Here is a 53,951-nt window from a genome sequence, read left to right as displayed (position 1 = left end):
GACTGGATCGCTGCCGAGGGGCTGCGCCTGCGGCCCGACTTCTGGGCCGAACGCGGCGGCATGGACGGCTTTTTCATCGCTTGCCTGCGGCCCGGCGCGCGAGACGGGTGACATGCGTCCGCGCCCGGCCCTAGCATGGCGGCGCGTGGTAGGGGGGAGAGGCCGGTGGCGGTCATGCAGCGGCGATGGGGGATCGAGCGGCTACGCTGGCGCGCGGACATGCGCGCGCCCGTGCCCGCGGCCCTGGCCTACCCGGCGGTGCCCGAGGCTTCGGCGATCCCGCGCGCGGCCGCGATCTTCTGGCCGGGCGGCATCTCAGGGCCGGGCAGCAGGTCGAGGGCCGGGGCCGCACGATCTGGTCGCTCGGGCCCGAGGCCGATCCTGAAACCGCCACGCAGCACCGCTTTGGTTGGCTCGACGACCTCGCGGCGCTGGGCGGGGCCGCGTCGCGCGACCTCGCCTGGGTCTGGCTCATGGACTGGATCGGGCGTTACGGCGACGGGCGCGGGCCGGGCTGGTCGCCGGAGGCCGTTGCGGAACGGTTGACGCGCTGGCTCTCCAACAGCGCGTGGGTGTGCCAGAGCCCGTCGCCGCAGGCCGACGAGGCGGCGTTCCTGCGCAGCCTGTCGATGCAATCGCGCTGGCTGGCGCGACATTGGCACAGGGCGGGGGACGAGGCGGGGCGCATCGCGGCGCTCGCGGCGCTGTTGCAGGTCGAGACGGCGCTCTTCGGGGCGCCGCGTCATGCGGCGCGCCGGGCGGCGGCATTGGGGCAGGCGGCGGCCTCGGCCATCGGACCCGGCGGTGACGTCGCCTCGCGCGATCCCGAGGCGCTGCTCGAGCTGTTCTGCGCACTTGCCGCCGCCGCCGTGATTCTCGGGCAGGCCACCGCCCCCGCCCAACGCGACGCGATGGCGCGCGCGGCCCGGACCTTGCGGGCGCTGCGCCATGCCGATGGCGGGCTGGCGCGGTTTCACGGCGGCGGGCGAGGGACCGAAGGGCGGCTGGAGCGGGCGCTCGCTGAGGCGGGCGGGGCGGCGGGCCCATCGCCCTTCGATCTGCGCATGGGGTTCGCGCGGCTCGCCAGCGCGCGCACCACCGTTCTGCTCGACGCGGCACCGCCGCCGCGCGGCCCGGATGCGGCGCGCGCCCATGCCTCGACCCTCGCCTTCGAGATGACCTGCGGTCGCCGTCCACTCATCGTCAGCTGCGGCTCGGGCACGCATCACGGCCCCGACTGGCGCCGCGCCGGCCGCGCCACGCTGTCGCATTCGACGCTCTGCCTCGACGGGCATTCTTCGGCCCGGCTCGGCAGGGGGGCGGGCGGGAGCGAACCGCTGGTCGACGGGCCGCGCGAGGTGCTGGCGCATCGGGCTGATTCCGACGGGTTGCAGCGGATCGAGGCCAGCCATGACGCATGGCGCGCGGCTTTCGGCCTGACGCACGACCGCAGGCTGGGCCTCGACCGGGGCGGCCTGACGCTGGTGGGTGAGGATCTGTTGACCACGCTCGGTCCCGCCGATGAACGCGCCTTCGATGCGGCCAGCCATGCCGGACGCGATCCGGGGGTCGCCTTCACCATCCGGTTTCACCTGCATCCCGATGTGGAGCCAGCCCTCGACACGCAGGGTGCGGTGGCGCTCTTGCGGCTGCGCTCGGGCGAGGTCTGGCGGCTGGCGCATGACGGCGGCGCGCGGCTGTCGCTGGCGCCCTCGGTCTATCTCGAAAAGAGCCGTCCCCGGCCGGTGCCGACGCAACAGGTGGTTTTATCCGGCCGCGCGATGGCCTATGCGACCCTCGTCCGCTGGTCGCTCGTGAGATCGGGCGACGCGGCGCTGGCCCCGCGCGACCTGTGGCGCGGAGAAGGCGATCCGGCGTGAGGCCGGCGGACCAGGATCAGGAAGGACGACCCATGACCTCGCTTGCCCCGCTGCGCCGCGCGCTGCTCTCCGTTTCCGACAAGTCCGGCCTCGTGGACCTCGCCCGCGCGCTCGACGCCCGCGGCGTGGAACTGCTTTCCACCGGCGGCTCTGCCAAGGCGCTGCGCGACGCGGGCCTGCCGGTGCGCGACGTGGCCGAGGTCACCGGCTTTCCCGAGATGATGGACGGCCGCGTCAAGACGCTGCACCCGCGCGTGCATGGCGGCCTGCTCGCGGTGCGCTCGGATGAGGCGCATGTCGCGGCGATGGACGAGCACGGCATCCCGGCGATCGACCTGCTGGTGGTCAACCTCTACCCGTTCGAGGAGACCGTGGCGAAGGGCGGCGATTACGACAGCTGCATCGAGAACATCGACATCGGCGGCCCGGCGATGATCCGCGCCGCCGCCAAGAACCACGCCGATGTCTGCGTGGTCACCGATGTCGAGGATTACGAGGCACTGCTGTCGGAGTTGGAAAGCAACGACGGCCAGACCGATCTGGCCTTCCGCAAGCGGCTCGCCCAGACGGCCTATGCCCGCACCGCCGCCTATGATGCGGCCGTCTCGACCTGGATGGCCTCGGCCATCGGCGAGACGACGCCGCGCCGCCGCGCCTTTGCGGGCACCCTCGTCCAGACCCTGCGCTATGGCGAGAACCCGCACCAGCAGGCCGCCTTCTATACCGACGGCTCGATGCGCCCCGGCGTCGCCACCGCGCGGCAGATCCAGGGCAAGGAGCTGAGCTACAACAATATCAACGATACCGACGCGGCCTATGAGCTGGTGGCCGAGTTCGGCGGCGATGCGCCCGCCTGCGCCATCATCAAACACGCCAACCCCTGCGGCGTCGCGACCGGCGGCTCGCTCAAGGAGGCCTATGCGCGGGCCTTCGATTGCGACCGCACCTCGGCCTTCGGCGGCATCGTGGCGCTGAACCGCCCCCTCGACGGCGCGACCGCGACCGAGATCGCCAAGATCTTCACCGAGGTCGTGATCGCGCCGGGCGCCGATGACGACGCCCGCGCCATCTTTGCCGCCAAAAAGAACCTGCGGCTTCTGGTGACCGAGGCGCTGCCCGATCCGCGCAGCCCGCGCCTCACCTACCGGCAGGTTGCGGGCGGCTTGTTGGTGCAGGACCATGATTCGGGTTTCAAGGGCCGTGACGACCTCCGGGTCGTGACCGAGCGCGCGCCTTCGACGCAGGAGGTCGAGGACCTGATGTTCGCCTGGACCGTGGCGCGTCACGTGAAGTCGAACGCCATCGTCTATGCAAAGGACGGCCAGACCGTGGGCGTCGGCGCGGGCCAGATGAGCCGCCTTGATTCGGCACTGATCGCCGCCGCGAAAGCGGGCCGCATGGGCGAGGCACTGGGGCTGTCGGAAAATCCGGCCAAGGGATCCGTCGTTGCCTCGGACGCCTTCTTCCCCTTCGCCGACGGGCTGATGGAGGCGGCGGGCGCGGGCGTCACGGCGGTGATCCAGCCCGGTGGCTCGATGCGCGACGACGAGGTGATCGCGGCTGCCAACGAGGCGGGTCTGGCAATGGTGCTGACCGGCATGCGTCACTTCCGGCATTGAGGGGCGCGCGGTGCGACTGACCCTCTGGACCGGCTTTTGGGTGTTTCTCGCCGATCAGGCGACGAAATATCTCGTGGTGCACGCGCTCGGGCTGATGGAGCGGCTCCAGATCACGGTGATCCCCGGCATCCTCGACTTCCGCATGGCGTGGAACCGGGGCGTCAACTTCGGGCTCTTTGCGAACTTCGACATGCGCTGGGTGCTGGTGGCGCTGGCGCTCGCCATCTCGGCGGCGGTGCTTGTGTGGATCGCCCGTGACGGCGGCAGGCGCATGGCGCGGATCTCGGCGGGTTTTCTGGTGGGCGGCGCTCTGGGCAACGTGATCGACCGGGTGCTCTATGGCGCCGTGGCGGATTTTCTCAACGTCAGCTGTTGCGGGATCGAGAACCCTTATGCCTTCAACATCGCCGACATCGCGATCTTTCTGGGGGCGGTGGGGCTGGTGCTGTTCGGCGGCGACAAGCCGCAGCCAGACGGGCGTCCCGGCCCGGGCGGGCCGGGACCCCGTCGCAAGCGTGGCGCAAAGAGCCCGTGACCCGGCGCATGAGCTGCGATAGTCAGGGTCTCGGACGAGACGGACGGGGACGACACATGCGACTGGCACTGGCCGCGGGGCTGACCGCGCTGATACTCGCGGGCTGCGGCCGTGGCGATGGCCCGGCGGGCCCCGATCCCGCCCTCGTGGTGCCCCAGCAGCCGCTTGATATCCCCGCGCGGCTCGATCTGCCGCAACCTACGCCGGGGGCGGCGAACCGCGCCGATCCCGACCCGGCCGAGGTGGCCCTGCGCCGCCGCTCGGCCGGAACGGCGCTGCAACCGCCCTTCTGATCGCTCGCGGCGGCTCACGAAGCCGTGGCGGCGCTTGCGGCGGCGGCGCGGCACCGTAGGTTGGGTGCAGCGAAGGAGGCACTTCATGCTGCGCAAACTGGCCCAGGCCGCCCCCGTCATCCTTGCCCTGCCGGTGTTCACCCTGCCGGTGCTGGCCCCGCTCGCATCCGCGCAGGAGGCCGCAGCGGTGGTCGTTCCGGGCGATGCGGTGACGACCTATACCCTCGACAACGGTCTCGAGATGGTGGTGATCGAGGATCACCGCGCCCCGGTGGTGACTCAGATGCTGTGGTACCGTGTCGGGTCCGCCGATGAACCGGAGGGCGCCTCAGGTGTCGCGCATTTCCTCGAACACCTGCTGTTCAAGGCGACCGACGATCTCGAAGCGGGCGAATTCTCGGCCACGGTCGCGGCAAATGGCGGCTCGGACAACGCCTTCACCTCGACCGACTACACCGCCTATTTCCAGCGCGTCGCCGCCGACCGCCTGCCGCTCATGATGGGGATGGAAGCCGAGCGGATGAACGACCTCGCGCTTACCGACGAGGACATCGAGACCGAGCGGCAAGTGATCGTCGAGGAGCGCAACCAGCGCACCGAGAGCAATCCCGGCGCCCTTGCGCGCGAGCAGATGGTCGCGGCGCAATACATCAACCACCCTTACGGGCGCCCGGTGATCGGCTGGATGCATGAGATCGAAGGGCTGGGCCGCGACGACGTGCGCGATTTCTACGAGACCTACTATTCGCCCAACAACGCGATCCTCGTGGTCGCGGGCGACGTGATCCCCGATGAGGTTCTGGCATTGGCCGAGGAGCATTACGGCCCGATCCCGGCCGAACCCGACCTGCCCGGACGGGTCCGCCCGCAAGAGCCGCCGCAGCGCGCGGCGCGGCAACTCGTCTATGCCGACGAACGGGTGTCGCAGCCCTATGTCACCCGCAGTTATCTCGCGCCCGAACGCGATTCGGACGATCAGGAGACGGCGGCGGCGCTGACCTATCTCGCCGAGATCCTCGGTGGCTCGTCCTTTACCTCTGTGTTGGGCGAGGAACTGGTGTTCGAACGCGAGATCGCGCTACATGCCGGCGCGGGCTATCACGGCATGTCGCTCGACGACGCGACCTTCTCGCTGTCGGTGGTGCCCCGCCCCGGCGTATCGCTCGACGAGGCCGAGGCGGCGCTCGACGAGGTAGTGACGGGCTTTCTCGACACCGGCCCGACGCCTGAGCAGATGGTGCGCATCCGCACCCAGCTCCGCGCCTCCGAAATCTATGCCCGCGATTCGGTCGAAGGGCTGGCGCGGCGCTACGGTGCGGCGCTGAGCCAGGGGTTGACGGTGGAGGATGTGGGCGATTGGCCCGAGATCCTGCAATCCGTTACCGCCGAGGCGGTGCTCGACGCCGCCCGCGCCGTGTTCGACCCCGACCAGAGCGTGACGCTGCACGTCGTGTCCAGCCGCGAGGAGGAGCCCAAATGATCCGCATCCTGACACTGGCCCTCGCCTTCGGTGCCGGTCTCGCCGGTCTGGCCCATGCCGAGATCGAGATCGAGGAGGTGACTTCGCCGGGCGGCATCGACGCCTGGCTGGTCGAGGACCACACCATCCCCTTCACGGCGCTCGAGCTGCGCTTCGAAGGGGGCACCGGGCTCGACGATTCCGACCGGCTTGGCGCGGTGAACCTGATGACCGGTCTTCTCGAAGAAGGAGCGGCCGAGATGGACGCCCGCGCCTTCCAGGCCGCACGCGAAGATCTCGCGGCGAGCTTTTCCTTCAATGTCGGCACCGACACGCTCTCGGTCTCGGCGCGGATGCTGACCGAGAACCGCGACGCGGCGGTGGATCTTCTGCGCGCCGCGTTGGTCGAGCCGCGCTTTGACCCGGTGGCGATCGAACGGGTGCGCGGACAGGTGCAGTCGATCCTCGCGCAGGACGCGCAGGACCCGCGCCGCCTCGCCAGTCGTGCCTTCTACGAGGCTGCCTTCGGCGATCATCCCTATGGCCGCCCCGACAACGGCACACCCGAAAGCGTGGCGGCCCTGACCCGGGACGATCTCCTCGCGGCGCACAAGGCGGCGCTGACGCGCGACCGCGTGCATGTGGGTGCGGTGGGCGACATCACGCCCGAGGAGCTGGGCGCGCTCGTCGACGAGCTGCTGGGCGAGCTGCCCGAAAGCGGCCCCGAGCTTCCGGGCCATGTCGAGTTTGGCCTGTCGGGCGGCATCGAGGTGATCGATTATCCGACGCCGCAATCCACCGCGCTGTTCGGCCAGCCCGGTCTCGAACGCGACGATCCGGACTTCTTCACGGCCTATGTGCTCAACCACATCCTCGGCGGTGGCGGCTTCGAGAGCCGGTTGATGACCGAGGTGCGCGAGAAGCGCGGTCTCACCTATGGCGTCAGCACCGATCTGGTGCCGCTGGAGAACACCGAATTCTGGATCGGCTCATTGGCCTCGGCCAATGACCGCATGGCGCAGGCGATCGAGGTGATCCGCGACCAATGGGCGCGCATCGCCTCGCAAGGCGTGACGCAGCAGGAGCTGGACGCCGCCAAGACCTACCTGACCGGGGAATATCCGCTGCGCTTCGACGGCAACGGGCCGATCGCCGACATCCTCGTTGGAATGCAGGTGACCGGCCTGCCCAAGAGCTACGTCACCGAACGCAACGCCTTCATCGAGGCGGTGACGCTCGACGAGGTGAACCGCGTTGCCGCCGAGCTGGTGGACCCCGGCGCCCTGCATTTCGTGGTGGTGGGCCGGCCTGAGGGATTGGAGACCGAGGCGGGCCCCGAGATCACCCTGCCGGAGGTGGTCCTGCCCGCCCGGTGAGGCCTCGCGCCGCCTTCGCAGGACATGCTAGTCTCTCATCCATGACGCTGCACAGCCCTGCCGAACCGGCCCCGCGCCCCGTGATCCGCCAACTCGACGAAGCGGCGATCAACCGCATCGCCGCAGGCGAGGTGGTCGAACGCCCCGCCTCGGCGGTCAAGGAACTGGTGGAGAACGCGCTCGATGCAGGCGCGCGGCGGATCGAGGTGACCATCGCGGCGGGGGGCAAGAACCTGATTCGCGTGCGCGACGATGGCTGTGGCATGACGGCAGACGAATTGCCGCTGGCTCTGGCGCGTCATGCTACCTCCAAGATCGACGGCTCGGACCTGCTGGAGATCCACAGCTTCGGCTTTCGCGGCGAGGCGTTGGCCTCGCTTGGCGCGGTGGGGCGACTGACGCTCACCTCGCGGGTGGCGGGGCAGGAGGCGGCGACGATCTCGGTCACCGGCGGCCGTCTCGGGCCGGTCGCGCCCGCGGCCCTCGATCGCGGCACGGTGGTCGAACTGCGCGACCTGTTCCACGCGACGCCCGCCCGGCTCAAGTTCATGCGCACCGACCGCGCCGAGGCGCAGGCGCTGGCCGAGGCGCTGCGTCGTCTCGCCATGGCCGAGCCGCATGTCGCCTTCAGCCTGCGCGACATCACCGACGGGCGCGAGCGCGAGATCTTTCGCGTCGATGCCGAGACGGGCGATCCGGTCACCGCGCTGGGCAATCGTCTCGCCGCCATTCTGGGCCGCGAGTTCCACGACAACGCGCTCCCCGTCGACGGCAGCCGCGAGGGGCTGCACCTTACCGGTTTCGCCGCGCTGCCGACCTATTCGCGCGGCGCGGGCGTGAGCCAGCATGTCTTCGTCAATGGCCGCCCCGTCACCGACCGCCAGCTCACCGGGGCGCTGCGCGCGGCCTACATGGATGTCCTGTCGCGCGACCGCTTTCCGGCCGCGGCGCTTTTCGTGGAATGCGCGCCGCAGCTTGTCGATGTGAACGTGCATCCCGCGAAATCCGAAGTGCGGTTCCGCGACCCGCAAGCGGTGCGCGGGCTGATCGTCTCGACCCTGCGCGCGGCGCTGTCGGGGGCAGGGCACCGCGCCTCGACGACCGTGGCCACCGAAACGCTGTCGATGATGCGTCCCGGCCCGGCGGCGCGGACGGGGGATGCGGGTGGGCTCATCGACGAGGAGGATCATCCCGCGCGCGGCGTAGCCACGGCCTCAAGCATCCACGCCTGGCAGATGGAGCGCCCCTCGCCACGCGCCATGAGCGTGGCGCGGGCCGCGCAGGCGCCGGGTCTTGCCGAATCGAGCTTCGGCTTCGAAAGCGCACATGGTCTGCCCGGCCCCGTGCCCGATGATCTGCGCTCTGCGCGGCTGTCGGGAACGGACATGCCCTCGGCCCGTGTCGAAAAGGACACGTTCCCGGCGGGGGCCGAAGCGCTCCCCCTCGGGGCCGCGCGGGCGCAGCTTCACGGCAACTGGATCGTTGCGCAGACCGAGACCGGCATGGTGCTGGTGGACCAGCACGCCGCGCATGAACGGCTGGTCTATGAGCGGCTCAAGCGGCAGATGGCGGACAGCGGCGTCGCGGCGCAGGCGCTTCTTGTGCCGGAGATCGTCGATCTCGGTCCGGGGGCGGAGCGGCTGCTGGAGGTGGCCGAGGACCTGTCGCGCCTCGGCCTGAGCCTTGAATCCTTTGGTCCCGGCACGGTGGCGGTGCGCGAAACCCCCGCCATCCTCGGGCGGATCGACGCGGCCGCCCTGCTGCGCGACATTCTCGACGAGCTGGAGGATCTCGACGCCACCACGGCGCTGCCCGTGCGGCTCGACGCGATCCTGAGCCGGGTCGCCTGCCACGGTTCGATCCGCTCGGGTCGGCAGATGCGGGCCGAGGAGATGAACGCCCTGCTGCGCGAGATGGAAGCCACACCCGGCTCCGGTCAATGCAATCATGGGCGGCCCACCTATGTCGAATTGCGACTTGCGGATATAGAGAAGCTGTTCGGGCGGCGCTGATGCCGCTTGCAACGATGCGTCTCACGGCTATTTGATCGGTGACGTGCGGGTACGAGGAGTGGCGTGATGCGATACGGATTTAAGGGCGCTGCGTTGGCGGCGCTGTTTCTGGCGGGCTGCGGTCAGGTGGAGCCGCTTGTGATGCCCTTGCTCGAATCGGCGGAGTTGCCGCCGGTCAGGCCGCCGGTGGCGCATGTCCGGATGATGCCCGAGCCCGAGCCCTTCGCGCCGGAATATGCCGAACGCCCGTTCGAGAAGGGGCCGATGTCGGTGATCGCCCCCACCGGGGACGGTCGCATGGCGACATGGCGGCTGATCCCCTGTCAGGAAGGCCGCGCGATCTGCGTCGATGGTCATGCCGGACAGCTCTCCGTGGCGGGCGACACCTATGTGGTGAGCGGCGTGCATGGGCGGAGCTTTCATCTCGAGACCGGCGGCGGCGGCTTCGTGACCCGCAGCGGCGGCGGCAAGTTCGCCGATGTGCAGGCGCCGCTGGCGTGGGAGCATTTCCCCGAGATCGACCTCGCCGTGCCCGCCCGGACGGCGGTGGCGGTGTCGGTGCCAAGTCGCGCGCCCGTCATGAAGTGACGCTTCGAGGGGTTTCGCCCCGGCGTCGCCACGGCTATGGAGAGGGCCGACGAAGCCCGAAGTGGCCGGAACGGTCGGTGGCGCGGGGGTCGACCCATTTAGGGGACCCGAGCACCACGTCGTCCTCGCACCGCCGCATGACGCGGCGGGCGCCGGCCATTGCCAGATCGAGAGGTCCGCGATGCGCCACATCCTCCTGCCGACGATCCCGCTCATCATACCGGGGATGGCCGCGGCCCATCCCGGCCACATGGCCGACCTTGCCGGTCACGACCATTGGGTCGCCGGCGCGGCGATCGGCCTGGCCATCGCGCTCGGGCTGTGGGGCGCGCTGAAGGGCGGGGGCAAGGAAGAAGAGGCCGAGACCTCCGACGATCAGGGCGACGAGGCCCGCGCGTGAGCGCGTCCAAGACCGGCGTGATGATCTGCGGCCACGGCTCGCGCAGCCAGTCGGCAGTGGACGAGTTCGCGGTGCTGGCCGAGAAGCTGCCCGCTTTGCTGCCGCCAGACTGGCCGGTGGAATACGGCTATCTCGAATTCGCCAATCCGGTGATCCGCGACGGGCTCGACCGGCTGCGCGAGCAGGGTTGCACCCGCATCCTCGCTGTGCCCGGCATGCTCTTTGCCGCGATGCACGCCAAGAACGACATCCCGACCGTGCTCAACACCTATGCCGCCAAGCACGACATCGAGATCATCTATGGCCGCGAGTTGGGGGTCGATCCGCGCATGGTCGCGGCCGCCGCCGATCGCATCCAAAGCGCGCTCGACGCCAACCCCTCGGACGTGCCGATGCACGAAACCTGCCTCGTGGTGATCGGGCGCGGGGCGAGCGATCCCGACGCCAACGGCAACGTGTCTAAGATCGCGCGTCTCCTGTGGGAGGGGATGGGCTTCGGCTGGTGCGAGACCGGCTATTCCGGCGTCACCTTCCCGCTGGTCGAGCCCTGTCTCCAACACGTGGCGCGGCTGGGCTACCGCCGCGTCGTGGTGTTCCCGTATTTCCTGTTCTCGGGCATCCTGATCGACCGCATCTATGGCTTCACCGATCAGGTGGCCGAGGCGCACCCCGAGCTTGAGATCGTCAAGGCGCCTTATCTCGGCGACCACCCGGAGGTGATGAACACCTTTGCCGAGCGCGTGACCGAACTCGTGGGCGAGGCGGTCCCGCCCACCTGCGGCATGTGCAAGTACCGCACGCAGGTGCTGGGCTTCGAAGCCGAGGTCGGCGCGGTGCAGGAAAGTCATCATCACCATGTCGAGGGGCAGGGCGCGAACGCGCCCGGTGCCAACGTGTCCGATTGCGCGCTCTGCGACGATTTCTGCACCGGCATGTGCCGGCTCGACGCTGCGGACCGTCACGCCCATGCCCATGAGCATGACCTGCCACACGACCACGGGCATGATCACGCCCATGACCATCACCACCATGGCCATGCTCACCACCATGATCACGCCCATGACCACCAGCACGCGGTCTACCCGCAGGCCGACCACCCGCTCGGGCCGCTGAGCGTGTTGAAGTCGCGCAAGTGAGCGTCTTCACTCGTCAAATACTCAAATCCCCCGGCCGGTGCCGCTCGGGACGGAGGTCGTGATGCGTCCCTACGAGACCGATCCCGCCAGGATCTATGCCCAGAGCTTTGCCACGGTGCGCGCCGAGGCCCGGCTCGACCGCTTTCCCGAGGATCTGCGCCCGATGGTGATCCGACTGATCCACGCCTGCGGCATGGTCGAGATCGCGGATCGGCTGGCGTTCTCCGCAGGCGCGATGGCGACGGGGCGCGCGGCGTTGGCCGCGGGCGCGCCGGTGCTGTGCGATTGCGAAATGGTGGCGGCGGGGATCATCCGGCGACACCTGCCCGACACTGAGGTGCTGGTGACGTTGAACGACGCGGCGGTGCCGGAGATGGCGCACGATCTGGGCACGACCCGTTCGGCAGCGGCCGTCGATCTGTGGCGCGAGAAGATCAAGGGCGCGGTGGTCGCGGTGGGCAACGCGCCGACGGCGCTGTTCCATCTTCTGGAGCGGCTCGACGCGGGCTGGCCCAAGCCGGCGCTGATCCTCGGCTTCCCGGTGGGTTTCGTGGGCGCGGCGGAATCCAAGGCCGAACTGGCGGGCGATCCGCGCGGCTGCGATTTCGTGGCGCTCCGGGGCCGCAAGGGCGGCTCGGCCATGGCCTCGGCGGCGGTGAACGCGCTGGCCAACGGGATTTCGGAGGAAAAGGCATGAACGCTGTCGCAGCACCGGAGCCGTGGCTGCATGTCGTGGGTATCGGCGAGGACGGCATGGATGGGCTCCTGCCCGCGACCCGCGCCGTGGTCGAGGCCGCCGAGATCATCGTCGGCGGCGATCGGCACCATGAGCTTGCGGGCGCGGTGGGGGCGGAGCGGGTCGCCTGGCCCAGCCCGTTCGACGCGCTGATCGACCGGCTTCGCTCCTTCAAGGGCCGACGCGTCGTGGTGTTGGCCACGGGCGATCCGCTGTGGTTTTCTGTCGGCGCGCGGATCGGCCGCGCGATCCCCGCCGCCGAGATCGTCTATCATCCGCAGCTTTCGGCGTTCCAGCTTGCCTCTGCCCGGATGGGTTGGAGCCTTGCGGATGTCGAGACGCTGACCGTGCATGGCCGCCCGGTGGAGCAGATGATCGCCTTCATCCAGCCGCAGGCGCGGCTCTTGATCCTGACCACCGGCCCGGACACGCCCGGCCAGATCGCGCGGTTCCTGACCGAGCGTGGCTTTGGCCGCAGCCTGATGACGGTGCTGGCCAACATGGGCGGCGAGGCCGAGGCGCGCTTTGATGGAACCGCCGAGAGTTGGGACCACGAGGTGCCCGCCTTCAACACATTGGCCGTGGATTGCATCGCCGCCCCCGACGCGGCGATGATCCCGCGCGTGCCGGGGCTCGACGACGCACTCTTCGTCTCGGACGGCACGATGACCAAGCGCGAGCTGCGCGCGGCGACGCTGGCTAAGCTGATGCCAATGCGCGGCGCGCTGCTATGGGACATCGGCGCGGGGTCTGGCTCGGTCGCGATCGAATGGATGCGCGCGGCGCGATATGCCAACGCCATCGGCATCGAGCCGCGCGCCGACCGCCGGGCCATGGCGGCAGCCAACGCGCTGGCGCTCGGCACGCCGCGGCTGCGGCTGGTCGAGGGGGAGGCACCGGCCGCGCTTGACGGTCTGCCCGCGCCCGATGCGATCTTCATCGGCGGCGGGCTGTCGGCGGAGGTTTTCGCCGCCGCGTGGTCGGCGCTGCGCCCGCTCGGGCGGCTGGTGGCCAATGCCGTGACGCTGGAGAGCGAGGCGGCGCTGATCGCGCTGCATGCCGCACATGGCGGCGATCTGGTGCGGATCTCGGTCGCGCGCGCGGCACCTGTTGGTCGTCTGACGGGATGGAAGCCGGCGATGCCGGTGACCCAGTGGAGCCTGATCAAGCGATGAGCGGCACGCTTTACGGCGTGGGCCTCGGCCCCGGCGCGCCCGACCTGATCACCCTGCGCGCCGCGCGGTTGATCGAGGCCGCGCGCGTCGTCGCCTATCCGACGTTGGCGGGCGGCGCGAGCTTTGCCCGCTCGATCGCCGCCGAGCTGATCGCGTCGGATGCGCGCGAAATCGCCATGGATGTGCCGATGACGGTGGAGCGCGGCCCGGCGCAGGCGGCCTATGACGCAGGCGCCGCGCGGATCGCCGAAGCCTTGGATTCGGGCGAGGACGTGGTCTGCCTGTGCGAGGGCGACCCGTTCTTCTACGGCTCCTTCATGTATCTTTTCGCCCGCCTTGCGGATTGTCACCGGGTGGAGGTCGTACCGGGCGTCACCTCGCTCACCGCCGCCGCCGCGAGCGCCCGCCGCCCCCTGGCCGCGCGCAACGAAAGGCTGACCGTGCTGCCGGGGCCGCTGCCCGAAGCCGAGCTGCGCACCCGGATCGAGGGCGCGGAAAGCGTCGCGATCATGAAGCTCGGGCGGCATTTTCCGAAAGTGCGTGCCGTGATCGACGATCTCGGCCTTACCGACCGCGCCGTCTACGTCGAGCGCGCCACGCTGGAGGCGGAGGTGGTCCGCCCGCTGGTCGAAGCGCCCGACACCGCCCCCTATTTCTCGATGATCATTCTCACGAAGGGAGCCGATCCTTGGCTGTGACCCCCGTTGTCCTCGCGCTGTCGCGCTCCGGCGAAACCGTGGCCCGGAGGGTGGCCGACGCCCTTGATGCGCCGCTGCATGGCCGCGAGGGTCGGGTGGAGCGGGCCGACGCCTTCTTCGCCGATGCGCTGGAGCACGCACGCGATCTCTTCGCGGCGGGAACGCCCGTCATCGGCGTCTGCGCGAGCGGCATCCTGATCCGTGCGGTCGCGCCGCAACTTTCGGACAAGCGCGCCGAGCCGCCGGTGATCTCGGTCTCCGATGACGGACGTGTCGTGGTCCCGCTTCTGGGCGGGCATCGCGGCGCCAACCGGCTGGCGAAACACATCGCCGAGGCGCTGGAAGGAACGGCCGCCGTCACCACCGCGGGAGATGTCTCGCTCGGCGTGGCGCTGGACGAGCCACCGTTGGGCTACCGGCTGGTCAATTCCGGCGATGCCAAGGGCGCGATGGCGGCGCTGCTTTCGGGCGGTGGCGCGACCGTCACCGGCGATGCGCCGTGGCTGGCTGGCCTGCCACGGGGCGATGCGCTGAGGATCACCGTCTCTGAGGCGCCGCAGCAGGGGCTCGGCCCCGATCATCTTCACTTCGCACCGCAGCGCGCCGTGCTGGGGCTGGGCTGCGCCCGCGACTGCCCGCCCGAGGAGTTGGCCGCGTTGGTGCGCGAGACGCTGGCCGAGGCCGGGATCGCGCCAGAGGCCGTGCAGGCCATGGCCTCGATCGACCTCAAGGCCGACGAGCCCGCGATCCTGAATGTTTCACGTGTAATCGGCGCGCCGCTGCGCCTTTTCACCGCCACCGAGCTGGAGGCCGAGGCGCCGCGCCTCGCCACGCCCTCCGACGTTGTCTTTGCCGAGGTCGGATGCCACGGCGTCTCCGAGGGCGCGGCACTCGCGCAAGCCGGGCCCGACGCGACCCTCGTCGTCCCCAAGCGCAAGAGCGCCAACGCCACCTGCGCGCTGGCCATCGCGCCTGCGCCGATCACCGAATTGCGCGGTCGCCGCCGGGGCCGCCTCTCGGTCGTGGGCATCGGGCCGGGGCAGTCGGGCTGGCGCACCCCCGAAGCCTCGCGTTTGATCGCGCAAGCCGAGGAACTGGTCGGTTACGGGCTCTATATCGACCTCTTGGGTCCGCTTGCCGCCGAAAAGCCGCGCGCCGACTTCCCATTGGGTGGCGAGGAGGATCGCTGCCGCTACGCGCTGGAGCGCGCCGCCGAAGGGCGCGACGTGGCGCTGATCTGTTCGGGCGATGCGGGCATCTATGCCATGGGCGCACTGGTCTTCGAATTGCTGGGCCGCGATGCGGACAAGGGCGGTGTTTCGGATGCCGCGCGCCGCATCGAGGTCACCTGCACGCCCGGCGTCTCGGCGCTGCAGGCCGCCGCCTCGCGCGCCGGCGCGCCGCTCGGCCATGATTTCTGCGCCATTTCGCTGTCGGATCTGCTCACCCCGCGTGAGGACATCGTGAAGCGGCTCCACGCCGCAGCCCAAGGCGATTTCGTCATCGCTTTCTACAATCCGGTCTCCAAGCGCCGCCGCACCTTGCTGGCCGAGGCGCGCGAGATCCTGCTCGGGCATCGGCCGGCGGATACGCCGGTGCTTCTGGCTTCGTCTCTCGGGCGCCCCGAGGAAGAGATCCGCTATCGCCGCCTCGACGAGTTGCAGGTCGACGAGGTGGACATGCTGACCGTGGTGCTGGTCGGCTCCTCGCAATCGAAGCTGGTGCAGCTGGGGGAAGGGCCGCGCATGGTGACGCCGCGCGGCTATGCCAAGAAGATCGATGCGCGCTGATCGGGTCGGCGGGAGACTCGACGCCGGTCAAAATAAGTATTTGAAGTTTAGAGATGCAAGGAGCGCGCCATGACCGTCTATTTCATCGGGGCCGGGCCGGGCGATCCGGAGCTTTTGACCCTCAAGGCCGCGCGCCTCATCGCAACCTGCCCGGTTTGCCTCTATGCGGGCTCGCTGGTGCCCGAGGAGGTGGTGGCCGGCGCGCCCGTGGGCGCGCGCGTTCTCGACACCGCGCCGATGACGCTCGACGAGACGCATGCCGAGATCGCCGCCGCTAACGCGCGCGGCGAGGACGTGGCGCGGGTGCATTCGGGCGACCCCTCGCTCTATGGCGCCATCGCCGAACAGATCCGCAGGCTCAAGGCCGATGGCATCCCTTACCGGATCATCCCCGGCGTGCCCGCCTACACCGCCGCCGCTGCCGCGCTGGGACAGGAATTGACGATCCCCGAACTGGCGCAGTCCATCGTGCTCACCCGCATGTCGATGAAGTCGACCGCCATGCCGGCGGGTGAAACGCTCGAGAATTTCGCCGCCACCGGCACGACGCTGGCCATCCATCTCGGCATCCGCGCCCTGCGCGACATCGAGCGGCGGCTGACACCCTTCTACGGGGCCGATTGTCCGGTCGCAGTGGTCTACCGGGCCAGTTGGCCCGACCAGCAGGTGATCCGCGGCACGCTTTCGGACATCCATGCGCAGGTGCGCGCGGCCAAGTTGACCCGGACCGCGCTGATCCTCGTGGGCCCGGCGCTCGGCGCCGATCAGGGATTTCCCGACAGCGCCCTCTACGACCCGGCGCAACCGCATGTGCTGCGCCCCAAGGTCCGCGCCTGAAAAGGACTTTTTCGGGAACGTCGCTTGAATTTCACATTCTTCTGCGCAGGATGGAAGCAGGGGGATGCGATATGACCGATTACCTGAGCAAGGATCTCGAGGACGCCATTGAGGCCGCGCGCCGCGCCGCGCAGCGCCGTTCGGCACGGCTCTGCGTGCATGACGCAGAGACCGTGCACCCGGTGCTGCGCATGTGGGAGACGGGCTTCGCCCTCGCCGCCAAGGACGCGCCGATCCTGCACGGCTTCGTCGATCTCTACGACGGTCCGCGTCACCTCTATCAATGCCTCGTCATGACCTCCCGGGTGGAGGAGGGCGAACGGGTCTACGAGTTCAAGCGCCACAGCCGCGTCGCCGACACCGCTCCCGTCGATTTCGAGCGGGGCGAGGCCGAGCCGGCGCTCAGACTGCCCCGGCTCTGAGGGTCTACTGCAGGTCCGAAAAGGCCGATTGTAGCCGCGCGACCGCCTCGGCCACCCGGGCGCGCGGCGTCGCGATGTTGAAACGCTGGTAGCTTTCGCCGCCGCGCCCGAAGCTGGTGCCGTGGTTCACCGCGATCTTCGCGTCGCCCTCGATCCGGCGCAGCACCTCCTCGCGGGTCATGCCGGTGTCCGAGAAATCCACCCATTCGAGATAGGTGGATTCGAGCGGCATGGGCCTGACCCCGGGGATCTGCGCCACACCCTCCTCGAACAGGCGCCGGTTGCCGTCGAGATAGCCGCGCAGCGCCTCCAGCCATTCGACCCCCTCTGGCGACATCGCCGCCGTCGCCATGGCAAGACCGAAGGAGTTGGGCGACAGGCCCAGCGCCGCCATCCGCGAGGCGAACCGCGCCTTGAGCTTCGGCTCGGACACGATGACATTGCCGATATGTGCGCCAGCGATGTTGAAGGTCTTGGTCGTCGCGGTCAGCATCACCAGACGGTCGGCCACGCCCTCGATCCGGGGCATTGCCCTGTGCATGACGCCCGGCATCGTCAGGTCGCAGTGAATCTCGTCCGACACCAGCACCAGATCGTGCCGCCGCGCGAAGGCGGCCCAGCCCTCCAGCTCGGCCCGGCCCCAGACCCGGCCGCCGGGGTTCTGCGGCGAGCACAGGATCATCATCCGCTCGCGCCCGGTCATCATCGCGTCCCAGGCGTCGAAATCCGGCACGTAGCGGCCGTGATCCAGCGCCAGGGGGCATTCGACCACCTCGCGCCCCGCGGCGCGGATCACCCGCGCGAAGGCGTGGTAGACCGGGGTGAACAGCACCACGCCCTCGCCGGGATCGGTATAGGCGTCGACGCACAGGCCAGTGGCGTTGACGAGACCATGGGTGGTGAAGATGTCGCTCGCATCGGGCCGCCAGCCATGGCGGCGGTCCATCCACCAGCCGATCGCCTCGCGCTGCACCGCATCCGAGGCCGCGTAGCCGTAGATGCCATGCGCGGCCATCTCCTCGACCGCGCGCTGCACGCAAAGGGGCGGGCGGAAATCCATGTCCGCCACCCACATGGCGATCCCCTCATCAGGGCTGACGCCATAGACCGGCTCCATCTGGTCCCATTTGGAACAGTTGGTACCGCGCCGGTCGATGATCTCGTCGAAGTCGGGGGCGGCGGGGCGCTCATGGCTCATGGCGGTCTCCTGTTGGTCGCGCGGAGGCTGCACAAGCCGAGCCGGGCGCGCAAGGGCCCGCGTGTTGCCATGCGCGCCGCTTGGCCCTAGATCGGCGCCATGACATTGCGCCCCATCCTCATTCACCCCGACCCGCGTCTCAAGACCGTGGCCGACCCGGTGCCCGCCATCACCGACGAGATCCGCCGTCTCGCCGACGACATGCTCGAGACCATGTATGACGCGCCGGGCATCGGCCTCGCCGCGCCGCAGATCGGCCAGATGAACCGGCTGCTCGTCATGGATGCCGCCAAGGAGGGCGAGGAGACCGCCCGGCCGATGGTGCTGGTGAACCCCGCCGTCACATGGTCCTCCGAGGCCCGTTCGGTCTATGAGGAGGGCTGCCTCTCGATCCCCGAGCAGTTCGCCGAGGTCGAGCGCCCGGCCGAGGTCGAGGTGCAATGGCTCGGTCTCGACGGCAAGACCCACACCGAACGGTTCGACGGGCTCTGGGCCACCTGTGTGCAGCACGAGATCGACCACCTCGATGGCAGGCTCTTCATCGACTACCTCAAGCCGATGAAGCGGCAGATGATCACCCGCAAGATGGTCAAGCTCAAGCGCGAGCGGGCGCGCGGCTGATGGCTGTGCTCGACATCATCCGGCATCCCGCGCCGGTGCTGCGCGCGACCTGCGCTCCCGTCTCTTGTTCGATGCGACGCTGTCGCAGCTCGCCGCCGACATGATCGAGACGATGTATGACGCGCCGGGCCGCGGCCTCGCGGCGCCGCAGGTCGGGCTGCCGATGCGGATCTTCGTCACCGACGTGGAGTGGCGCGACGGCAACCCCGCACCCAAGGTCTTCGTGAACCCCGAGATCGTGGAGGCCTCCGAAGAGACGGTGTTGCGCGAGGAGGGCTGCCTGTCGATTCCCGACACGCCCTGCCGGGTCCGCCGCCCCGCGCGCATCGTGCTGCGCTGGCAGGACCTGACCGGCCTCGGCCACGAGGCCGCGTTCGAGGGCATCGAGGCCACTTGCATCCAGCACGAGCTCGATCACCTGAACGGCATCCTGTGCATCGACCGCCTTGAGGAGGACACCCCCGAATGAGCCGCCCCTTCCTGCGCTGGCCGCACCCCACGCTGCGCCGTCCCGCCGCACCGGTCGAGGCGATCACCGACGAGATCCGCGCCATCTGGGACGAGATGATCGAGGCCATGGACGCGATGCCCGGCGTCGGCCTCGCCGCGCCACAGATCGGCGTGTCGCTGCGCCTCGCCGTGGTCGATGCCTCCGACGGGCGCGGGCAGGCGGTGCGGATGGCCAACCCCGAAGTGCTCTATGCCAGCGTGCAACTGCGCGAGCACGAGGAAGCCTCGCCCAACCTGCCGGGCGTCTCTGCCGTTATCGAACGCCCGCGTGCCATCACGGCGCGGTTCCTGAACGTGGCAGGCGAGATCGAGGAGCGCGACTTCGTCGGGCTTTGGGCGACCTCGCTGCAGCACCAGATCGACCACCTCGACGGGCAGATGTATTTCGACCGGCTGAGCCGGCTCAAGCGCGACCGGCTGGTCGCCAAGGCGAGGAAGCTCTCCTGATGCGTATTGTCTTCATGGGCACTCCGGAGTTTTCGGTACATGCGCTCGACGCGCTTATGCGCGCCGAGCACGAAATCCTCGGCGTCTATACCCAGCCACCGCGCCCGGCGGGGCGGGGCAAGAAGCCCCGGCCATCGGCTGTGCAGGCCCGCGCCGAGGCGCTGGGCCTCGAGGTCCGGCACCCGGTGTCGCTCAGGAACGCGGAGGCGCAGGCCGAATTCGCAGCGCTGAACGCCGATATTGCCGTGGTCGTGGCCTACGGTCTGATTCTGCCGCAGCCAGTGCTGAACGCGCCTGCGCGGGGCTGCCTCAACATCCACGCCTCGCTGCTGCCGCGCTGGCGCGGCGCCGCGCCGATACAGCGCGCGATCATGGAGGGCGACAACGAGACCGGCGTCTGCATCATGCGGATGGAAGCGGGGCTCGACACCGGACCGGTGCTCCTGCGCGAGGCGACGCCGATCGGGGCGACCGACACCACTTCGGATCTGCATGACCGGCTGGCCCGGATCGGTGGCGCGCTGGTGGTGAAGGCGCTGCGCGAGATCGACACGCTGCGCCCCGATCCGCAGCCCGAGGCCGGCGTCACTTATGCAGCCAAGATCGACAAGGCCGAGGCTAGGGTCGACTGGACCCGCACCGCCGCCCATGTCGCGCGGCAGATCAACGGCCTGTCGCCATTTCCGGGCGCGTGGTGCATGGCGGGCGAGGAGCGTCTGAAGATCCTGCGCGCGGTGTCCGGACCCGGTGAGGGCGCGCCGGGCGAGGCGATCGGGCCTGCCACCATCGCCTGCGGCGACGGCGCGGTGGAGCTTCTGGAGATCCAGCGCGAGGGCAAGAAGCCGATGCAGGCCGAGGCGGCGCTGCGCGGGCTGAGCCTGCCAGAGGCGCTCGGCTGACCGACAAGTCGTCCGGGCCTCAAGAGATGGATTCGGGTATTCGGTGACCGGAGTGGCCTAGCGCACGATCAACCGTGCGCCCGGCACGATATGCCGCGCCAGCCAGAGCAGGTCGGGGCGGGCAAAGGCCACGCAGCCCTCGGTCGGAAAGCCCGCGCGGCGGCGCTGATGCAAAAAGATCGCCGAGCCGCGCCTGGCCATGCCCTCTTCGTTCCAGTCGGTCAGCAGCACGATGTCGTAGAGTGGATCGGCGCGGCGCAGCACCTCGTGGCTGGCGGAGTAAGGGGCGCGGACCGGGCTGTTATAGCCCGGGTCGCCGCTGGCGTCCGACCACAAATCGCCGGGCCGGATCGGTTGCGCCCAAGGGCGCGGCGCGGGCAAGCGGTCGGGCCGGTAGAGCATGCCGGTGATCCGGTGTTCGCCCACCGGCGTCGCGCCGTCGCCCTCGCGCTTGTCCGCGCGAAGGCCGCCCTTGCCGATCGAACAGGGAAGATACCGGCCCAGCACCCGCAGGCCGCGGCGGGTCAGGACGAGATCGGCGGGAGAATGGATCACAGAAGATGCCCCGACTTGGCCGCCTTGGTGGCGAGGTAATGGTGGTTGTGCAGGCCGCGACCGACCTTGAGCGGCACCCGCTCCTCGACCGCGATCCCGGCCTCGCTCATCCGCGCGACCTTGTTGGGGTTGTTGGTGAGCAGGCGGATGCGTGAAAAGCCCAGCCGCTTGAGGATCTCGGCGCCGATGCGGAAATCGCGCTCGTCATCCTCGAAGCCGAGCCGGTGGTTCGCCTCGACCGTGTCGAATCCCTGGTCCTGCAAGCTGTAGGCGCGCATCTTATTGGCCAGCCCGATGCCGCGACCCTCTTGGTTGAGGTAAAGGAGAACGCCTTCGCCGGCCTCTCCCATCTGGTCGAGCGCGGCATGCAACTGCGGGCCGCAGTCGCATTTGAGCGAGCCCAGCACGTCGCCGGTGAAGCAGGCCGAATGCAGCCGCACCAAGGGTGCCGTGTCGCGAAGGGGTTTGCCGATCTCGACCGCGTAATGCTCCTCGCCGCCATCACCGGGGCGGAACACGTGCAGCCGGCCTTTTTCGGCCGCTTCCATCGGCAGCCGCGCGGCGGCGACGGGGGCATAGGCGGGGGTGATCGCGGGCGGCAGCGGCAGATCGAGGCGCGTCAGCTCGTTATCGGCGGCGAAACCGGCAGCGTCCTCGATGGGGAGAACGAGCGCCGCGGGCAGCAGGCGGGCCGCCTTGACCAGCGCGATCGCGGCGCGGTGCGTCTCGGCCCCGCCGTCGCGCAGCGTCCTGAGCGGGCCCTTCATCGGCGTATTGAGATCACCCGCCGGGTCCGCCACGGCCCGCACCCACGCGCAATCCGCCCCCTCGGGCAGCGCCACCCGCGCGATATCGCCGTCATAGGCCCGCGCGCGCAGCGTCGCCGCCCGCCGCCCCGTGATCGCGAGCACCGGCACACCGCCCATGCGGCGCAGCTCGGCCAGCCGCTCGGGGCGCGCCGTCTCAGCCGCGAGCACTAGCGCCCCCGATGTCCCGCCCAGCACCACCGGCACACCAAGCCGCAGATCGGCCAGCGCACGGGCGCGACGCTCGACGGGATCGGGACGAAAGGGCATCGGCACATCCTTGCGGCAGGCCGGAGCACCCCGGCGCGGGAGGCGAATGTAACATTTCCGGGGGCGGCGACAACTCGACGTGAGGGATGGTCACGAAACTTGAGGCACACGAGACCGTTACACATGTGTAGAGCCGGCAGGTCATGGAGGCGTCGAAATGGCACAAGTGAAGAAGATCCTTTTGGTGGATGACGAGGACGACCTGCGCGAAGCGTTGAGCGAACAGCTCGTCATGACCGAGGATTTCGATGTCTTCGAGGCCGGCAACGGGCACGAAGCGATGGCTCAGGCCAAGGCCGGGCTGTTCGATCTGGTGATCCTCGATGTCGGCCTGCCCGACACCGATGGCCGCGAATTGTGCAGGGTCATGCGCAAGCAGGGCGTGAAATGCCCGATCATCATGCTCACCGGCCATGACAGCGACAGCGACACCATCCTTGGCCTCGATGCGGGCGCCAACGATTACATCACCAAGCCGTTCAAGTTCCCGGTCCTGCTCGCGCGCATCCGCGCCCAGCTGCGCACGCATGAACAATCCGAGGACGCGGTGTTTCAGCTCGGACCCTACAGCTTCCGGCCCGCCCAGAAACTTCTGGTGGCCGAGGATGATCGCAAGATCCGCCTGACCGAGAAGGAAACGAACATCCTGAAATACCTCTACCGCGCCTCCGAGGGCGTGGTGGCGCGCGATGTCCTCCTGCACGAGGTCTGGGGCTACAACGCCGGTGTCACGACCCACACGCTGGAAACCCATATCTACCGGCTGCGCCAGAAGATCGAACCCGATCCCTCGAACGCGCGGCTTCTGGTGACCGAGTCCGGGGGATATCGGCTCGTTGCCTGAAAACGTCGGAACCGGGACGGCGTTTCGACGTTTCCTTGCCGAAGCCCGGTGGCTGGGTCATGCCACACTCTGACTGTTGGACCTTGCCGGGCCTCGTGCCCGGCTTTTCTTTGCCAATTTTCCTGTCTCCGGCTCTCTTTCGGCGGCACCCGTCGGTCGCACCTGCGTGAGCGGCCTCAAACGCCTCTGGGGTTGAAGGCCGCGCAGGCGTAGGCTGAACTCATCAGTAAAGGAGTTCCCGATGCCAGCGTTCCGCTCTCTCGCCCTCGCCGCCATGCTGCTCCCGCTTCTGGGGACCGCGACCCTGGCCGAGACCGAGACCCTGCGCGTGCGTAACCGCTCGGGCGTCGATCTCGTGCGCATGTTCGCCTCTCCCGTGACGGATGAATACTGGCGCGACGATCTCTTGGGCGAATACGTAGTGCCGTCGGGGCGCAACGCCGATGTCACCATCCGCAACGTGACGGAATGCCTTTACGACCTGTTGATGCTGTTCTCCGACGGTGCGGTGGTGCCGGATCGGGTCGATGTCTGCGCCTCCGAGAGCTATACGGTCGAGCCCTGACGCGTTCGGGTGGCGTTCGCAAACGCGAGGCGCTAGGCAGGCCCGGCCCGACAGCCGGAGACCGCGCATGCCCTTTACGCTCTGCACATGGAACATCAACTCGGTCCGCCTGCGCGAGACGCTTGTGAGCCGCCTTTTGCAGGAGGAGGGGCCCGACGTGCTGTGCTTGCAGGAATGCAAGAGCCCGGTCGAGAAGATCCCGCTCGAGGCGTTCAGGGCGCTTGGCTATGATCACATGATCGCGCGCGGGCAGAAGGGCTACAACGGCGTCGCCATCCTGTCGCGCCTGCCGATTGAGGAGGTCTGCGCGCATGACCATGCGAACCTCGGCCATGCCCGTCACATCGCCGGGCGGCTGGAGAACGGGGTGACGATCCACAATTTCTATGTTCCGGCGGGCGGCGACGAGCCGGACCGCGAGAAGAACGAGAAGTTCGGTCAGAAGCTCGACTACCTCACCCATATGCGCGACGACTTTCACGCCAACCGGCCCGAGCGGGCGATCCTCGTGGGCGATCTCAACATCGCCCCGCGCGAGGACGATGTCTGGAGCCACAAGCAGCTCGTCAAGGTGGTCAGCCACACGCCCGTGGAGGTCGAGCATCTCGTGCAGGTGCAAGACAGCGGTGACTGGGTCGACGTGACCCGGCAGGACATCCCCGAGGGGCCGCTCTATTCGTGGTGGTCGTACCGGGCCAAGGACTGGGAGGCGGCCGATCGCGGCCGCAGGCTCGACCATGTCTGGGCGACCTCCGACATTGCCACTGCGGCGCATGGCAGCCGGGTCCTCAAAGCGGCCCGCGGCTGGGAGAAACCTTCGGACCACGCCCCGGTCTTCGCCAGCTTCGATCTCTAGGGCTTGGCGCGCCCGCGCGGTGCGCACATATACTCACCTCGGAACACCGCCCGCACAGGGCCGCACATCACAGCAGGAGCTCCACATGCTCGGTCTCAACGACAGCGCCCCCGCCGCCCCCAAGGACGATCTGATCCGCGAGGGCTCCGACGCCAGCTTCATGCAGGACGTGGTCGAAACCTCCAAGACCGTCCCGGTGATCGTCGATTTCTGGGCACCGTGGTGCGGGCCGTGCAAAACGCTGGGCCCGGCGCTCGAGGCGGCGGTCAACAAGGCCGGCGGCAAGGTGAAGATGGTCAAAATCGATGTCGATCGGAACCAGGCCTATGCGGGCCAGCTTCAGGTGCAGTCGATTCCCACCGTCTATGCCTTCTGGCAGGGCCAGCCGGTCGACGGCTTTCAGGGCGCGTTGCCCGGCTCGGAGATCGAGGCCTTCGTGAACAAGCTCGTCGCGCTGGGTGGCGGCGAGGAGGATGGCGGTCTGGCCGAGGCCATCGAGGCGGCCGAGGCGATGCTCGGTGAGGGCGATGCCGTGGGCGCGGCCGAGGTGTTCGGCGCGATCCTGCAGGAGGACGACAAGTCCGCGGGCGCCTATGCGGGCCTCGTGCGCGCGCATCTGGCGCTCGACCAGATCGATCAGGCCGAGGCGATCCTCAATGGCGCGCCCGCCGAGATCGCCCGCGCGCCCGAGCTCGATGCCGCGCATGCGCAGATCGCGCTTGCCCGTCAGGCCAGCAACGCGGGGCCGGTGGCCGAGTTGCACGCCCGGGTCGAGGCCGATCCCGCGGATCTGCAGGCGCGCTACGATCTCGCCACCGCGCTGCATGCCAAGGGCGAGACCGCCGAGGCGGTGGAGCAGCTCCTCGAGATTTTCCGTCGCGACCGCGAGTGGAACGACGGCGCTGCCAAGACCCAGCTCTTCACCATTTTCGAAGCTCTGCCCGCCAAGGACCCGATCGCGCTCGCCGGACGGCGCAAGCTGTCGTCGATGATATTTGCCTGAGCGGTGCGGCAGGCTAGGTCGCCTTGCATGATGACAGGCGTCGATCTCCCCGACACGATCCCGGTCTTTCCGCTTCCGGGCGCGCTGCTGTTGCCGCGCGCGCGGCTGCCCCTGCATATCTTCGAGCCGCGCTACCTCGCGATGATCGAGGACGTGATGAAGACGCCTGAGCGGCTGATGGGCATGATCCAGCCTTATGAATCGGCGTCGGGCAAAACGCGGCTGCACGACATCGGCTGCGCGGGCAGGCTCACTGCCTTTTCCGAGACCGAGGACGGGCGTTACATGATCACGCTCTCGGGCATCTCTCGCTTTCGGGTGCGGCGCGAGGTCGAGGGCTTCACGCCTTACCGGCGTTGCGACGTGAGCTGGAGCGGCTTCGAGCGCGACCGGGGTGCCGTCGAGACCGATCCGGGGATGCGGCGTGATGACTTCCTGAAGCTGTTGGGCCGGTTCTTCGAGGAGCGCGGGCTGTCGACCGATTGGGAGAGCCTCGACGAAGCCGAGGACGAGTTGTTGATCAACTCGCTCTCGATGCTCTGCCCCTTCGATTGCGAGGAGCGGCAGGCGCTGCTCGAATCGCCGACGCTGGTCGAACGCCGCGAGACGCTGGTGACGCTGATCGAGTTCGCCCTGCATGGCGGCTCGGGAGAGGAGACGATGCAATGACCGATGATCCGAACCTGCCGGGCGACCTGCCGCCGCCGCCGGTGCCGCCCGTGGACCCGATTCCCGATCCCGGCCCGGACCCGCGCGCCGGGCGGGCCGCTTTCGATCGCCGCATGCTCGAAGCCCTCGTCTGCCCGCAGACCCAAGGCCCGCTGACCTACGACGCCGAGCGTCAGGAACTGGTCAGCCGTGCGGCCAATCTCGCCTATCCGATCAGGGGCGGGATTCCGGTGATGCTCGCCGACGAGGCGCGCGCGCTGGAGTAAGCGCGCAGTCGCGAGCGACGGTCAAGGCCGGGGTCAGCGCATCAGCTCCGGCAGATCCCCGGTCAGCCCGGCCGCCTCGCGGATCATCGCGCGCCGCAGCGGCGCGATCGCGTTGATCGCGCCCATCCCGGCGTCGCGGGCCAGCCGCAGCAGCGGGTTGTCGTTGGAAAACAGCCGCGTCGTGAGGTCGGTGGTCGCCGCTAGTGTCGCCGTGTCGAAGCGCCGCCAGCGCGCATAGCGCTCAAGCACCTGTAGGCTGCCCGTATCCTCGCCCCGCTGCCGCGCCTCGCGCAGCACCTGCGCCAAGGCCGCCACGTCGCGCAGGCCGGCATTGAGCCCCTGACCCGCGACCGGGTGCAGCCCATGCGCCGCGTCGCCCACCAGCGCCACACGCGGAATCGCGAGGCGTTCGGCAAGGCTCAGCCCCAGCGGAAACAGCCCACGCGTGCCGATGAGGCCGATCTCGCCCAGAAAACCACCGAAAGCCGGGCGCAGCGCCGCGAGGAACCCCGCATCGTCCAGCGAGGCGATCCGTTCGGCGCGCGGCGACGTCTCGCTCCAGACCAGGGAACTGCGGTTGCCCGTGAGCGGCAGGATCGCCAGCGGGCCGCCGGGCATGAAGAACTGGTGCGCGATGCCGCCATGCGGCAATTCGTGCTCCACCGCGCAGGTGATCGCGCTTTGCCCGTATTCCCAGCCGTGGCGATGGATGACCGCGCGCGCCGCCGTGCCGCTTGCGCGACCGTCGCACCCCACCAGAAGCGCCGCGCCAAGGACCGCACCCGAGCCGAGCGTCACCGAGATGCCGCCTGGCGTCACCTCCTGGGCCGTCACCGTGTCGGGCGCGCGCCGCGTCACGCCGGGGGCTGCCTCCAGCGCCGCGCCGAGGACGGCGCGCAGATGCCGGTCCTCGACCATGTGGCCCATCGGGCCGTCCTCGATCTCGGCCGAATCGAAATGCAGCCACCACGGCGCCGGGCCGTCGCCTGCGCGCCCGTCAGTGACCTTGATTTCGGTCATCGGCTGCGCCTCGGCGGCGAGCGGCGCCCAGAGGCCGAGCCGTGCCAGCATCCGCCGCGATCCGGCGGCGATGGCATAAGCCCGCCCGTCGAACTCGCCCGCCTTTCTCAGGGGTGCGGCCGCATCCACGAGAGTCACGGAAAAGCCCGCCCGGGCCAGTGCGAGCGCCAGAACCGGGCCATTGAGCCCGCCGCCCGCGATGAGGATGTCGCTGTCATGGGTCATAGCGCTGACTATGGGGCGGGAGCGGGGTTTGTCCATGCGGCGCGGCATCCTCGGGCGGGGGAGGGGCCGGGATGACGGTCGGATCTCTTGGCCCGAAAGACACATGAGGGGCGGGGAGGGGGCGAATGCTGGACATCATGCTGCCCGCGCGGGTAGTTTCGTGGCAAGAGGGGCACTGGCATGACCCCCGTTCATGAGGCAGCGATGGATTTCCCCGATCGGTTCTCGGACCTACCGGACTATGCGTTTCCGCGCCTGCGGAGCCTGCTTGATTCGCACAAGCCGGGCGGCGCGCCCCTCGCCATGACCATCGGCGAGCCGCAGCACCCCTATCCCGACTGGGTCGGCCCCACGATCGCCAATGCCGCGGCGGGGTTCGGCAAGTATCCCGTGAACGAAGGCTCGGAGATGCTTCTGGGCGCGATCTCGGGCTGGATCTCGCGGCGCTACGGCATCGCGGTGGCGCCCGACCGGCTGCTGGCGCTCAACGGAACGCGCGAGGGGCTCTACAACGCCGCGATGGCGCTGTGTCCCGAGGCCAAGGCCGGGCAGCGTCCCTTGGTGCTGATGCCCAACCCGTTCTACCAGGTTTATGCCGTGGCCGCGCTGTCGGTGGGGGCGGAGCCGCGCTACCTGCCCGCGACCGCCGACACGGGGTTCCTCCCCGATCTCGACGCGATTTCGCCCGAGACGCTGAACCGTGCGGCGATCTTCTACCTCTGTTCGCCGTCCAATCCGCAGGGCGCCGTGGCCTCCGAGAGCTATCTCAAGCGTCTCTTGGACCTCGCCGAGCGGCATGATTTCCGCGTCTTCGCCGACGAATGCTATTCCGAGATCTGGCGCGACACGCCGCCGCCGGGGGCCTTGGCCGTGGCCGAGGCCATGCGGTCCGACCCTGAGCGGCTGGTGGTGTTCAACTCGCTGTCCAAGCGTTCGAACCTGCCGGGCCTGCGCGCGGGATTCGCCGCCGCGGCCCCGAATCAATTCGCCGGATGCGCCAGCTTCGCAACTATGCCGGCGCGCCGCTGCCGCTGCCGCTTCAGGCGGTGGCCGCCAAGGCGTGGTCGGACGAGGCGCACGTGGTCGAGAATCGCGCGCTCTATGCCGCGAAATACGACATCGCGGACCGGGTCTTGGGATCGGTGCCCGGCTATGCCGCGCCGAAGCCGGGTTCTTCCTGTGGCTTCCGGTCGAGGATGGCGAGGTCGCGGCTCTGAGGCTGTGGCGCGAGACGGGGGTGCGGGTGCTGCCCGGCGCCTATCTCGGGCGCGACGTGAACGGAGAAAATCCCGGCAAGGGATATGTCAGGGTCGCCATGGTGGCCCCGGCGGATGAGATGCAGCGCGGGTTGGAGACACTCCGCGCCTGCCTCTACGACTGAGGAGAGGACGAGCGACATGGCGTATCAGACGAGGGGGCGCGAACCCCTGCTCGACAGCAACACCCAGGCGGCGCTGGAAAAGCGCGGCAAGGAGCTGCTCGGACTCGCGCTGATCGCCGTGGGTCTGATCATCGCGATGATGATCGGCTCCTACAGCCCGGATGATCCCAACTGGATGCTGGCTTCCGACGCGCCGGTCCAGAACTGGCTCGGGCGTTTCGGCGCCTCCTTGGCGCAGCCGATCGTGATGATCGTCGGGCGCGGGGCGTGGATGCTGCCCCTGGTGTTCCTCGTCTGGGGCACGCGCCTGGCGCTGCACCGGGGCGAGGAGCGGGCGATGTCGCGGCTGACCTTCGCGCCGATCGTCGTAGCGCTGGCCTCGGTCTTCGCCGCGACGCTGACGCCGCCCGATGGCTGGAGTCACAGCTTCGGCCTCGGTGGCCTGTTCGGCGACACGGTGCTGGGGCTGCTGCTCACCATCCTGCCCTTCGGCGCGGGGTTCGGGGTGAACCTTCTGGCGCTACTTCTCGGGGCGGGCACGCTTGCCGCAGGGGCCTTCGTCACCGGCTTTACCCGCGAGGAGACGCAAGGCTTGTGGCGGCTGCTGCTGCTGGGGCTGGTGCTGGCCTATGCGCTGGGCCTGCGGTTGATGGGGCGCGGCGCCACGGTGTCGATGCGCGCCGCCGAGGTGCTGCGCGGCCGCATCGGCGACGAGATCGAGGCCCGGCGCGAGCAGATGCGCCGCGACGCGGCCGTCGCCGCCGAAGAAGAGGCCGCCGCCCGCGCCGTGCCGGAGCCGAGCCAGACGCAACGCGTCTCGGCGGTGGTGCGCGCGCATGCCGCCAAGCGCATGGCCACCACGAGCGTCGAGCCGGCCCCCATGCCCGCCGCCGGGGCCGACGAGGCCGATGGCTGGGACGAGGACGCGTTGATCGAGACGCCATCCGCGCCGCGCATGCCACCCGCGATCAGCCGCGTGATGCCGCGCGTACAACCTGCGGTGTCCTCGCGCGCGCCGGTGCCGCCCGCACCGCCGATGGAGGACTGGGACGCGCAGGACATGCAGGACGAGGTGGCCTTCGAGGCAAAGGCTGCGCCCGCGCGTCGTCTGCCGCCCGCGCCGCCGGGCACGCTCGCCGCGCCGCCGCGCCTGCCGCGCAGCGAGGAGCCCTCGGGCGGGCTGCTGTCGCGCATGCCGCAGCTGCTGCGTCGGAGCGAGCCGCGCGAGATGCCCGCCGTCGAGCCGGTCGAACCGCCGCTGACGACCGCGCCACGTGCGGGCGATGACGACCGCATCCGCTCACGCATTTCCGACGCGATCCGCGCGCGCACCGGCCAGACCAGCATGCCGCCGTTCCAGAACGGTCGAATCGAACCGGCGCTGACGCGGGGTCGCGGGCCGCAGCCCCTCGTGATCACCAAAAGCCCGCGCGCTGCCGCGAGCGCGGCGGCGGGGGCGGGTCTCGCCGCGGTGGCCCATGCGATCGGCGCGCCCGCGCGTGCCGCGCAGGCCGCGTCCGCCGCACCCCGCGTGGAGCCGCCGCTGGCGCGCCGCGCGATGGAGCCGGACATGTTCGGCGTCGCACCCGAGCCCGAGGTCGAGCTGTTCGAGGCCGAGGATCACGAGATGCCGCCCGCCGAGGCCATCGTGGAATGGGAGCCGGAGATCGCCGAAGCGGACACGAGCGCCGACCATTGGCCCGAGGCCGACGACAGCGTCGAAGAGGTCACCGTCGATCCCGAGCCAATGCCGGTATCTGCCCCGGTCCCGCGGCGCGCCGTAGAGGCTCCGCTGGCGGCGCGACGCGACCCCGTGGCCCCCGCCGCGACCTCCGGCCTTTCCGCGCACAGGGCTACCCCGGCAGCGCCGCCGCCGCCGCGCGCCCGATGGGTCCGGCCGCCGAGATCGCCCGCGCCGCGCCGCAGCCCGCCCCCGTTTCGCCGCCGAGCCAGCCCAGCGTGCCGCAGGTGGCCTATCCCGATTACGAATACCCGCCGCTGGACCTGTTGATGGACCCCTCGGCCATCGAGCGGCATCACCTGCCGGACGCGCAGCTCGAAGAGAACGCGCGCATGCTCGAAAGCGTGCTCGATGATTACGGCGTCAAGGGCGAGATCGTCTCGGTCCGCCCCGGCCCGGTGGTCACCATGTACGAGCTCGAGCCCGCGCCGGGCCTCAAGGCCTCCCGCGTCATCGGTCTTGCCGACGACATCGCGCGGTCGATGTCGGCGCTCTCGGCCCGGGTCTCGACCGTGCCGGGCCGCTCGGTGATCGGGATCGAACTGCCCAATGCCAAGCGGGAGATGGTGGCGCTGCGCGAGATTCTGACGGCGCGCGACTATGGCGACAACCAGATGAAGCTGCCGCTGGCGCTGGGCAAGGATATCGGCGGTGAGCCGGTGATCGCCAACCTCGCCAAGATGCCGCACCTCCTGATCGCGGGCACCACCGGTTCGGGCAAGTCTGTGGCGATCAACACGATGATCCTGTCGCTCCTCTACAAGCTTTCGCCCGAGGAATGCCGCCTCATCATGATCGACCCCAAGATGCTGGAACTCAGCGTCTATGACGGCATCCCGCACCTGCTTTCGCCCGTGGTGACCGACCCCAAGAAGGCCGTCGTCGCCCTCAAATGGGTCGTGGGCGAGATGGAGGAGCGCTATCGCAAGATGTCGAAGATGGGCGTGCGCAACATCGACGGCTACAACGGCCGGGTGAAGGACGCGCTGTCCAAAGGCGAGATGTTCTCACGCACAGTGCAGACCGGCTTCGACGAGGAGACGGGCGATCCGATCTTCGAGACCGACGAGTTCCAGCCCGAGGTGCTGCCCTATATCGTCGTCATCGTCGACGAGATGGCCGACCTGATGATGGTCGCGGGCAAGGAGATCGAGGCCTGCATCCAGCGTCTCGCGCAGATGGCGCGGGCATCCGGCATCCACCTCATCATGGCGACGCAGCGGCCTTCGGTCGACGTCATCACCGGCACGATCAAGGCCAACTTCCCGACCCGGATCTCCTTCTCGGTCACCTCCAAGATCGACAGCCGCACCATCTTGGGCGAACAGGGCGCCGAACAGCTTCTGGGCATGGGCGACATGCTCTACATGGCCGGCGGCTCCAAGATCACCCGCGTCCATGGGCCGTTCTGCTCGGACGAGGAGGTCGAGGAGATCGTGACCTACCTCAAGGGGTTTGGTCCGCCCGACTATGTCGGCGGCGTGGTCGAAGGCCCCGACGAGGACAAGAGTTCGGACATCGACGCAGTGCTGGGCCTCGCGGGCGGCGGCTCCTCGACCGGGGGCGGCGACAGCGAGGACGCGCTCTACGATCAAGCGGTGCAGATCGTCGCGCGCGACCGCAAATGCTCGACCTCCTACATCCAGCGCAAGCTCGCCATCGGCTACAACAAGGCCGCGAGACTGGTGGAGCAGATGGAGGATCAGGGCGTGGTCTCGGCCGCGAACCATGTCGGCAAGCGCGAGGTGCTGGTGCCCGAAGCGCACTGACATCGGCGCGAGCCCCCCGTGGTCGGTTGGCATATACATACATATCAATCAGTTAAGCCCCCTACCCCGCCGGGTGGGGGGCTTTTTCATGGGCCGGTCATCGGCTGGCGGGGCGCGCGATATCGCCTAGCGGCGGACATTCGGGCAGACCGCTCCTATATCGAAGTCCAAGACGCCCCGCAGTTCGGGGCCACGACATGAAGGACCACGAGAGAATGACCATGATCCGACGCAGCTTTCTCGCCTCTCTCGCCGCCGCCTCGCTGGCGGTCGCCGCCGGGCCCGCTTTCGCGCGCCAGCTCTCGCTGGGGGAGGTCTCAAGCTACCTCAACCAGCTCCAGTCCGCGAGCTCGGGCTTTACCCAGATCAACGGCGACGGCTCGATCCAGACCGGCACGATGTACATCAAGCGCCCAGGCCGGATCCGCTTCGAGTATCAGGGCGATCGCTCCATGATGATCGCCGGCGGCGGTCAGGTGGCGGTGTTCGACGCCCGCTCCAATGCCGGGCCCGAGCGCTACCCGCTCAACCAGACGCCGCTCAACATCATCCTCGAGCGCAACGTCGATCTCGGCCGTGCGGGCATGGTGACGGGGCACACCTCCGACGGCACCAAGACCACGGTGACGGCGCAGGACCCCGCGCATCCCGACTATGGCTCGATCCAGATGGTGTTCACCTCCGACCCGGTCGAGCTGCGCCAGTGGATCGTCACCGACAATGCGGGCCAGAAGACCACCGTGGTGCTCAACGACCTGAAACCGGGGGCGGGGATCTCGGATTCGAAGTTCAACATCCGCTCCGAAATGTCGAAGTGGTGATCGTCTCTCCGGCATGAATCGAAAAAAAGGGGCCACCGGCGGCATGCCGGTGGCCCATCTTCTTTCTGCCATGCGCTCGATTGCGCTACTGGTTCCACGGATCGTCGGCCGGGTCGAGATAGCTGACCTCGAACGGTCCCTCGCCGTGGATCTGGATCACCGTTTCGCCCTGCGCCTCGGCCCTGTGCGGGTGGTCCGCCGGGATCATGATGTACCCGCCCATGGCGATCTCCTGTGGCTCGGCGCTGGCGGGATCCTCGCCATGCGCGAAGATGATTGTGCCAGAGATCACGGTCACGTTCTCTGCCGTCGGATGGGTGTGGGGCGGCACCGCGTAGCCATCGGGAAAGCGCAGACGCACAACGAAATCCCCGGCTTCCATCGGGTTGCCGCTCAGGACCGCAAGCTCGGCTCCCTCGGGGAGGGTGGGCGGAGCCGCGCCCCATTCCATCGTCTCGGGTGGCATCGGCTGGGCCATGTCGTCCTGCGACAATGCGGAGGTGGCGCCCAAGGCCACGAGCAGGGCAAGAGCGATGCCGCTGCATTCACGAAAAAGCTGTCGGGACATGTCGGGATACTCCCTACTGTCGGCCGCGTCGGCCGGGCCAGAAGGATGCGCCGCCTCGGCCCGGTTGCACAGCTGATCGTTGGGGCTAGGGCCATCATGAAAAGGGCGGCCCGAAGACCGCCCCTGCACCTCAGCGCTTGCCGCAGGCGCGTAGCTGGCTGTCGTAGAGCAGGGTCCGGCGCGCCAGCGCGTCGGAGACGTTGATCAGCCAACCCTTGGATTTCCACGTGCCGCGTCGATAGCCCGCCCGACCGTCGTGATAGGCGAGATACTGGTTGCGCGTGTCATAGAGCGGGATGCCCAGCTCGCGCGTGGTGCCGGTCATGTACCAGCCCATGAAGTTGGTCGCGTGACCGATATCGTCGCGCTTGTGGCGGAAGCCGCCTTCCTGCTCCATGTACTCGTCCCACGTGCCGTCGAGTGCCTGACTGTAGCCATAGGCCGAGGATTGACGGCCCACCGGGATCACGCCGAGCTTCCACTGGAACGGCGTGCGCGCGTTGCCGATGAACTTGCTCTCCTGGTAGATGATCGCCATCTGCACCGGGACCGGCACGCCCCATTTGCGCTCGGTCGCCTTGAAGGCGCGGAGATAGTCGGGATGCTGGCGCACGATGCTGCAGGCGTCGTCCAGCTCGCGCGGCGCGGCGAAATCGCGCGGCCCGCAACCGGCCAGGACGGCCAACAGAATCATGGCGCGAAAGAGTCTGCTCATCTGCCCCTCGCAAGCGTTCGTTTTTTTTGGAGCCTAGCCGATGCCGGCGGGGGGCGAAACAGGGGAGGCGGCCTCACGCGATCACGATTGCCAGTATGAGCGGCAAAGCGATCACGGAGAGCAGGGTCGAGGTGACCACGAGCCCGGCCACCGCCTGCGCGTCCGAGCCATATTTCTCGGCCAGCAGATAGGACGTGACGGCCACCGGGGTCGAGATCTGGAGTATCAGCACCGCGAAGGCCACCGATGGCAGGCCGAACCACAGCCCCAGCCCCACCGCGACGCTGGCGCATAGCGCGATCTTGGCGGCCGAGAGCCCGGTCGAGAGCGCGAGCGTGCCGGGCCGCAGGCGCGCCACCGCTACGCCAAGCGTGATCAGCATCAGGGGAATCGCCATCTGGCCGGTCAGTTCCAGCGTGTTGGTGACGACCCGCGGCGTCTGCCAACCCTGCCACAGGAACAACGCGCCCAGCACCGTGCCCCAGACCAGCGGCTCGCGCAGCACCCGGCCCAGCGATCCGCGCCCCGCCACCAACCAGATCCCGAAGGTGAAGGAACCGATCGCCATCACCGCGAAGACCACCACCGCATAGCCCAGACCTTCCTGTCCAAAGGCGAAGAGCGCCAGAGGCAGGCCGACATTACCGGTGTTGCCGAAGATCAGCGGCGCCAGATAGGTCGGCACGTCGAGCTTCAGGATCATCACCAGCGCGGCGAAGAGCGCCGCAAGCACCGCATAGCTCGCGAAAGCGGCGAGCGAGAGCGTGGCCAGCGCCGAAGGGTCGATCTCGGCCTGCATCAGCGCCACGAAGATCAGGCAGGGCACCGATATGGTCATCGCCATGCGGCTGACGAAAGGCACGTCATAGGCCAGCCCTAGCCGGACCCAGACGAAACCGATCAGGGCGAGAGCGAAGACCGGCGCGGTGATCTCCAGCACTGTCAGGATCAGGTTCACGGACTGTTTCTCCCCTACTTGACCACCTCGCATGGACCTGTGAGGGGCTTTGTGGGTAATACTGGTGGAAAGGACGGTCTGCCATGCTGAAGTCGCGCGCGAAATATTCCTTGGGGCAGGTGGTACGCCATCGCAAGCACCCGTTCCGCGGCGTCGTGTTCGACGTGGACGCGATCTTTTCCAATTCCGAAGAATGGTACCTAGCGATCCCCGAGGACAGCCGTCCCGCCAAGGGTCAGCCTTTCTACCATCTGCTCGCCGAGAATGCGCAAAGCTACTACGTGGCTTATGTGAGCGAGCAGAACCTCGTGGCCGATTTTTCGGGCGAGCCGGTCGACCACCCGGATCTCGACGATCTGTTCGGACCGTTCGAGGACGGTCACTATCCGCTTCAGGTCGATCTCAACTGAACCTATACGTCCGATAGGTTGCGCGGCACGATCCCGTCGGTGCAGTGTTCTGTATTGACGAGATGCGGAGCCAGACATGACGATGACTATGCCATTCGAAGAATTGCGCGACCGCATCCTTGCGCTGACCGAAGGCGAAACTGACGAGATCGCCCTCATGGCGACGGTCGCTTGCGAGCTGCATCATGCCGATGACCGCTTTGACTGGACCGGCTTCTACCGGGTGACCGAACCCGGACTGCTCAAGATCGGTCCCTATCAAGGCGGACATGGGTGCCTGACCATCCCGTTCGAGCGGGGGGTCTGCGGCGCTGCCGCGCGCAGCGGCACGACGCAGATCGTGGCGGATGTCGATGCCTTTCCCGGCCATATCGCTTGCGCCGCCTCCACCCGATCCGAGCTGGTGATTCCGCTTAGAAACGGGACGGGAGAGGTGTTTGCCGTGCTCGACCTCGATAGCGACCAGCCCGGTGCCTTCGATGAGCGGGATGCCGCGCGACTCGAACAGTTGCTGACGACCGTGTTTTCCCGACGAAATTTGTTCACGGAGTCGTGAAATGGTTTGCCATTATACAACCTTTGCGCGAGTATACGTTCGTGGCCTGTATTAAAGAGCAGGTCCTTTAATGAGTAACGCTTCGCCACAGCTTGGCAGTTTAGGGCAGGACCTGCGCCGGTTACGGATCTCGCGGGGCCTGAGGATCGCGGATCTCGCGCCCCTCGTTCACCGCTCCACCGGCTGGATCAGCCAGGTGGAGCGGGATCGCTCCCAGCCCAGCTACTCGGACTTGGCGGCATTCGCGCGGGCCTTTGAGATACCGATTTCCGAATTGTTCCGGCACAGCACGCAGACCGACGCGGAGGAGCATGACGTGCTGCGCCGCGAGCAGCGCCGCGAGATCACGCCCGACAGTACCGGCGCGCTCGACGACCTGCTGGTGCCGGTGATGGGCGGAATCGAATTCTATCGCAGTCATTTGCTGGCCCATTCCGCTTCCGAGCTTCCCGCACGGAGTGGTCGGCTCGAGATGGGAACCGTTCTGGAAGGGGCGTTCGAAATCTGGATCGGCGGACGGCACCATGTGGTCGAGGCAGGCGACAGTTTCTGGTGTCGAGGCGAAACGCTGTCGTGGCTCAATCCGCATGACACCCCTTGCGTGATGATCTGGGTGGTGGCACCGCTGCCGCATGACTCCGACGCCTGACACCCCGCCAGATCCCGACCCGGACCGCGCACCCGATCTCGGCACCGCCTATGACCCGCCGATGGATCCGCTTGAGGTGATCCATGAGGATCACGAGGTGCTGATCGTCTGCAAACCGGCAGGGCTTCTCTCCGTGCCGGGCAAGGGCGATCACCTTTCCGATTGCCTGCTGGCCCGTGTGCAGGAGGCTTATCCGATGGCGCTTTTGGTGCATCGGCTCGACCGCGACACCTCGGGCGTCATGGTCTTTGCGCTGACGCCGCACGCCCAGCGCCATCTCGGGCTGCAATTCGAGAAACGCCAGACCAAAAAGACTTATATTGCCCGGGTGCAGGGGCGGCTCGAACCCGCGACCGGCACCGTCGACCTTCCCCTGATCGTCGATTGGCCGAACCGGCCGCGCCAGATGGTGGATCACGAAAACGGGCGGCAGGCGGTGACCGACTGGCGCGTGATGCGCGCGACGGAAATTGAGAGCCGGGTGCGGCTCAGTCCCAAGACCGGGCGCAGCCACCAGTTGCGCGTGCACATGCTGGCGCTGGGACACCCGATCCTGGGCGATCCGTTCTATGCGCAAGGGGAGGCGCGGGATCACCCGCGCCTGATGCTGCATTCCGAGACGCTGCAATTTCGCCATCCCGATGGCGGGCGCGGCATGCGCTTTACCGCCAAGGCGCCGTTCTAGGCGAAAAAGGCCTTGAGCGCGTCGACCTCCATGGGCCGGATCTCGTGGCCGCCGGGGTGCCAGGCTTGGGTGACACTCGCACCCTGCGCCTCCAGATAAGTAAGGAAGCTCCGCGTCTGCGGCTCGGGACAGATCGGGTCGCGCTCGCCCGCGGTGACGAGTATGCGGCGGCCCTTCAGGCCCGGCTGCGGCGCCGGGTCCCATGGGATAAGCGGGTGGAGCAGCATTATTTCTCCGAAGAGGTCGGACCGCTCCAGCGCCATGGCGGCGAGGATGTTCGCGCCGTTGGAGTAGCCGAGACCAACGACGCGCCTTGCACCTGTGCGGGCGATCTCGGCCTCGACAAAGCGGATCAGCTCGTCGCGCCGCCGCCCGAGGTCATCCATGTCGTAGACGCCTTCGCCGGTGCGGCGGAAGTAGCGCAGCGCGCCGCCCTCGTTCACCTCGCCGCGCGGCGAGACGACATGCGCGCCCCGGATCAGCTGGGTGCCGAGGCGGTGGAACTGGTGCTCGTCGCCACCGGTGCCATGGAAGGTGAACACCAGGGGCGCGCCCGGCTGCCCTTGGGTGCGGGCGGCATGGTAGCTCATGCGCCGTCGCCCAAAGGCTCTAAGCGGCGCTCGATGTCGGCGCGCAGATGCTCGTGCTGCGATGGCAGTTTCAGCGCCTTGCCCAGATGCGCGCGCTCCTCGTCGCGGTCGAATCCCGGCTCGTTTGTCGCCACCTCGAACAGCACGCCGCCGGGGCTGCGAAAATAGATGGCATGGAAATAGTCGCGGTCGATCTGCGGCGTGGTGGGCCAGCCGTTCTCGGCCAGCATTCGGGCCACTTCGGCCTGCGCCGCGCGGTTCTCGACGGCAAAGGCGATGTGGTGCACCGAGCCCGCGCCCTGCGCCGCGCGTGGGGCCGCCGGATCGACCCGGATGTCGATGCGGTGCGCCGGGTTGCCGCCCGCGATCTCGTAGCGGGTCAGCGCGCCATCGGACTGCGCCTCGCGATAGCCCATGAACTGCAACAGCTCGACCGTCGCAGCCTTGTCGCGCAAAAGCATCTCGACCGAGTGAAAGCCGCGGATCGCGATATCCCGCGCCACGCCACCGCCGGTCCATGGCGCGCGGTCATCGCCTTTGGTCTCGACGAGAGCCAGCCGCTCGCCATCCGGCCCATCGAACAGCAGGCGCTGCGCGCCGAAGGCGGTGTCGCGAGTTACGCCATTGACATGGCGCTCGCGCAGGCGGCTCTCCCACGCATCGGCGGCCCTTCGGGGATCGCAAAGGACGTGATCGCCACCTCGCCCGCACCGCGACGGCCCCGGCCGGCATGGGGAAAGGGAAAATAGGTCATCACCGTACCTGGCGTGCCGATCTCGTCGGCGTAATAGAGATGATAGACGTCGGGCGCGTCGAAATTGACCGTTTTCTTGACCCGGCGCAGGCCAAGCGTGTCGGTAAAGAAGGCGTTGTTGGCGCGGGCCCCCGACGCCATCGAGGTGACGTGGTGAAGGCCCCGGATCTGGGTCAGCATGGCTTGGCTCCTTTGGTGTCGGGCCTTAGATAGCGCGGCTGCGCCCGATCACTATTCCCGCTGCGAGCGCGGAGAGGGTGCAAGGCCGCACAGGCTTGGGGATCGCGCCACGCGAACACCGGTCGTTCCGTATATGGGAGAGAGAAGGGGCACGCTCGGGCACGCCCCCTCTCGCGTTCATTCGGCGGCGTCGAGTCCCCAACCGGAGATCGCCTTCACTTCGAGGAACTCCTCGATGCCCCAGATGCCGCCCTCGCGCGCGCGGCCTGATTGCCCCACGCCGCCGAAGGGCGCGCCCGCGCCGCGCGATTTCCCGTTCATCTCGACCATGCCCGCATGCAGCGCCAGAGCCAGTCGGTTGCGCCGCGCCGGATCGGCGGACTGGACATAGTTGGTCAGACCGTAAGGCGTGTCGTTGGCGATCTCGATCGCCTGCGCCTCGTCTTCGAAGGGCATGATCGACAGCACGGGGCCGAAGATCTCCTCGCGCGCGACGGTCATCTCGGGGGTCACGTCGGCAAAGACCGTGGGCCGCACGAAGAAACCGCGGTTGACGCCTTCGGGCAGGCCGGGGCCGCCGGCGACGAGGCGCGCGCCCTCCTTGATGCCGGTCTCGATCAGGCATTGCACCTTGTCCCACTGCGCCTTGTTGACCAGCGGGCCGATATGGCGGCCGGGCTGGCTCGCCGCGCCCACGGCGGTCTCCTGAGCGGTGCGGCCCGCGACCTCCACCGCCGTCTCGTAGAACGACCGCTCAACCAGCATCCGGGTGGGCGCATTGCACGATTGGCCTGTGTTCTGCATGCAGTGCCGCACGCCGCGCACCACTGCCTCCTCGCCCGCATCGGCGAAGATCAGGTTGGCCCCCTTGCCCCCCAGCTCCAGCGTCACCCGCTTGAGCGTTTCGGCGGCGGCCTTGGAGATCGCGCGACCGGCGCGGGTCGAGCCGGTGAAGGAGATCATCTGCACGTCCTCGTGGGTCGACAGCTGCGTGCCGACGCCCGCGCCGTCGCCATTGACGAGGTTGAACACTCCCGGCGGCACGCCTGCCGCATCGAGCATCTCGGCGAAGACGATCGACGACAGCGGCGCCTCCTCGGACGGCTTGAGCACCACGGTGCAGCCTGCGAGCAGCGCCGGGATTACCTTGAGCGTGACCTGGTTCATCGGCCAGTTCCACGGGGTGATCAGCCCGACCACGCCGATCGGTTCGAGCGAGATCATCGTGTCGGGCGCGTGACTGCCCAAGGGGCGCAGCCATTCGATTTCGTCGAAGGCGCGCAGGAAGTTCTTGAGGTGCCAGGGCAGGGATGTCGCCTGGTTGGAGCGGGCGAAGTCGATCGGTGCGCCCATCTCGAGGCTCATCGCCTGCGCGAGATCCTCCTCGCGCGCCTCGTATTGCACGAGGATACGCTCGACCAGGGCGCGGCGTTCGGCGGGCGGCGTCGCGCGCCAGCCGGGACCCGCGCGCTTGGCGGCGGCGACGGCGGCGTCGGTGTCGGCCCCGCCGCCCAGCGAGATCACGGCGCAGGCCTCCTCGGTCGAGGGATCGATGACGGCGCAGTCGCGTGCCGCCGCGGGCGCGCGCCACTGGCCGTTAATGTAGAAGTCGCGTTTCTCAATCATGGGAACTCCTCCGTATCGCCGCGCAGAGTGTCACCGCCCCACTCGGCCCGCAAGCTATGGCGAGCGGGGGCGAGGCTTCCTATGTAGGCCGGGTAAACAGTGAAACCGGAGGCGAACATGGCCCTGCGCATCAACGACGACATCCCGAACCTCACCGTGACCACGGATCAGGGCAGCTTTGCGCTGCACGACTGGATCGGCGACGATTGGGCGATCATCTTCAGCCACCCAAAGGATTTCACCCCCGTCTGTACCACCGAATTCGGCGCGGTCGCCCGGCTCGACGCCGAGTGGAAAAAGCGCGGCACCAAGGTGCTCGGCGTTTCCGTCGATGGCGTGGAAGAGCATGTCCGCTGGAAGCGCGACATCGAGACCGCCGGCGGCGCCGCGCCGCAATTCCCGATCGTCGCGGATGACGGTCTGGAGATTTCCAAGGCCTTCGACATGCTGCCCGCCGAAGCCTATCTTCCCGATGGCCGCACCCCGAACGACAGCGCAACCGTGCGAGCGGTCTTCATCATCGGCCCAGACAAGAAACTCAAGCTGTCGATGACCTACCCGATGACGGTGGGACGCAACTTCGGCGAGGTGCTGCGCGCGCTCGACGCATTGCAGCTTTCGACCGGCAAGGGCGTGGCGACGCCCGCCGACTGGCAGGTCGGTCAGGACGTGGTGATCCCGGCCACGCTTTCGGACGACGACGCCAAGGCCAAGTTCGGCGAGTTCAAGACCGTGCTGCCCTATCTGCGGATGACCAAGGCGCCGCAGTAGGCCACCCGGACCACCAAGGCGCCCATCGCGGGCGCCTTGTCGTGTTGTCAGGCCACGACCACGGTCGTGCCGACCGGCACCCGGGTATAGAGGTCCTCGATATGCTCGTTAATGAGACGCACGCAGCCCGAGGAGAACTTGCGACCCATGGTCCATGGCTGCGGCGTGCCATGGATGCGGTAGTAGGTGTCGCGACCGTTCTGGTAGAGATAGAGCGCGCGCGAGCCCAAGGGGTTGCGCGCGTGTCCGCCCGGCAGGCCGCCGGAATAGGGGCCGTAAACCGCGGGCTCGCGGCGGATCATGTTGGCCGTCGGGGTCCATGACGGCCATTCGGCCTTGCGCGCCACCTGCGCCGTGCCCGCGAAATTGCGCCCCGCTGCGCCAAGCGCCACCACATAGCGGATCGCCCGGCCATCGCCCAAGGTCCAGTAGAGCTTGTTCTGGGCGATGCGCACATGGATCTGCCCGGCGGGCAGCGCCTCGTTCACGTTGATTTCGGTGGGAAGCCACTCTCGTGGGATCGTGACCACGCGGGGAGGGGCCGCCAGCACCGGGCCGGTCGTCACCGTCGCGGCCGCGGCCGCAAGAACGCCTCGTCTCGTCAGTTTCATGCCTGCTCCTGTTCGGGTTCTTTGACCCGTTCCGCCTCTCGATGCGATCATTTAACACCGATTCGCTTCTGTGCGGTTAATGCAAAGGCGCGAAAAGGGGCGGCCCGACCAGACCGCCCCCTGTCAGGCCATGTCGAAGGCTCAGAAACGGTAGCTTACACCGATCGACAGCCAAGGGTAGACGACCAGCATGTCACCCATTTCCTGAGCGTCAGCTTCCACCTCTTCCAGGTCTTCCTGAAACTGAGTGTCGACGGTCGGATCTCCGCTTGTGCCGTCAAGCGTGACCTCGACGCCGCCAACGCCGATCAGGCCGATTTCGCTTTCGAAACCCCAACTGCGTTCGCCGCCAGTGACATAGCCGATGGCCAGCATGGGAGCGATCTCTTCCTCAAAACGCAGGGAGCCATCAACGCGCGCGTTATCATAGCTCGTGCCGTCTTCGGCCTCGAAGCCCTGACCGTTGCCGTCGAGGCTGCTGTTCGAGAAGAACAGGCCGCCCGAAACCCGAAAGCTACCGGCGTAGGGGTGGTAGTCAGCCAGTGCCGCGACCCCGCCGAAGCTGCCGTCGAAGGTAATGTCGCTGCCGGTCTCTTCACCTTCGTCATCGAATTCGAAACTGGGCAGGCCGGTGACGATACCGCGTAGGCGGAGCTTGGGCGCCACCTCATAGGAGGCGGAAGCATAGGCTCCGAAGCTTGAAAGGCCGAACCCGACGGCGGCACCGCCGATATCCTGCGCGGAGCCGGTGCCCGCGAGGAAAAGGAAGGCGCTGCTCAGGGTGATGGAACGAAACATTGGGGAGAGATCCTTGTTGCTGGAATGCTCGCCCTTTTGGTCTGTCCAAAGACGAGGATTCAACTCCTAGGTGTTTTGCCGCAGAATGATCACATTTACGTGTGGCATCTGTGCCGCGTTGTTCCCGCACGAAAAAAAGGGGCCCGAAGGCCCCTTTTCCGATCTCGTATGCGTCAGGCTCACTCGGCCTGCGCGTCCTCCTTGGCTTCCTCGCCAGTCTCCTGGTTCACGACCTTCATCGACAGGCGCACCTTGCCACGATCGTCGAAGCCCAGAAGCTTGACCCAGACTTCCTGGCCTTCCTTGAGCACATCCGAAGGATGGTTCAGGCGGCGGTTCTCGATCTGGCTGACGTGCACGAGGCCGTCGCGCTTGCCGAAGAAGTTCACGAAGGCGCCGAAGTCCACGAGCTTCACGACCGTGCCCTTGTAGACCTTGCCCTCTTCGGGCTCGGCCACGATCGAGTAGATCATGTCATAGGCTTTCTGGATCGCTTCGCCATTGGCCGAGGCGATCTTGATCACGCCGTCATCGTTGATGTCGACCTTGGCACCCGAAACCTCGACGATCTCGCGGATCACCTTGCCGCCCGAGCCGATCACTTCGCGGATCTTGTCGGTCGGGATCTGCATCGTCTCGATGCGCGGCGCGTGAACCGAGAAGTCCGCCGCGCCTGAGAGTGCCTTGTTCATCTCGCCCAGGATGTGCAGACGGCCGGTCTTGGCCTGCGCCAGCGCCTTTTTCATGATCTCGGGCGTGATGCCCGCGACCTTGATGTCCATCTGCAGCGAGGTGATGCCGTCCTCGGTGCCAGCGACCTTGAAGTCCATGTCGCCCAAGTGATCCTCGTCGCCGAGGATGTCGGTCAGCACCGCGTAGGAACCATCCTCTTCGAGCACGAGGCCCATCGCCACACCGGCCACGGCCGATTTCAGCGGCACACCCGCATCCATCATCGCCAGAGAGCCGCCACAGACCGACGCCATCGAGGACGAGCCGTTCGACTCGGTGATCTCGGACACCAGGCGGATGGTGTAGGGGAAGTCGGTCGCGGCGGGCAGGACCGCCTGCAGCGCGCGCCATGCCAGCTTGCCATGGCCGATCTCGCGACGGCCCGGCCCGCTGACGCGGCCCACTTCGCCCACCGAGTAGGGGGGGAAGTTGTAGTGCAGCAGGAAGTTGGATTTGAAGTTGCCGTGCAGCGCGTCGATGAACTGCTCGTCATCGCCGGTGCCGAGCGTGGTCACGACCAGCGCCTGCGTCTCACCGCGGGTGAACAGCGCCGAGCCATGGGTGCGCGGAAGCAGGCCGGTCTCGGCCACGATGTCACGCACCGTGTCGAGGTTGCGACCGTCGATGCGGTTGCCCTTCTTCACGACGTCGCCGCGCAGCACCGAGGATTCGAGCTTCTTGAAGGCGGAGCCGAGGTTCGCGTCCTCAAGCTGCTCTTCGGAAAGCTGGGCCTTGATGTCATCGCGCGCTTGGCGACGGCGGTGGTGCGCTCTTGCTTGTCGGTGATGGCGAAGGCGGCGCGCATCTTGTCCTCACCGGCGGATTTCACGGCCTCATAGAGTGCCGAGTAATCCGGGGGGGTGAAGTCGAAGGGCTCCTTGGCGCATTCTTCGGCCAGATCGATGATCAGGTCGATGACGGGCTGGATCTGCTCATGGGCGAAGGTCACGGCGCCGAGCATCTCTTCCTCGGTCAGCTCGTAGGCCTCGGACTCGACCATCATGACCGCGTCCTTGGTGCCCGCGACGATCAGGTCGAGGCGCTGCTCGGGGTTCGAGCGCAGGTTCTGCATGTCGTCGACGGTCGGGTTCAGCACGTATTCGCCGTCGACGAAGCCGACGCGGGCACCGGCGATCGGGCCCATGAAGGGCGCGCCCGAGATCGTCAGCGCGGCGGAGGCCGCGATCATCGCGACGACGTCGGGGTCGTTGACGAGGTCATGGCTGAGAACGGTGCACATCACGAGCACTTCGTTCTTGAAGCCGGGGACGAAAAGCGGGCGGATCGGGCGGTCGATCAGGCGCGCGGTCAGCGTCTCCTTCTCGGTCGGACGCGCCTCGCGCTTGAAGAAGCCGCCCGGGATCTTGCCGGCGGCGTAGTATTTTTCCTGGTAGTGGACGGTCAGGGGGAAGAAGTCCTGACCCGGCTTCGGCGCCTTGGCGAAGGTGACGTTGGCCATCACGCTGGTTTCGCCCAGCGTTGCGATGACCGAGCCGTCGGCCTGGCGCGCGACCTTGCCGGATTCCAGCGTCAGCGTCTCTTCGCCCCACTGGATCGATTTTTTCACGTCGTGAAACATCGTCTTTTCCATTCTGGCCCGACCTTCGGGCCCTTGTGCCCCCCTAATGCGTGAACAGTCCCTGGGGGCGGGTTGCGGAGGGGCCGGATGCCCCTGGCTCTCGAAGTGTCCGTGGCGCGGGTCGAGCCCGGTCCGCGCCATCCCGGATAGCAAAGGGACCGCACCCGAGGGCGCGGTCCCGAAACCTTAGCGGCGGATGCCGAGGCGGCCGATCAGGGCCTGGTAACGCTCGACGTCCTTGTTCTTCACGTAGTCGAGAAGCTTGCGGCGACGGGCGACCATCTTGAGAAGGCCACGGCGACCGTGGTTGTCCTTCTTGTGGGTCTTGAAGTGCTCGGTCAGGGTCGCGATGCGCGAGGTCAGGATCGCGACCTGCACCTCGGGCGAACCGGTGTCGCCTTCCTTGGTGGCGAATTCGCTGACGACCTTGGCCTTGTCTTCCACGGTGATCGACATCGGGGTCTCCTTTTCGGGATGAGGGTGATGGCGCAAGCCGGGATGTCGTCCAGCAGGGCCCATGGAGCACCGTCTCCATATAGGGAGGCGGATGCGTGCCCATAGGGGAAATCGCCCAAAAAGGAAAGCGGAATGCTGCATCCAGCCGGGGTGTCAGTCGTCAGACCGCCTATTCGGTCAGAAGCACGACCGCGCCCTCGTCAAGCCTGCTCAGACCGTCGAGCCGGGCCAGCGCCACGCCGTCGGCGCGCAGCAAGAGCCCCTCGGGAACCGTCTCGACCGTCAGCTCGGGCGCGGGGCCTTGCGGATGCAGCACCATGATCTGGTCCTGCGTGACATCGAAATCGGCGATCACCGCCGCTTCGCCTGCCTCGGCGCTGCGCAGCGCGAAAAGATCGCCCGCCATGCCGCCATGCGCCATGTCGCCCGCCCCGATATGGATCTCGTCCACGCCGTCACCGCCGTTGAGCCAATCACCCGCCCCGTCGCCCGTGCCGACCAGACGGTCATCACCGGCGCCGCCATGCAGCACGTCGCGGCCGGCCCCGCCGTCGAGCCTGTCATCGCCCAGACGCCCGACAGCGCGTCGTCGCCCGCAGACCCCCAGAGCGCGTCGGCCCCGTCGCCCCCCTGAAGCCTGTCGTTGCCAGCACCGCCCTGGATCACGTCGTCGCCGACATGACCCCACAGCCGGTCGTCGCCGTCGCCGCCCCACAAGGTGTCGCCGCCGCGCCCGCCATGCATCTCGTCATCCTGCGCGCCACCATGGGCCCGGTCGTCGCCGTCGCGCAGATCGACGTGATCGGCGCCCGCACCGGCCCGCACGTCGTCCTCGTCCTCGCTGCCGAAGATCACGTCCGGCATGTCAGTGCCCATTTCGGAAAGACGCTGCGGCGGGGCGGAGGGGGTTGATGCGGTGCGGGATGCGTTGGTCGCGGCGCTGTCGCGGGGGAGGTCGGCGGGCTCACCGTCGGAACCTTCGTCGTTCCCGTATCCAAGCGCCGTGTCGAGAGGGACGGTCTTTCCTGCCTGCGACTCATCGTCCTCGGGCAGGCCGGACTCGGTTCCCAGCACGTCGGGAGGCAGCAGCGCCGCCCCGGCCAAGGCAAGTCCGAGCAGTCCGAAAAGGGCGATCATGGTGGTCTCCGCGGCGAGGGCGAAGATCCGTGTAGCATGGTCGTGCCCCGATGCGGCGCGAAACCGGGGCGCAGGGTTAATCCCAGAAGGTCAGCGGTTGGCGCCGGGTTGCCACAGCACGTCGGCGCGGCCACCGTCATTGGCAACGCGGGAGGCCACGAAGAACCAGTCCGAAAGGCGGTTGAGATAGCGCGTCGCATCGGCGTTCACCGGTTCGGCCCAGCCCAGCGCCACAGCCAGACGTTCGGCCCGGCGCGATACGGTGCGGCACAGGTGCAGATGCGCAGCCAGCGCCGACCCGCCCGGCAGCACGAAGCTGCGCAGCGGCTCCAGATCGGCGTTCATCGCGTCGATCTCGCGCTCCAGCCGGTCGGTCTGGGCCGCGACCATGCGCAGCACCGGATGCTTGGCTTCGGCGTCGCGAGAGGGGTCGGGGCGGCACAGATCGGCGCCCAGATCGAACAGATCGTTCTGGATCCGGCCCAGAGCCGCGTCCATCTCGGCGGTCGCGTGCAGCCGCGCGAGGCCGATCGCGGCGTTGGTCTCGTCAACCGTGCCATATGCCTCGACCCGCAGGTCGTCCTTGGCGACGCGGCTGCCGTCCCCGAGGGCGGTGTCGCCCTTGTCGCCGGTGCGCGTGTAGATGCGGTTCAGCACGACCATCAGCTTGCCCCCCGCAGGAAGACGTAGAGCAGGATCAGAAGCACCGCCACGAACTGCGCGCCGATGCGCCAGCGCATGATGCGGTTGGCGTGCTTGCGGTTGAAATCGCCGCCCTTGCCGAAGGTGCCGACCCCGAACATCAGGATACCGGCAACGATCAGGACGGCGAGGATGACAAGAACGAGGAGCGGGTCTTGCAGCATGGCGGGCCTTTCGAGGTTCTCTCACCATCTAGGGGGCGTGGCGGTCAAAACAAAGCGGGCGCGGTGTCGCGGGCCTTCTTGTTTCGGTTCCGTCAGCCCCGGGCCACGACCCAATCGAGGGCGCGCGTGGACAGGAGCCGCCGCAGCGTGCCCGACAGGTAGGTGGGCGTGGTGACGTAGTAGCGCGGGCGCGGGCGCTTGGCCTCCAGCGCATGAACGAGCTTTTCGGCCACGGCCTCGGGCGGCAGCTCGAACCGGTCCGGGCCGCGTTCCTCGTAGAGCCGGTGCAGGAGGCCTTCGTATTCGTCGCGCCGGGCCGAGTTCCTCCAATCCACCCACCGCTCGAAATGCGGGATCGAATTGGCGCGAATCCGCGAGGTGACGGGGCCGGGCTCGATCAGGCTGACATGAATGCCGCTGCCCGCCATCTCGAGCCGCAGCACGTCCGACAGCCCCTCCAGCGCGAACTTGGTCGCGACATAGGCGCCGCGCCATTTCACCCCGACCAGCCCCAGCACCGAAGAGCAGTTGACGATCCGCCCATGGCCCTGCGCCCGCATCACCGGGATCGCGCGGGTCGTCAGGTCGTGCCAGCCGAACAGGTTGGTCTCGAAGATCTCGCGCAGCGCCTCGCGCGGCAGATCCTCGACCGCCCCGGGGCAGGCGAAGGCCCCGTTGTTGTAAAGTGCGTCGAGCCGCCCACCGGTGGCTTCGAGCACCTGATCCAGCCCCGAGGCCACGCTGTCAGGGTCGGCGTAATCGAGGCGCGGCGCCTCGAACCCCTCGTCGCGCAGCCGGGCGCAATCCTCCTGGGCACGGCAGGAGGCGAAAACGCGCCAGCCGCGGTCGCGCATATGGCGGGCCGCGGTCAGGCCGATGCCCGAGGACGAGCCGGTAACGAGCAGGGAGCGGGATGTGTCCATGACCTGACACATGGCGGGAGATGCAGCGCCCCGCAACGAAAAAGGCGCCCCGAATCGGAGCGCCCTTCAGGGGGTCGGCAAGAGCGGGCCTCAGCCTCGATCGGGGCCAGCAGACGCTCGGACATCCAGCCGGTCTCGCCGGTGGAGGTGATTTCGATCCGGGCCCAGCCGCCGGCGCTCTCGATCAGCTTGGCTTCGGTGCCGCGCGGCAGCGTGTCGAGCACGGCATGACCGGTGCCGGGGCCTTGGCGCATGTTGACCCAGTCACCGGTAATCTGGCGCAGGTCGATGTCATCGGCTTGAGCCACGGCCAGGGTGACGGCGGGTGTCTCGGTAGCGGCGGGTTCCGGCGACCTCGGCATGAAGGAGGCAGAGATCAACTCGACATTCTCGGGGAATTCACGCATCGCGGTGACGGGAATGCCGGACTCGGCACGCGCGATGTCGTTGCTGGCGATCGTCTCAGAGGAGGGGGTGCTCGCCTGCACCGCGCCGATCATCGTCTGCGGCTGGAACTCGGCACCGCCGGACATTTCATAGTAGCCCACGCCAAGAAGGAGAAAGGTGGCACCGATACCAAAAACATGCTTCATGACGACCTCTTGTTCTGCTCATCGCGCCGCCTTGGGCGGTCACCGTGGCGTGACCTGCGTGGCGGCGCGGGATCTCGCTGACCCGTTGCTCACCTAACCGCGACTTTACGCCGATGGTTCCCGCCGATAGAGAGCTTTTCATGCCTGACCCCCTTGACGACGCCCTCCCCGCCACCTCCGCACAGGGCGTGGCGGACCTGACGGAACCGCTGCGCCGCGCCCTTGGCGAGCGCTATCTGAGCTACGCGCTCTCCACGATCATGAACCGCGCGCTGCCCGATGCGCGCGACGGTCTCAAGCCCGTACACCGCCGGATTCTCTTTGCCATGCGCGAGCTCAAGCTCTCGTCGACGGGCGGTTTCCGCAAGTCGGCCAAGATCTCGGGCGATGTGATGGGCAACTATCACCCGCATGGCGACGCCGCGATCTACGACGCGATGGCCCGCCTCGCGCAAGATTTCGCGGTGCGCTACCCGCTCGTGGACGGGCAGGGCAATTTCGGCAACATCGACGGCGACAACCCGGCCGCCGCGCGCTACACCGAGGCCCGCCTGACGGCGGCCGCCGAGGCGCTGATGGCGGGGCTAACCGAGAACGCGGTCGATTTCCGCCCGAACTACGACGGCACGCTCGAAGAGCCTGTCGTGATGCCCGCCGCCTTCCCGAACCTGTTGGCCAACGGCTCGTCCGGCATCGCGGTCGGCATGGCGACGAACATTCCGCCGCACAACCTGCACGAGCTGGTCGAAGCCTGCCTGTACATGATCAAGACGCCGGGCGTGTCCGACGAGAAGCTTGTCGATCTCGTGCCGGGGCCGGATTTCCCAACGGGCGGGGTACTGGTCGAGCCGCGCGAGAACATCCTCGCGGCCTATCGCACTGGGCGCGGCAGCTTTCGGCTGCGCGCCCGCTGGGAAATCGAGGAGCTGGGCCGCGGCCAGTGGCAGGTGGTGGTCACCGAGATCCCCTATCAGGTGCAGAAGTCCAAGCTGATCGAGCGGCTGGCCGAACTGATCCAGACTCGCAAGATCCCGCTTCTGGCGGATGTGCGTGACGAGAGCGCCGAGGATGTGCGCATCGTGCTGGAGCCGCGCGCCAAGACGGTCGAGCCCGAGATGCTGATGGGGATGCTGTTCAAGAACAGCGACCTCGAGATTCGCTTCGGTCTCAACATGAACGTGCTGATCGACGGGTTGACGCCCAAGGTCTGCTCGCTGCGCGAAGTGCTGCGCGCCTTTCTCGATCACCGCCGCGAAGTGCTCACGCGGCGCTCGCAGCACCGGCTGGAAAAGATCGACCACCGGCTCGAGGTGCTCGAGGGCTTCATCACCGCCTTTCTCAACCTCGACCGCGTGATCGACATCATCCGCTACGACGATCAGCCGAAAGCCGCGCTGATGGCCGAGGACTGGGACCGCGACCACGTGCGTGCGGTCAGCGAGCGCGACTACCGCTCCCCCCTGAGCGAAAGCCTCGGTGGCGGCGGGCTGACCGAGGTGCAGGCCGAGGCGATCCTCAACATGCGGCTCAGGAGCTTGCGCCGCCTCGAAGAGCTGGAACTGCTCAAGGAGCAGGATGCGCTGATGCAGGAGCGGGCCGGGCTCGAGGACCTGCTGGCCTCCGAGGATCTGCAGTGGAAGTCGATCGCCGAGCAGCTGCGCGAGACCCGCAAGCTGATGGGGCATTCGGCCCCAGGCGGCCAGCGCCGCACCGGTTTCGCCGAAGGCACCGAGATCCCCGACGTGCCGATCGAGGCGATGATCGAGCGCGAGCCGATCACCATCGTCTGTTCCGAGATGGGCTGGATTCGCGCGATGAAGGGCCATATCGCGCTCGACAGCGAGCTGAAGTTCAAGGATGGCGACAAGGGCCGCTTCATCCTGCACGCCGAGACCACCGACCGGCTTCTGGTGTTCGGCTCGAACGGGCGCTTCTACACCGTGTCCGCCACCAACCTGCCCGGTGGGCGCGGCATGGGCGAACCGCTGCGCCTGATGGTCGACCTGCCCAACGAGGCGCAGATCGTGGCGCTGCATCTCTACCGCCCCGAGCGGCGGCTTCTGGTGGCGTCCTCGGCCGGTGACGGTTTTATCGTCAACGAGGACGAGGTGCTGGCGCAGACGCGGAGCGGCAAGCAGGTACTCAACGTCAAGGACGAGGTGGTGGCCCGGATCTGCAAGCCTGTGACCGGCGACGCGGTGGCGGTGGTGGGCGACAACCGCAAGGTGCTCGTCTTCCCGCTCGACGAACTGCCCGAAATGACGCGGGGCAAGGGCGTGCGGCTTCAGAAATACAAGGATGGCGGGCTGTCGGACGCCACCACCTTCGTGATGGAGGCCGGGCTGGCATGGAAGGACCCGGCGGGTCGGACCCGGACCGAAGCCGACCTCGCCGACTGGACCGCCAAGCGGGCCACGGCGGGGCGCATGGCGCCACGCGGCTTCCCGCGCGACAACATGTTCAACTGAATGCAAAAGGTCCTCCCGCACCGGGAGGGCCTTTTGGTTCGGGGCAGGCGGAGTTTCAGTCGGCCCACATCCTGAGAAGGTTCGAGCGGCTCTTGGCGAGCAGGTCGAACAGTTCGGACTTGCCCTCTCGGCCATGCACCTCACGCACCGCGCGTTCGAGATCGAACAGCATCTCGCGCCGGGCGGCCTCACGCACCCGGCTTTGCACCCAGCCGACCACCGCCAGCCGCTCGCCGCGCGTCACCGGGGCGACCCGGTGCAGTGTCGTCGAAGGATAGAGCATCAGGCTGCCAGCGGGCAGCTTGACCGCGCGCGCCTCGAAGCCGTCCTCGATCACCAGCTCGCCGCCGTCGTAGCTTTCGGGGTCGGACAGGAACAGCGTGAAGGAAATGTCGGTGCGCAGCCCCTGCATCACCGCGTCATCGACATGCAGCCCATAGGTCTGCCCCTGACGATAGCGCGACAGGATCAGCGGCGTCATCGCGCGGGGGCGGGCGGCAAGGGTGAAGATCTCGTTGCCCTGCAGCGCCTTGGCGACCTTGGCCAGCACCGCATCGCGGGCGGGGGAAGGGGCGGCTTGATCGTTGGCCTTGACCTCGCGCGCATAGCGCCCGGCGCTGGCCTTGCCGTCGGAGAAGTCGAGCGTGTCGGCCGAGGCGCGCAGCGCCCCGGCCTCGGTCGCCGACAGCAGCCTGTCGATGGCGAGCAGCATCACTCGACCTGCAGCGCGGCCAATTCGGTACGGGCGGCCGCCGCGTAGAGCAGCGAGGCCTTGGCCTCGGCGCCCAAGGGGCCTTCGGGCACGAAGCCCGCGGCAAAGGCCGGGGCCGCGGCGTCAAGCGCATCGAGAACGGCGACCGCGGCCTCGGCATGCGCGGCGTCTTCGCTGCCGGCCAGATCCTCGGCGCGGGCACGGACCATCTCGGTGAAGCCCATCGCGTCTTGATACTCGTGCAGGTTCGAGATCTCGCCATCGACGATGCCGATCTCGTATTCCTCGGCGGCGATGCGCAGCACCTGCTCGAGGCTCCCGAAGGTCGCGCCGGGTTCGCTCACCATGGTGCGCGCGGCGGCGATGCGTTCGAGCAGCGCCTCGAAGGCGGCCTCGGCCTCCTCGACCGGCGCGCCGGATTTCACGGCATCGGCCAGCGCCGAAAGCTGGGCCGAGAAATCATCGGCGCCGCGCTCCTCGATCTGGGGCGCGAGGTCGGCATAGATCTCGTCCTCGGGGTGCTTCATGTGCGTGGCGGCAAGATCGGCATGGCCGTCGCGATAAAGCGTGATCCCGGCGCGCAGATGGCCCTCGATCAGCCCGAGATCGGTCAGATAGGCGACATCCATGTCCTCGACGGACATCTCGACTGCGCCGCCTTCGCCGCCCTCACCACCTTCTCCGCCTTCTCCCGCGGCGAGCCAAAGGTCTCCGGGCCATGGCCGCCGAAGCTTGGCGTCTCGGCTTGCGCGCCGGACACGGCAAGGCCGCCGACGGTGCCTGCGAGGGCGAGGCTCGCCCAAAGCCGGGCCCGGGTCGGGCGGGGGGTGTCATGTTGGGCCATGAAAGCCTCCAATGTTTATCTTAGTATTTTACTAAGTAATTTGATATCAATGAGGAGGTCAAGCGCATCCGCGCCGCGGCGTGGGCCGTCGTCGGCGGTTCGGCGAGGTGCCGCTTGATTTCCCTGTCGATTGCAAATACATCGCCCGCGATGTCGAACCGGGCCACACGGAGGCCCCCGAACACGCGAGGCGCCAGCGCAGATGGCAAAGGCTAAATTCGAACGCAACAAACCGCACGTGAACATCGGGACCATCGGTCACGTGGACCACGGCAAGACGACCCTGACCGCCGCGATCACCAAGTATTTCGGTGACTTCCGCGCCTATGACCAGATCGACGGCGCGCC

56 protein-coding genes and 5 pseudogenes (1 of these 61 running past the window's edge) are annotated in these 53,951 nt (G+C 68.1%); 38 read left to right on the top strand and 23 right to left on the bottom strand.

Translation table 11 applies throughout. The features are described 5' to 3' along the window. From MBELCI_RS01280 to MBELCI_RS01200, 17 genes are all read left to right on the top strand, one after another. On the top strand, positions 1 to 111 hold the final stretch of the coding sequence (locus MBELCI_RS01280; protein ID WP_021692319.1) for an RsmB/NOP family class I SAM-dependent RNA methyltransferase. 1,203 nt of this gene lie to the left of the window's left edge; the window shows 111 of its 1,314 coding nt (coding positions 1,204-1,314); its start codon lies beyond the left edge, outside the window; it ends in the stop codon at positions 109 to 111. 74 nt (positions 112 to 185) lie between these two features. Then, the gene (locus MBELCI_RS01275; protein WP_021692318.1) at positions 186 to 1,880 is read left to right on the top strand and encodes a heparinase II/III family protein; all 1,695 of its coding nucleotides are present in this window, start codon (positions 186 to 188) and stop codon (positions 1,878 to 1,880) included. 32 nt (positions 1,881 to 1,912) lie between these two features. Then, entirely contained in the window at positions 1,913 to 3,499 is a 1,587-nt protein-coding gene (gene purH / locus MBELCI_RS01270) for a bifunctional phosphoribosylaminoimidazolecarboxamide formyltransferase/IMP cyclohydrolase (RefSeq protein WP_021692317.1), read from the top strand. A gap of 10 nt (positions 3,500 to 3,509) precedes the next feature. Then, positions 3,510 to 4,034: a signal peptidase II gene (gene lspA / locus MBELCI_RS01265; RefSeq protein WP_045319548.1), complete on the top strand. Its 525-nt coding sequence runs from the start codon at positions 3,510 to 3,512 to the stop codon at positions 4,032 to 4,034. Positions 4,035 to 4,090: 56 nt separating this feature from the next. Further along, complete coding sequence (locus tag MBELCI_RS01260) at positions 4,091 to 4,327, top strand: DUF3035 domain-containing protein (protein WP_021692315.1); 237 nt, start codon at positions 4,091 to 4,093, stop codon at positions 4,325 to 4,327. A gap of 85 nt (positions 4,328 to 4,412) precedes the next feature. After that, positions 4,413 to 5,807, top strand: coding sequence for a M16 family metallopeptidase (locus MBELCI_RS01255; RefSeq protein ID WP_021692314.1), 1,395 nt, complete (start codon positions 4,413 to 4,415; stop codon positions 5,805 to 5,807). Continuing rightward, on the top strand, positions 5,804 to 7,162 hold the full coding sequence (locus tag MBELCI_RS01250; protein ID WP_021692313.1) for a M16 family metallopeptidase: 1,359 nt from the start codon (positions 5,804 to 5,806) through the stop codon (positions 7,160 to 7,162). The genes MBELCI_RS01255 and MBELCI_RS01250 overlap by 4 nt, the downstream gene beginning before the upstream one ends. Before the next feature lie 41 nt (positions 7,163 to 7,203). After that, positions 7,204 to 9,174, top strand: a complete 1,971-nt coding sequence (gene mutL, locus MBELCI_RS01245; protein WP_021692312.1) for a DNA mismatch repair endonuclease MutL — start codon at positions 7,204 to 7,206, stop codon at positions 9,172 to 9,174. Positions 9,175 to 9,240: 66 nt separating this feature from the next. Next, complete coding sequence (locus MBELCI_RS19105) at positions 9,241 to 9,762, top strand: hypothetical protein (protein WP_131505496.1); 522 nt, start codon at positions 9,241 to 9,243, stop codon at positions 9,760 to 9,762. Between the two features lie 61 nt (positions 9,763 to 9,823). After that, positions 9,824 to 10,162 carry a DUF6732 family protein gene (locus MBELCI_RS22885; RefSeq protein WP_439645914.1) on the top strand — a complete coding sequence of 113 codons (339 nt, stop codon included), beginning with the start codon at positions 9,824 to 9,826 and terminating at the stop codon, positions 10,160 to 10,162. Between the two features lie 20 nt (positions 10,163 to 10,182). Continuing rightward, a complete protein-coding gene (locus MBELCI_RS01230; RefSeq protein WP_045319569.1) occupies positions 10,183 to 11,298 on the top strand; it encodes a sirohydrochlorin chelatase in 1,116 nt (371 codons plus the stop codon). Between the two features lie 61 nt (positions 11,299 to 11,359). Continuing rightward, positions 11,360 to 11,995, top strand: coding sequence for a precorrin-8X methylmutase (locus tag MBELCI_RS01225; protein ID WP_021692308.1), 636 nt, complete (start codon positions 11,360 to 11,362; stop codon positions 11,993 to 11,995). Then, a complete protein-coding gene (locus tag MBELCI_RS01220) occupies positions 11,992 to 13,209 on the top strand; it encodes a bifunctional cobalt-precorrin-7 (C(5))-methyltransferase/cobalt-precorrin-6B (C(15))-methyltransferase (RefSeq protein ID WP_021692307.1) in 1,218 nt (405 codons plus the stop codon). Before MBELCI_RS01225 ends, MBELCI_RS01220 begins: the two co-directional genes overlap by 4 nt. Next, complete coding sequence (gene cobI / locus MBELCI_RS01215) at positions 13,206 to 13,907, top strand: precorrin-2 C(20)-methyltransferase (RefSeq protein ID WP_021692306.1); 702 nt, start codon at positions 13,206 to 13,208, stop codon at positions 13,905 to 13,907. The genes MBELCI_RS01220 and cobI overlap by 4 nt, the downstream gene beginning before the upstream one ends. Beyond that, positions 13,898 to 15,697, top strand: coding sequence for a precorrin-3B C(17)-methyltransferase (cobJ, locus tag MBELCI_RS01210; protein WP_045319547.1), 1,800 nt, complete (start codon positions 13,898 to 13,900; stop codon positions 15,695 to 15,697). Before cobI ends, cobJ begins: the two co-directional genes overlap by 10 nt. Before the next feature lie 69 nt (positions 15,698 to 15,766). Continuing rightward, positions 15,767 to 16,534: a precorrin-4 C(11)-methyltransferase gene (gene cobM / locus MBELCI_RS01205; RefSeq protein ID WP_021692304.1), complete on the top strand. Its 768-nt coding sequence runs from the start codon at positions 15,767 to 15,769 to the stop codon at positions 16,532 to 16,534. A 71-nt stretch (positions 16,535 to 16,605) separates the two neighbouring features. Continuing rightward, on the top strand, positions 16,606 to 16,956 hold the full coding sequence (locus tag MBELCI_RS01200; protein WP_021692303.1) for a hypothetical protein: 351 nt from the start codon (positions 16,606 to 16,608) through the stop codon (positions 16,954 to 16,956). A gap of 4 nt (positions 16,957 to 16,960) precedes the next feature. Here MBELCI_RS01200 and MBELCI_RS01195 read toward each other — a convergent pair whose 3' ends face one another. Next, on the bottom strand, positions 16,961 to 18,154 hold the full coding sequence (locus MBELCI_RS01195) for a MalY/PatB family protein (protein ID WP_021692302.1): 1,194 nt from the start codon (positions 18,152 to 18,154) through the stop codon (positions 16,961 to 16,963). A 99-nt stretch (positions 18,155 to 18,253) separates the two neighbouring features. On the opposite strand from MBELCI_RS01195, the gene def (MBELCI_RS01190) reads away from it, so the two are divergent. The 4 genes from def (MBELCI_RS01190) to fmt all read left to right on the top strand — a co-directional run bounded on the left by def (MBELCI_RS01190) (position 18,254) and on the right by fmt (position 20,631). Further along, positions 18,254 to 18,775, top strand: a complete 522-nt coding sequence (gene def / locus MBELCI_RS01190; RefSeq protein WP_021692301.1) for a peptide deformylase — start codon at positions 18,254 to 18,256, stop codon at positions 18,773 to 18,775. Positions 18,776 to 18,839: 64 nt separating this feature from the next. After that, positions 18,840 to 19,244 carry a peptide deformylase gene (gene def / locus MBELCI_RS01185; RefSeq protein WP_021692300.1) on the top strand — a complete coding sequence of 135 codons (405 nt, stop codon included), beginning with the start codon at positions 18,840 to 18,842 and terminating at the stop codon, positions 19,242 to 19,244. Beyond that, positions 19,241 to 19,732, top strand: a complete 492-nt coding sequence (def, locus tag MBELCI_RS01180) for a peptide deformylase (protein WP_021692299.1) — start codon at positions 19,241 to 19,243, stop codon at positions 19,730 to 19,732. Before def (MBELCI_RS01185) ends, def (MBELCI_RS01180) begins: the two co-directional genes overlap by 4 nt. After that, a complete protein-coding gene (gene fmt, locus MBELCI_RS01175) occupies positions 19,732 to 20,631 on the top strand; it encodes a methionyl-tRNA formyltransferase (protein ID WP_021692298.1) in 900 nt (299 codons plus the stop codon). Before def (MBELCI_RS01180) ends, fmt begins: the two co-directional genes overlap by 1 nt. 57 nt (positions 20,632 to 20,688) lie before the next feature. Here fmt and MBELCI_RS01170 read toward each other — a convergent pair whose 3' ends face one another. Both MBELCI_RS01170 and ribA read right to left on the bottom strand, forming a co-directional pair. Then, entirely contained in the window at positions 20,689 to 21,186 is a 498-nt protein-coding gene (locus tag MBELCI_RS01170; RefSeq protein ID WP_021692297.1) for a L,D-transpeptidase family protein, read from the bottom strand. Then, positions 21,183 to 22,262 (bottom strand): GTP cyclohydrolase II, encoded by a 1,080-nt coding sequence (ribA, locus tag MBELCI_RS01165; RefSeq protein WP_021692296.1) that lies wholly within the window; start codon positions 22,260 to 22,262, stop codon positions 21,183 to 21,185. Before ribA ends, MBELCI_RS01170 begins: the two co-directional genes overlap by 4 nt. Positions 22,263 to 22,419: 157 nt before the next feature. Here ribA and MBELCI_RS01160 point away from each other — a divergent pair, with 157 nt between their 5' ends. The 6 genes from MBELCI_RS01160 to MBELCI_RS21430 all read left to right on the top strand — a co-directional run bounded on the left by MBELCI_RS01160 (position 22,420) and on the right by MBELCI_RS21430 (position 26,465). Further along, positions 22,420 to 23,106 (top strand): response regulator transcription factor, encoded by a 687-nt coding sequence (locus MBELCI_RS01160; protein WP_021692295.1) that lies wholly within the window; start codon positions 22,420 to 22,422, stop codon positions 23,104 to 23,106. 241 nt (positions 23,107 to 23,347) lie between these two features. Then, positions 23,348 to 23,671: a hypothetical protein gene (locus MBELCI_RS01155; protein WP_021692294.1), complete on the top strand. Its 324-nt coding sequence runs from the start codon at positions 23,348 to 23,350 to the stop codon at positions 23,669 to 23,671. Positions 23,672 to 23,738: 67 nt separating this feature from the next. Beyond that, the gene (locus MBELCI_RS01150; protein WP_021692293.1) at positions 23,739 to 24,527 is read left to right on the top strand and encodes an exodeoxyribonuclease III; all 789 of its coding nucleotides are present in this window, start codon (positions 23,739 to 23,741) and stop codon (positions 24,525 to 24,527) included. An 85-nt stretch (positions 24,528 to 24,612) separates the two neighbouring features. Beyond that, positions 24,613 to 25,530: a thioredoxin gene (gene trxA / locus MBELCI_RS01145; protein ID WP_021692292.1), complete on the top strand. Its 918-nt coding sequence runs from the start codon at positions 24,613 to 24,615 to the stop codon at positions 25,528 to 25,530. Between the two features lie 27 nt (positions 25,531 to 25,557). Beyond that, on the top strand, positions 25,558 to 26,199 hold the full coding sequence (locus MBELCI_RS01140) for an LON peptidase substrate-binding domain-containing protein (RefSeq protein ID WP_021692291.1): 642 nt from the start codon (positions 25,558 to 25,560) through the stop codon (positions 26,197 to 26,199). A gap of 113 nt (positions 26,200 to 26,312) precedes the next feature. Continuing rightward, on the top strand, positions 26,313 to 26,465 hold the full coding sequence (locus MBELCI_RS21430) for a Trm112 family protein (protein WP_110546280.1): 153 nt from the start codon (positions 26,313 to 26,315) through the stop codon (positions 26,463 to 26,465). Between the two features lie 33 nt (positions 26,466 to 26,498). Here the strand turns inward: MBELCI_RS21430 and MBELCI_RS01130 are convergent, their stop codons facing one another. After that, on the bottom strand, positions 26,499 to 27,746 hold the full coding sequence (locus MBELCI_RS01130; RefSeq protein ID WP_235047547.1) for a UbiH/UbiF/VisC/COQ6 family ubiquinone biosynthesis hydroxylase: 1,248 nt from the start codon (positions 27,744 to 27,746) through the stop codon (positions 26,499 to 26,501). 168 nt (positions 27,747 to 27,914) lie between these two features. On the opposite strand from MBELCI_RS01130, the pseudogene MBELCI_RS01125 reads away from it, so the two are divergent. The 4 genes and pseudogenes from MBELCI_RS01125 (at position 27,915) to MBELCI_RS01110 (ending at position 33,422) form a co-directional block, all read left to right on the top strand. Next, positions 27,915 to 29,091: pseudogene (locus tag MBELCI_RS01125) on the top strand (aminotransferase class I/II-fold pyridoxal phosphate-dependent enzyme). Next, a complete protein-coding gene (locus tag MBELCI_RS21425) occupies positions 29,012 to 31,102 on the top strand; it encodes a DNA translocase FtsK 4TM domain-containing protein (RefSeq protein ID WP_369385335.1) in 2,091 nt (696 codons plus the stop codon). Before MBELCI_RS01125 ends, MBELCI_RS21425 begins: the two are co-directional and overlap by 80 nt. After that, a pseudogene (locus MBELCI_RS21420) lies at positions 31,075 to 32,601 on the top strand (DNA translocase FtsK); the annotation flags it as partial. The gene MBELCI_RS21425 and the pseudogene MBELCI_RS21420, both read left to right, overlap by 28 nt. Before the next feature lie 215 nt (positions 32,602 to 32,816). Next, a complete protein-coding gene (locus tag MBELCI_RS01110) occupies positions 32,817 to 33,422 on the top strand; it encodes a LolA family protein (protein WP_021692285.1) in 606 nt (201 codons plus the stop codon). An 85-nt stretch (positions 33,423 to 33,507) separates the two neighbouring features. Here the strand turns inward: MBELCI_RS01110 and MBELCI_RS01105 are convergent, their stop codons facing one another. The 3 genes from MBELCI_RS01105 to MBELCI_RS01095 all read right to left on the bottom strand — a co-directional run bounded on the left by MBELCI_RS01105 (position 33,508) and on the right by MBELCI_RS01095 (position 35,663). Next, a complete protein-coding gene (locus MBELCI_RS01105) occupies positions 33,508 to 33,990 on the bottom strand; it encodes a cupin domain-containing protein (protein ID WP_021692284.1) in 483 nt (160 codons plus the stop codon). 130 nt (positions 33,991 to 34,120) lie between these two features. Further along, positions 34,121 to 34,705: a transglycosylase SLT domain-containing protein gene (locus MBELCI_RS01100; protein WP_045319546.1), complete on the bottom strand. Its 585-nt coding sequence runs from the start codon at positions 34,703 to 34,705 to the stop codon at positions 34,121 to 34,123. Between the two features lie 73 nt (positions 34,706 to 34,778). Further along, complete coding sequence (locus MBELCI_RS01095; RefSeq protein WP_021692282.1) at positions 34,779 to 35,663, bottom strand: AEC family transporter; 885 nt, start codon at positions 35,661 to 35,663, stop codon at positions 34,779 to 34,781. 83 nt (positions 35,664 to 35,746) lie between these two features. On the opposite strand from MBELCI_RS01095, the gene hspQ reads away from it, so the two are divergent. The 4 genes from hspQ to MBELCI_RS01075 all read left to right on the top strand — a co-directional run bounded on the left by hspQ (position 35,747) and on the right by MBELCI_RS01075 (position 37,963). Further along, positions 35,747 to 36,073 carry a heat shock protein HspQ gene (gene hspQ / locus MBELCI_RS01090; protein ID WP_021692281.1) on the top strand — a complete coding sequence of 109 codons (327 nt, stop codon included), beginning with the start codon at positions 35,747 to 35,749 and terminating at the stop codon, positions 36,071 to 36,073. Positions 36,074 to 36,149: 76 nt separating this feature from the next. Further along, positions 36,150 to 36,629, top strand: coding sequence for a free L-methionine (R)-S-oxide reductase MsrC (locus tag MBELCI_RS01085; protein WP_110546277.1), 480 nt, complete (start codon positions 36,150 to 36,152; stop codon positions 36,627 to 36,629). Positions 36,630 to 36,699: 70 nt separating this feature from the next. Continuing rightward, positions 36,700 to 37,278, top strand: a complete 579-nt coding sequence (locus MBELCI_RS01080; protein ID WP_045319545.1) for a helix-turn-helix domain-containing protein — start codon at positions 36,700 to 36,702, stop codon at positions 37,276 to 37,278. A 61-nt stretch (positions 37,279 to 37,339) separates the two neighbouring features. After that, the gene (locus MBELCI_RS01075) at positions 37,340 to 37,963 is read left to right on the top strand and encodes an RluA family pseudouridine synthase (protein WP_200861241.1); all 624 of its coding nucleotides are present in this window, start codon (positions 37,340 to 37,342) and stop codon (positions 37,961 to 37,963) included. On the opposite strand, the gene MBELCI_RS01070 is transcribed toward MBELCI_RS01075, so the two are convergent. The 3 genes and pseudogenes from MBELCI_RS01070 to MBELCI_RS01060 all read right to left on the bottom strand — a co-directional run bounded on the left by MBELCI_RS01070 (position 37,960) and on the right by MBELCI_RS01060 (position 41,113). After that, positions 37,960 to 38,553, bottom strand: a complete 594-nt coding sequence (locus MBELCI_RS01070; protein WP_021692277.1) for an alpha/beta hydrolase — start codon at positions 38,551 to 38,553, stop codon at positions 37,960 to 37,962. The genes MBELCI_RS01075 and MBELCI_RS01070 overlap by 4 nt on opposite strands. Then, positions 38,550 to 39,487: pseudogene (locus tag MBELCI_RS01065) on the bottom strand (ring-cleaving dioxygenase). The gene MBELCI_RS01070 and the pseudogene MBELCI_RS01065 overlap by 4 nt, the downstream one beginning before the upstream one ends. A gap of 177 nt (positions 39,488 to 39,664) precedes the next feature. Continuing rightward, on the bottom strand, positions 39,665 to 41,113 hold the full coding sequence (locus tag MBELCI_RS01060; RefSeq protein WP_021692275.1) for an aldehyde dehydrogenase family protein: 1,449 nt from the start codon (positions 41,111 to 41,113) through the stop codon (positions 39,665 to 39,667). Positions 41,114 to 41,230: 117 nt separating this feature from the next. On the opposite strand from MBELCI_RS01060, the gene MBELCI_RS01055 reads away from it, so the two are divergent. Continuing rightward, entirely contained in the window at positions 41,231 to 41,884 is a 654-nt protein-coding gene (locus MBELCI_RS01055; RefSeq protein WP_021692274.1) for a peroxiredoxin, read from the top strand. Between the two features lie 47 nt (positions 41,885 to 41,931). On the opposite strand, the gene MBELCI_RS01050 is transcribed toward MBELCI_RS01055, so the two are convergent. The 10 genes and pseudogenes from MBELCI_RS01050 to MBELCI_RS01010 all read right to left on the bottom strand — a co-directional run bounded on the left by MBELCI_RS01050 (position 41,932) and on the right by MBELCI_RS01010 (position 49,579). Then, the gene (locus MBELCI_RS01050) at positions 41,932 to 42,495 is read right to left on the bottom strand and encodes a L,D-transpeptidase (protein WP_021692273.1); all 564 of its coding nucleotides are present in this window, start codon (positions 42,493 to 42,495) and stop codon (positions 41,932 to 41,934) included. 141 nt (positions 42,496 to 42,636) lie between these two features. Continuing rightward, a complete protein-coding gene (locus MBELCI_RS01045; protein WP_021692272.1) occupies positions 42,637 to 43,293 on the bottom strand; it encodes a hypothetical protein in 657 nt (218 codons plus the stop codon). A 179-nt stretch (positions 43,294 to 43,472) separates the two neighbouring features. Continuing rightward, positions 43,473 to 45,604: pseudogene (gene pnp, locus MBELCI_RS01040) on the bottom strand (polyribonucleotide nucleotidyltransferase). 186 nt (positions 45,605 to 45,790) lie between these two features. After that, complete coding sequence (gene rpsO, locus MBELCI_RS01035) at positions 45,791 to 46,060, bottom strand: 30S ribosomal protein S15 (protein WP_045319544.1); 270 nt, start codon at positions 46,058 to 46,060, stop codon at positions 45,791 to 45,793. A 169-nt stretch (positions 46,061 to 46,229) separates the two neighbouring features. Next, complete coding sequence (locus MBELCI_RS19095) at positions 46,230 to 46,466, bottom strand: hypothetical protein (RefSeq protein WP_131505495.1); 237 nt, start codon at positions 46,464 to 46,466, stop codon at positions 46,230 to 46,232. A 188-nt stretch (positions 46,467 to 46,654) separates the two neighbouring features. Next, positions 46,655 to 46,924 (bottom strand): annotated as a pseudogene (locus tag MBELCI_RS22440) (calcium-binding protein); the annotation flags it as partial. Between the two features lie 363 nt (positions 46,925 to 47,287). Beyond that, complete coding sequence (locus MBELCI_RS01025; protein ID WP_021692267.1) at positions 47,288 to 47,860, bottom strand: cob(I)yrinic acid a,c-diamide adenosyltransferase; 573 nt, start codon at positions 47,858 to 47,860, stop codon at positions 47,288 to 47,290. Next, a complete protein-coding gene (locus MBELCI_RS01020; RefSeq protein WP_021692266.1) occupies positions 47,860 to 48,063 on the bottom strand; it encodes a twin transmembrane helix small protein in 204 nt (67 codons plus the stop codon). Before MBELCI_RS01020 ends, MBELCI_RS01025 begins: the two co-directional genes overlap by 1 nt. Positions 48,064 to 48,155: 92 nt before the next feature. Continuing rightward, on the bottom strand, positions 48,156 to 48,986 hold the full coding sequence (locus MBELCI_RS01015) for an SDR family oxidoreductase (protein ID WP_081698454.1): 831 nt from the start codon (positions 48,984 to 48,986) through the stop codon (positions 48,156 to 48,158). Continuing rightward, positions 48,932 to 49,579 (bottom strand): SH3 domain-containing protein, encoded by a 648-nt coding sequence (locus MBELCI_RS01010; protein ID WP_021692264.1) that lies wholly within the window; start codon positions 49,577 to 49,579, stop codon positions 48,932 to 48,934. Before MBELCI_RS01010 ends, MBELCI_RS01015 begins: the two co-directional genes overlap by 55 nt. Before the next feature lie 140 nt (positions 49,580 to 49,719). On the opposite strand from MBELCI_RS01010, the gene parC reads away from it, so the two are divergent. Further along, the gene (parC, locus tag MBELCI_RS01005) at positions 49,720 to 52,047 is read left to right on the top strand and encodes a DNA topoisomerase IV subunit A (RefSeq protein ID WP_045319542.1); all 2,328 of its coding nucleotides are present in this window, start codon (positions 49,720 to 49,722) and stop codon (positions 52,045 to 52,047) included. A gap of 55 nt (positions 52,048 to 52,102) precedes the next feature. Here parC and MBELCI_RS01000 read toward each other — a convergent pair whose 3' ends face one another. From MBELCI_RS01000 to MBELCI_RS20650, 3 genes are read right to left on the bottom strand one after another with little or no spacing between them, the layout of a single operon-like run. Further along, complete coding sequence (locus MBELCI_RS01000) at positions 52,103 to 52,759, bottom strand: Fe2+-dependent dioxygenase (RefSeq protein WP_021692262.1); 657 nt, start codon at positions 52,757 to 52,759, stop codon at positions 52,103 to 52,105. Beyond that, complete coding sequence (locus MBELCI_RS00995) at positions 52,759 to 53,403, bottom strand: 4-helix bundle domain-containing protein (protein WP_021692261.1); 645 nt, start codon at positions 53,401 to 53,403, stop codon at positions 52,759 to 52,761. Before MBELCI_RS00995 ends, MBELCI_RS01000 begins: the two co-directional genes overlap by 1 nt. After that, positions 53,370 to 53,603: a hypothetical protein gene (locus MBELCI_RS20650; RefSeq protein WP_131505494.1), complete on the bottom strand. Its 234-nt coding sequence runs from the start codon at positions 53,601 to 53,603 to the stop codon at positions 53,370 to 53,372. The genes MBELCI_RS00995 and MBELCI_RS20650 overlap by 34 nt, the downstream gene beginning before the upstream one ends. Before the next feature lie 202 nt (positions 53,604 to 53,805). Between MBELCI_RS20650 and MBELCI_RS19720 the strand changes: the two genes are divergently transcribed. Next, positions 53,806 to 53,951 (top strand): GTP-binding protein (locus MBELCI_RS19720; protein WP_235047549.1); only part of this gene is annotated, 146 nt, incomplete at its 3' end.

The sequence above is a fragment of the Limimaricola cinnabarinus LL-001 genome (assembly GCF_000466965.1).
Taxonomy (GTDB): domain Bacteria; phylum Pseudomonadota; class Alphaproteobacteria; order Rhodobacterales; family Rhodobacteraceae; genus Limimaricola; species Limimaricola cinnabarinus.
This window is presented reverse-complemented; position numbering and strand designations above follow the sequence as displayed.

Coding starts and splice junctions, on each gene's coding strand:
- MBELCI_RS01010 (WP_021692264.1), bottom strand. CDS start 49,579: ATGAAGCATGTTTTTGGTATCGGTGCCACCTTTCTCCTTCTTGGCGTG.
- MBELCI_RS01070 (WP_021692277.1), bottom strand. CDS start 38,553: ATGAGCTACCATGCCGCCCGCACCCAAGGGCAGCCGGGCGCGCCCCTG.
- MBELCI_RS19105 (WP_131505496.1), top strand. CDS start 9,241: ATGCGATACGGATTTAAGGGCGCTGCGTTGGCGGCGCTGTTTCTGGCG.
- MBELCI_RS01225 (WP_021692308.1), top strand. CDS start 11,360: ATGCGTCCCTACGAGACCGATCCCGCCAGGATCTATGCCCAGAGCTTT.
- MBELCI_RS01020 (WP_021692266.1), bottom strand. CDS start 48,063: ATGCTGCAAGACCCGCTCCTCGTTCTTGTCATCCTCGCCGTCCTGATC.
- parC (WP_045319542.1), top strand. CDS start 49,720: ATGCCTGACCCCCTTGACGACGCCCTCCCCGCCACCTCCGCACAGGGC.
- MBELCI_RS21425 (WP_369385335.1), top strand. CDS start 29,012: ATGTCAGGGTCGCCATGGTGGCCCCGGCGGATGAGATGCAGCGCGGGT.
- MBELCI_RS01160 (WP_021692295.1), top strand. CDS start 22,420: ATGGCACAAGTGAAGAAGATCCTTTTGGTGGATGACGAGGACGACCTG.
- MBELCI_RS19095 (WP_131505495.1), bottom strand. CDS start 46,466: ATGGCGGGCGATCTTTTCGCGCTGCGCAGCGCCGAGGCAGGCGAAGCG.
- MBELCI_RS01060 (WP_021692275.1), bottom strand. CDS start 41,113: ATGATTGAGAAACGCGACTTCTACATTAACGGCCAGTGGCGCGCGCCC.
- fmt (WP_021692298.1), top strand. CDS start 19,732: ATGCGTATTGTCTTCATGGGCACTCCGGAGTTTTCGGTACATGCGCTC.
- MBELCI_RS01110 (WP_021692285.1), top strand. CDS start 32,817: ATGACCATGATCCGACGCAGCTTTCTCGCCTCTCTCGCCGCCGCCTCG.
- MBELCI_RS01230 (WP_045319569.1), top strand. CDS start 10,183: ATGATCTGCGGCCACGGCTCGCGCAGCCAGTCGGCAGTGGACGAGTTC.
- MBELCI_RS01055 (WP_021692274.1), top strand. CDS start 41,231: ATGGCCCTGCGCATCAACGACGACATCCCGAACCTCACCGTGACCACG.
- MBELCI_RS01200 (WP_021692303.1), top strand. CDS start 16,606: ATGACCGATTACCTGAGCAAGGATCTCGAGGACGCCATTGAGGCCGCG.
- MBELCI_RS01250 (WP_021692313.1), top strand. CDS start 5,804: ATGATCCGCATCCTGACACTGGCCCTCGCCTTCGGTGCCGGTCTCGCC.
- MBELCI_RS01155 (WP_021692294.1), top strand. CDS start 23,348: ATGCCAGCGTTCCGCTCTCTCGCCCTCGCCGCCATGCTGCTCCCGCTT.
- MBELCI_RS01195 (WP_021692302.1), bottom strand. CDS start 18,154: ATGAGCCATGAGCGCCCCGCCGCCCCCGACTTCGACGAGATCATCGAC.
- MBELCI_RS01100 (WP_045319546.1), bottom strand. CDS start 34,705: ATGAGCAGACTCTTTCGCGCCATGATTCTGTTGGCCGTCCTGGCCGGT.
- def (WP_021692301.1), top strand. CDS start 18,254: ATGACATTGCGCCCCATCCTCATTCACCCCGACCCGCGTCTCAAGACC.
- MBELCI_RS01260 (WP_021692315.1), top strand. CDS start 4,091: ATGCGACTGGCACTGGCCGCGGGGCTGACCGCGCTGATACTCGCGGGC.
- MBELCI_RS01085 (WP_110546277.1), top strand. CDS start 36,150: ATGACGATGACTATGCCATTCGAAGAATTGCGCGACCGCATCCTTGCG.
- def (WP_021692299.1), top strand. CDS start 19,241: ATGAGCCGCCCCTTCCTGCGCTGGCCGCACCCCACGCTGCGCCGTCCC.
- MBELCI_RS01025 (WP_021692267.1), bottom strand. CDS start 47,860: ATGGTCGTGCTGAACCGCATCTACACGCGCACCGGCGACAAGGGCGAC.
- trxA (WP_021692292.1), top strand. CDS start 24,613: ATGCTCGGTCTCAACGACAGCGCCCCCGCCGCCCCCAAGGACGATCTG.
- MBELCI_RS20650 (WP_131505494.1), bottom strand. CDS start 53,603: ATGGCCCAACATGACACCCCCCGCCCGACCCGGGCCCGGCTTTGGGCG.
- MBELCI_RS21430 (WP_110546280.1), top strand. CDS start 26,313: ATGCTCGAAGCCCTCGTCTGCCCGCAGACCCAAGGCCCGCTGACCTAC.
- rpsO (WP_045319544.1), bottom strand. CDS start 46,060: ATGTCGATCACCGTGGAAGACAAGGCCAAGGTCGTCAGCGAATTCGCC.
- MBELCI_RS01045 (WP_021692272.1), bottom strand. CDS start 43,293: ATGTTTCGTTCCATCACCCTGAGCAGCGCCTTCCTTTTCCTCGCGGGC.
- ribA (WP_021692296.1), bottom strand. CDS start 22,262: ATGCCCTTTCGTCCCGATCCCGTCGAGCGTCGCGCCCGTGCGCTGGCC.
- cobI (WP_021692306.1), top strand. CDS start 13,206: ATGAGCGGCACGCTTTACGGCGTGGGCCTCGGCCCCGGCGCGCCCGAC.
- hspQ (WP_021692281.1), top strand. CDS start 35,747: ATGCTGAAGTCGCGCGCGAAATATTCCTTGGGGCAGGTGGTACGCCAT.
- MBELCI_RS01080 (WP_045319545.1), top strand. CDS start 36,700: ATGAGTAACGCTTCGCCACAGCTTGGCAGTTTAGGGCAGGACCTGCGC.
- MBELCI_RS01000 (WP_021692262.1), bottom strand. CDS start 52,759: ATGCTGCTCGCCATCGACAGGCTGCTGTCGGCGACCGAGGCCGGGGCG.
- MBELCI_RS01130 (WP_235047547.1), bottom strand. CDS start 27,746: ATGGACAAACCCCGCTCCCGCCCCATAGTCAGCGCTATGACCCATGAC.
- MBELCI_RS01255 (WP_021692314.1), top strand. CDS start 4,413: ATGCTGCGCAAACTGGCCCAGGCCGCCCCCGTCATCCTTGCCCTGCCG.
- purH (WP_021692317.1), top strand. CDS start 1,913: ATGACCTCGCTTGCCCCGCTGCGCCGCGCGCTGCTCTCCGTTTCCGAC.
- cobM (WP_021692304.1), top strand. CDS start 15,767: ATGACCGTCTATTTCATCGGGGCCGGGCCGGGCGATCCGGAGCTTTTG.
- MBELCI_RS01075 (WP_200861241.1), top strand. CDS start 37,340: ATGGATCCGCTTGAGGTGATCCATGAGGATCACGAGGTGCTGATCGTC.
- MBELCI_RS01105 (WP_021692284.1), bottom strand. CDS start 33,990: ATGTCCCGACAGCTTTTTCGTGAATGCAGCGGCATCGCTCTTGCCCTG.
- MBELCI_RS01220 (WP_021692307.1), top strand. CDS start 11,992: ATGAACGCTGTCGCAGCACCGGAGCCGTGGCTGCATGTCGTGGGTATC.
- MBELCI_RS01275 (WP_021692318.1), top strand. CDS start 186: ATGGGGGATCGAGCGGCTACGCTGGCGCGCGGACATGCGCGCGCCCGT.
- MBELCI_RS00995 (WP_021692261.1), bottom strand. CDS start 53,403: ATGTCCGTCGAGGACATGGATGTCGCCTATCTGACCGATCTCGGGCTG.
- mutL (WP_021692312.1), top strand. CDS start 7,204: ATGACGCTGCACAGCCCTGCCGAACCGGCCCCGCGCCCCGTGATCCGC.
- MBELCI_RS01050 (WP_021692273.1), bottom strand. CDS start 42,495: ATGAAACTGACGAGACGAGGCGTTCTTGCGGCCGCGGCCGCGACGGTG.
- MBELCI_RS01015 (WP_081698454.1), bottom strand. CDS start 48,986: ATGGACACATCCCGCTCCCTGCTCGTTACCGGCTCGTCCTCGGGCATC.
- MBELCI_RS01150 (WP_021692293.1), top strand. CDS start 23,739: ATGCCCTTTACGCTCTGCACATGGAACATCAACTCGGTCCGCCTGCGC.
- MBELCI_RS01140 (WP_021692291.1), top strand. CDS start 25,558: ATGATGACAGGCGTCGATCTCCCCGACACGATCCCGGTCTTTCCGCTT.